This window comes from Paeniglutamicibacter kerguelensis, assembly GCF_017876535.1.
Lineage (GTDB): Bacteria > Actinomycetota > Actinomycetes > Actinomycetales > Micrococcaceae > Paeniglutamicibacter > Paeniglutamicibacter kerguelensis.
This window is the reverse complement of the sequence record NZ_JAGIOF010000001.1, coordinates 2,983,865-3,040,719: the sequence shown is the minus strand read 5'-3', so window position 1 is coordinate 3,040,719 and position 56,855 is coordinate 2,983,865. Positions and strand designations below refer to the sequence as shown.

50 protein-coding genes and 1 riboswitch (2 of these 51 running past the window's edge) are annotated in these 56,855 nt (G+C 65.6%); of the genes, 28 read left to right on the top strand and 22 right to left on the bottom strand.

The window, feature by feature from the left end; translation table 11 throughout:
* Together JOF47_RS13975 and JOF47_RS13970 are read right to left on the bottom strand one after the other, a co-directional pair.
* Positions 1–339: the beginning of a class I SAM-dependent methyltransferase gene (locus JOF47_RS13975; protein ID WP_209999512.1), read on the bottom strand. 396 nt of this gene lie to the left of the window's left edge; the window shows 339 of its 735 coding nt (coding positions 1–339); the start codon lies at positions 337–339; the stop codon falls past the left edge of the window.
* A 243-nt stretch (positions 340–582) separates the two neighbouring features.
* Positions 583–1,821, bottom strand: coding sequence for an LPXTG cell wall anchor domain-containing protein (locus JOF47_RS13970; RefSeq protein WP_209999510.1), 1,239 nt, complete (start codon positions 1,819–1,821; stop codon positions 583–585).
* A gap of 259 nt (positions 1,822–2,080) precedes the next feature.
* On the opposite strand from JOF47_RS13970, the gene JOF47_RS13965 reads away from it, so the two are divergent.
* From JOF47_RS13965 to JOF47_RS13955, 3 genes are all read left to right on the top strand, one after another.
* The gene (locus JOF47_RS13965) at positions 2,081–2,608 is read left to right on the top strand and encodes a GNAT family N-acetyltransferase (protein WP_209999508.1); all 528 of its coding nucleotides are present in this window, start codon (positions 2,081–2,083) and stop codon (positions 2,606–2,608) included.
* A 121-nt stretch (positions 2,609–2,729) separates the two neighbouring features.
* The gene (locus JOF47_RS13960) at positions 2,730–3,749 is read left to right on the top strand and encodes a ribonuclease HI family protein (protein WP_209999506.1); all 1,020 of its coding nucleotides are present in this window, start codon (positions 2,730–2,732) and stop codon (positions 3,747–3,749) included.
* 88 nt (positions 3,750–3,837) lie between these two features.
* Complete coding sequence (locus tag JOF47_RS13955; RefSeq protein WP_342592790.1) at positions 3,838–5,001, top strand: serine hydrolase domain-containing protein; 1,164 nt, start codon at positions 3,838–3,840, stop codon at positions 4,999–5,001.
* Positions 5,002–5,039: 38 nt separating this feature from the next.
* Here JOF47_RS13955 and JOF47_RS13950 read toward each other — a convergent pair whose 3' ends face one another.
* Complete coding sequence (locus JOF47_RS13950; protein ID WP_209999504.1) at positions 5,040–5,303, bottom strand: hypothetical protein; 264 nt, start codon at positions 5,301–5,303, stop codon at positions 5,040–5,042.
* 128 nt (positions 5,304–5,431) lie between these two features.
* On the opposite strand from JOF47_RS13950, the gene JOF47_RS13945 reads away from it, so the two are divergent.
* Entirely contained in the window at positions 5,432–6,217 is a 786-nt protein-coding gene (locus tag JOF47_RS13945; RefSeq protein ID WP_209999502.1) for an SGNH/GDSL hydrolase family protein, read from the top strand.
* Between the two features lie 21 nt (positions 6,218–6,238).
* On the opposite strand, the gene JOF47_RS13940 is transcribed toward JOF47_RS13945, so the two are convergent.
* Positions 6,239–6,748 carry an SRPBCC domain-containing protein gene (locus tag JOF47_RS13940; RefSeq protein WP_209999500.1) on the bottom strand — a complete coding sequence of 170 codons (510 nt, stop codon included), beginning with the start codon at positions 6,746–6,748 and terminating at the stop codon, positions 6,239–6,241.
* On the bottom strand, positions 6,745–7,047 hold the full coding sequence (locus JOF47_RS13935; RefSeq protein WP_209999498.1) for an ArsR/SmtB family transcription factor: 303 nt from the start codon (positions 7,045–7,047) through the stop codon (positions 6,745–6,747). Before JOF47_RS13935 ends, JOF47_RS13940 begins: the two co-directional genes overlap by 4 nt.
* Before the next feature lie 125 nt (positions 7,048–7,172).
* On the opposite strand from JOF47_RS13935, the gene JOF47_RS13930 reads away from it, so the two are divergent.
* Positions 7,173–7,895 carry a VIT1/CCC1 transporter family protein gene (locus tag JOF47_RS13930; RefSeq protein WP_209999496.1) on the top strand — a complete coding sequence of 241 codons (723 nt, stop codon included), beginning with the start codon at positions 7,173–7,175 and terminating at the stop codon, positions 7,893–7,895.
* A gap of 122 nt (positions 7,896–8,017) precedes the next feature.
* Here the strand turns inward: JOF47_RS13930 and JOF47_RS13925 are convergent, their stop codons facing one another.
* Positions 8,018–8,695, bottom strand: a complete 678-nt coding sequence (locus JOF47_RS13925) for an NADPH-dependent F420 reductase (protein WP_245356372.1) — start codon at positions 8,693–8,695, stop codon at positions 8,018–8,020.
* 205 nt (positions 8,696–8,900) lie between these two features.
* Positions 8,901–9,001, top strand: a riboswitch (glycine riboswitch).
* A gap of 175 nt (positions 9,002–9,176) precedes the next feature.
* Between JOF47_RS13925 and gcvP the strand changes: the two genes are divergently transcribed.
* The 8 genes from gcvP (at position 9,177) to JOF47_RS13885 (ending at position 20,382) form a co-directional block, all read left to right on the top strand.
* Entirely contained in the window at positions 9,177–12,014 is a 2,838-nt protein-coding gene (gene gcvP / locus JOF47_RS13920; protein WP_209999495.1) for an aminomethyl-transferring glycine dehydrogenase, read from the top strand.
* Positions 12,015–12,053: 39 nt separating this feature from the next.
* A complete protein-coding gene (gcvT, locus tag JOF47_RS13915) occupies positions 12,054–13,166 on the top strand; it encodes a glycine cleavage system aminomethyltransferase GcvT (RefSeq protein ID WP_209999494.1) in 1,113 nt (370 codons plus the stop codon).
* A 96-nt stretch (positions 13,167–13,262) separates the two neighbouring features.
* Positions 13,263–13,643, top strand: a complete 381-nt coding sequence (gene gcvH / locus JOF47_RS13910; protein WP_209999493.1) for a glycine cleavage system protein GcvH — start codon at positions 13,263–13,265, stop codon at positions 13,641–13,643.
* Entirely contained in the window at positions 13,640–14,959 is a 1,320-nt protein-coding gene (glyA, locus tag JOF47_RS13905; RefSeq protein WP_209999492.1) for a serine hydroxymethyltransferase, read from the top strand. The genes gcvH and glyA overlap by 4 nt, the downstream gene beginning before the upstream one ends.
* Positions 14,960–15,115: 156 nt before the next feature.
* Positions 15,116–16,525, top strand: coding sequence for an L-serine ammonia-lyase (locus JOF47_RS13900; protein ID WP_342592789.1), 1,410 nt, complete (start codon positions 15,116–15,118; stop codon positions 16,523–16,525).
* Positions 16,526–16,677: 152 nt separating this feature from the next.
* Entirely contained in the window at positions 16,678–17,184 is a 507-nt protein-coding gene (locus JOF47_RS13895; protein WP_209999490.1) for a GNAT family N-acetyltransferase, read from the top strand.
* 487 nt (positions 17,185–17,671) lie between these two features.
* Positions 17,672–19,030: a magnesium transporter gene (mgtE, locus tag JOF47_RS13890; protein WP_209999489.1), complete on the top strand. Its 1,359-nt coding sequence runs from the start codon at positions 17,672–17,674 to the stop codon at positions 19,028–19,030.
* A gap of 203 nt (positions 19,031–19,233) precedes the next feature.
* On the top strand, positions 19,234–20,382 hold the full coding sequence (locus JOF47_RS13885) for a baeRF2 domain-containing protein (RefSeq protein ID WP_209999488.1): 1,149 nt from the start codon (positions 19,234–19,236) through the stop codon (positions 20,380–20,382).
* Positions 20,383–20,448: 66 nt separating this feature from the next.
* Here the strand turns inward: JOF47_RS13885 and JOF47_RS13880 are convergent, their stop codons facing one another.
* The 6 genes from JOF47_RS13880 to JOF47_RS13855 all read right to left on the bottom strand — a co-directional run bounded on the left by JOF47_RS13880 (position 20,449) and on the right by JOF47_RS13855 (position 28,119).
* Positions 20,449–21,420 carry a metal ABC transporter solute-binding protein, Zn/Mn family gene (locus tag JOF47_RS13880; RefSeq protein WP_209999487.1) on the bottom strand — a complete coding sequence of 324 codons (972 nt, stop codon included), beginning with the start codon at positions 21,418–21,420 and terminating at the stop codon, positions 20,449–20,451.
* Between the two features lie 74 nt (positions 21,421–21,494).
* The gene (locus JOF47_RS13875) at positions 21,495–22,802 is read right to left on the bottom strand and encodes a YibE/F family protein (protein ID WP_209999486.1); all 1,308 of its coding nucleotides are present in this window, start codon (positions 22,800–22,802) and stop codon (positions 21,495–21,497) included.
* 238 nt (positions 22,803–23,040) lie between these two features.
* A complete protein-coding gene (locus JOF47_RS13870; protein ID WP_209999485.1) occupies positions 23,041–24,522 on the bottom strand; it encodes a gamma-aminobutyraldehyde dehydrogenase in 1,482 nt (493 codons plus the stop codon).
* Positions 24,519–24,917, bottom strand: coding sequence for a cupin domain-containing protein (locus tag JOF47_RS13865; protein ID WP_342592788.1), 399 nt, complete (start codon positions 24,915–24,917; stop codon positions 24,519–24,521). Before JOF47_RS13865 ends, JOF47_RS13870 begins: the two co-directional genes overlap by 4 nt.
* Positions 24,914–26,371, bottom strand: a complete 1,458-nt coding sequence (locus tag JOF47_RS13860) for an NAD(P)/FAD-dependent oxidoreductase (RefSeq protein WP_209999484.1) — start codon at positions 26,369–26,371, stop codon at positions 24,914–24,916. Before JOF47_RS13860 ends, JOF47_RS13865 begins: the two co-directional genes overlap by 4 nt.
* An 80-nt stretch (positions 26,372–26,451) precedes the next feature.
* Complete coding sequence (locus JOF47_RS13855) at positions 26,452–28,119, bottom strand: amidohydrolase (protein ID WP_209999483.1); 1,668 nt, start codon at positions 28,117–28,119, stop codon at positions 26,452–26,454.
* A gap of 119 nt (positions 28,120–28,238) precedes the next feature.
* On the opposite strand from JOF47_RS13855, the gene JOF47_RS13850 reads away from it, so the two are divergent.
* Positions 28,239–28,937, top strand: coding sequence for a TetR/AcrR family transcriptional regulator (locus JOF47_RS13850; RefSeq protein WP_209999482.1), 699 nt, complete (start codon positions 28,239–28,241; stop codon positions 28,935–28,937).
* A 293-nt stretch (positions 28,938–29,230) separates the two neighbouring features.
* Here JOF47_RS13850 and JOF47_RS13845 read toward each other — a convergent pair whose 3' ends face one another.
* On the bottom strand, positions 29,231–31,036 hold the full coding sequence (locus tag JOF47_RS13845; RefSeq protein WP_209999481.1) for a hypothetical protein: 1,806 nt from the start codon (positions 31,034–31,036) through the stop codon (positions 29,231–29,233).
* Positions 31,037–31,436: 400 nt separating this feature from the next.
* Between JOF47_RS13845 and JOF47_RS13840 the strand changes: the two genes are divergently transcribed.
* Positions 31,437–32,390 (top strand): D-alanyl-D-alanine carboxypeptidase family protein, encoded by a 954-nt coding sequence (locus tag JOF47_RS13840; protein WP_209999479.1) that lies wholly within the window; start codon positions 31,437–31,439, stop codon positions 32,388–32,390.
* Here the strand turns inward: JOF47_RS13840 and JOF47_RS13835 are convergent.
* Positions 32,378–32,869 carry a hypothetical protein gene (locus JOF47_RS13835; RefSeq protein ID WP_209999477.1) on the bottom strand — a complete coding sequence of 164 codons (492 nt, stop codon included), beginning with the start codon at positions 32,867–32,869 and terminating at the stop codon, positions 32,378–32,380. The two genes, JOF47_RS13840 and JOF47_RS13835, sit on opposite strands and share 13 nt — an antisense overlap.
* A gap of 11 nt (positions 32,870–32,880) precedes the next feature.
* Positions 32,881–34,797, bottom strand: coding sequence for a primary-amine oxidase (locus tag JOF47_RS13830; protein ID WP_209999476.1), 1,917 nt, complete (start codon positions 34,795–34,797; stop codon positions 32,881–32,883).
* A 177-nt stretch (positions 34,798–34,974) separates the two neighbouring features.
* Here JOF47_RS13830 and JOF47_RS13825 point away from each other — a divergent pair, with 177 nt between their 5' ends.
* Both JOF47_RS13825 and JOF47_RS13820 read left to right on the top strand, forming a co-directional pair.
* Entirely contained in the window at positions 34,975–35,568 is a 594-nt protein-coding gene (locus tag JOF47_RS13825; protein ID WP_209999474.1) for a TetR/AcrR family transcriptional regulator, read from the top strand.
* A 152-nt stretch (positions 35,569–35,720) separates the two neighbouring features.
* Entirely contained in the window at positions 35,721–36,650 is a 930-nt protein-coding gene (locus tag JOF47_RS13820) for an AraC-like ligand-binding domain-containing protein (RefSeq protein WP_342592786.1), read from the top strand.
* On the opposite strand, the gene JOF47_RS13815 is transcribed toward JOF47_RS13820, so the two are convergent.
* Positions 36,611–37,243 (bottom strand): TetR family transcriptional regulator, encoded by a 633-nt coding sequence (locus tag JOF47_RS13815; RefSeq protein ID WP_209999470.1) that lies wholly within the window; start codon positions 37,241–37,243, stop codon positions 36,611–36,613. The genes JOF47_RS13820 and JOF47_RS13815 overlap by 40 nt on opposite strands.
* Before the next feature lie 176 nt (positions 37,244–37,419).
* On the opposite strand from JOF47_RS13815, the gene JOF47_RS13810 reads away from it, so the two are divergent.
* The 9 genes from JOF47_RS13810 to JOF47_RS13770 all read left to right on the top strand — a co-directional run bounded on the left by JOF47_RS13810 (position 37,420) and on the right by JOF47_RS13770 (position 48,447).
* Positions 37,420–39,105 carry an amidohydrolase gene (locus JOF47_RS13810; RefSeq protein WP_209999468.1) on the top strand — a complete coding sequence of 562 codons (1,686 nt, stop codon included), beginning with the start codon at positions 37,420–37,422 and terminating at the stop codon, positions 39,103–39,105.
* A gap of 84 nt (positions 39,106–39,189) precedes the next feature.
* A complete protein-coding gene (locus JOF47_RS13805; RefSeq protein WP_342592785.1) occupies positions 39,190–40,194 on the top strand; it encodes an ABC transporter substrate-binding protein in 1,005 nt (334 codons plus the stop codon).
* Entirely contained in the window at positions 40,166–41,002 is an 837-nt protein-coding gene (locus tag JOF47_RS13800; protein ID WP_209999466.1) for an ABC transporter permease, read from the top strand. Before JOF47_RS13805 ends, JOF47_RS13800 begins: the two co-directional genes overlap by 29 nt.
* Positions 40,999–41,790 carry an ABC transporter permease gene (locus tag JOF47_RS13795; protein WP_342592784.1) on the top strand — a complete coding sequence of 264 codons (792 nt, stop codon included), beginning with the start codon at positions 40,999–41,001 and terminating at the stop codon, positions 41,788–41,790. Before JOF47_RS13800 ends, JOF47_RS13795 begins: the two co-directional genes overlap by 4 nt.
* Positions 41,791–41,879: 89 nt before the next feature.
* On the top strand, positions 41,880–42,668 hold the full coding sequence (locus JOF47_RS13790) for an ABC transporter ATP-binding protein (protein WP_245356370.1): 789 nt from the start codon (positions 41,880–41,882) through the stop codon (positions 42,666–42,668).
* Between the two features lie 14 nt (positions 42,669–42,682).
* Positions 42,683–44,281 carry a sulfatase-like hydrolase/transferase gene (locus JOF47_RS13785; RefSeq protein ID WP_209999465.1) on the top strand — a complete coding sequence of 533 codons (1,599 nt, stop codon included), beginning with the start codon at positions 42,683–42,685 and terminating at the stop codon, positions 44,279–44,281.
* 162 nt (positions 44,282–44,443) lie between these two features.
* Positions 44,444–45,328: a formylglycine-generating enzyme family protein gene (locus JOF47_RS13780; RefSeq protein ID WP_210001683.1), complete on the top strand. Its 885-nt coding sequence runs from the start codon at positions 44,444–44,446 to the stop codon at positions 45,326–45,328.
* A gap of 98 nt (positions 45,329–45,426) precedes the next feature.
* Positions 45,427–46,935, top strand: coding sequence for an APC family permease (locus JOF47_RS13775; RefSeq protein ID WP_209999464.1), 1,509 nt, complete (start codon positions 45,427–45,429; stop codon positions 46,933–46,935).
* 75 nt (positions 46,936–47,010) lie between these two features.
* A complete protein-coding gene (locus JOF47_RS13770; RefSeq protein ID WP_209999463.1) occupies positions 47,011–48,447 on the top strand; it encodes an aldehyde dehydrogenase family protein in 1,437 nt (478 codons plus the stop codon).
* Positions 48,448–48,522: 75 nt separating this feature from the next.
* Here JOF47_RS13770 and JOF47_RS13765 read toward each other — a convergent pair whose 3' ends face one another.
* A complete protein-coding gene (locus tag JOF47_RS13765) occupies positions 48,523–49,116 on the bottom strand; it encodes a hypothetical protein (protein WP_209999462.1) in 594 nt (197 codons plus the stop codon).
* Positions 49,117–49,401: 285 nt separating this feature from the next.
* The gene (locus JOF47_RS13760) at positions 49,402–49,878 is read right to left on the bottom strand and encodes an Lrp/AsnC family transcriptional regulator (protein WP_209999461.1); all 477 of its coding nucleotides are present in this window, start codon (positions 49,876–49,878) and stop codon (positions 49,402–49,404) included.
* A gap of 163 nt (positions 49,879–50,041) precedes the next feature.
* On the opposite strand from JOF47_RS13760, the gene JOF47_RS13755 reads away from it, so the two are divergent.
* Positions 50,042–51,283, top strand: coding sequence for an MFS transporter (locus JOF47_RS13755; RefSeq protein WP_209999459.1), 1,242 nt, complete (start codon positions 50,042–50,044; stop codon positions 51,281–51,283).
* Here the strand turns inward: JOF47_RS13755 and JOF47_RS13750 are convergent.
* The 4 genes from JOF47_RS13750 to JOF47_RS13735 form a co-directional block, all read right to left on the bottom strand.
* Positions 51,280–51,750, bottom strand: a complete 471-nt coding sequence (locus tag JOF47_RS13750) for a hypothetical protein (RefSeq protein WP_209999458.1) — start codon at positions 51,748–51,750, stop codon at positions 51,280–51,282. The two genes, JOF47_RS13755 and JOF47_RS13750, sit on opposite strands and share 4 nt — an antisense overlap.
* A 133-nt stretch (positions 51,751–51,883) precedes the next feature.
* Positions 51,884–52,324: a hypothetical protein gene (locus tag JOF47_RS13745; protein ID WP_209999457.1), complete on the bottom strand. Its 441-nt coding sequence runs from the start codon at positions 52,322–52,324 to the stop codon at positions 51,884–51,886.
* Positions 52,325–52,490: 166 nt separating this feature from the next.
* Entirely contained in the window at positions 52,491–53,864 is a 1,374-nt protein-coding gene (locus JOF47_RS13740; RefSeq protein ID WP_209999456.1) for an aspartate aminotransferase family protein, read from the bottom strand.
* Positions 53,865–53,897: 33 nt separating this feature from the next.
* Positions 53,898–55,391, bottom strand: coding sequence for a CoA-acylating methylmalonate-semialdehyde dehydrogenase (locus JOF47_RS13735; RefSeq protein WP_209999455.1), 1,494 nt, complete (start codon positions 55,389–55,391; stop codon positions 53,898–53,900).
* A 133-nt stretch (positions 55,392–55,524) separates the two neighbouring features.
* On the opposite strand from JOF47_RS13735, the gene JOF47_RS13730 reads away from it, so the two are divergent.
* Positions 55,525–56,855: the 5' portion of a PucR family transcriptional regulator gene (locus JOF47_RS13730; RefSeq protein WP_342592782.1), read on the top strand. It continues 322 nt past the right edge of the window; the window shows 1,331 of its 1,653 coding nt (coding positions 1–1,331); its start codon is at positions 55,525–55,527; its stop codon lies beyond the right edge, outside the window.

Here is a 56,855-nt window from a genome sequence, read left to right as displayed (position 1 = left end):
GTCGGCGATCGCCTGGGCCACGTGCGCGCTCATGATGGCGGCGTCGAAGGCAGCGTCCTGGGGCAGCGCCGCGGAGGTCCCGTCGATCCAGCGCACCGCACCGGCCCCGGGCTTGGCGCGGGCCGCGTTGAGCGAACCCGGGTGCGGTTCGACGCCGGTGACAAGGTGCCCCGCCTCGGCCAGGGCGATGGTCAACCGGCCGGTGCCGCAGCCCAGGTCCAACACGCGGCTGGCGGGTTGCTCGTTGGCGAACGCGAGGAAAAAGTCCTCGGCCGCCGTCCAGGTGTTCTCGGCATCGTAGAGGTCTGCGTGCTGCGCGGGGCTCAAGAAGGACTGCATACACAGAGCCTAGGGCATTGGGTTCGACGGTGCGGCCGCATGGGCCGCTGTGTCCGGAACCGAATTGGGCCGCGCGCATTCGGTACCGGCGTTCCCCGCCGGTACCGAACCGGTGCCCGCGGGAAGCACACGGGAAGCACACGGGAGGCAAGCGAGACAGCCGGATTAAACGACAATGGGAGGGGTGCGGATCCGACGGAAAATCCTTCCCGTCGGATCCGCGCCCCTCCCGCAGCGTGTCGGTCAGGCCTTCGTGCGGCGGCGCAGCACCAGTGCCCCTACACCCAGTACCAGCAGGCCACCGCCGGCACCGGCCAGCAGGCCAACGCCCTCGGCGCCGGTCTCGGCAAGCGCCGGGGCGGGCGCCCTGACCGGCGTGAAGACCTCGACGGGCTTCTTCGCCGGCGCCTTCGGCTTGTTGATTATTGCGGCCGGTTCGATCACCGGCTTCTCGGCTGATTCCCCGGCGGATTCCTTCGTCGGTTCCTTGGCGGGCTTGTCGGTCGGCTCGTCAGTTTCCGGGAACAGCTCGCCGATGAAGCTGCCGTTCTCGTCGAGCACCCCCTCCTCGATCAGCTCGCCCATGACGACGCCGACCATGAACTGCGCCATCAGCAAGTCATCCGGGTAGGTGGCCTCCAGATAGGCAAACAGCTCCTCCGGGGTTCCCTCGACGAAGTACGGGAAGATCGTATCGCGGAAGTCCGCGTAGTCCTCGGATTCCACCAGCTGAACGAACGACTCGGCATTGTCCTCCAGCCACTGGCCGGACTCGCCGCTGACCATCCACTCGTTCCACTGTCCCTCGGTCCAGTCGGCCGCGCCCTCGGGGAACTTGAACAGGCCCGAACCCGGCAACGATGCGGCGGGTTCCGCGTCGGTCTCGGCTTCTTCCCCGGCATCGGGCGCGGTCACGACCGTGGCTGCGGGATGGGAAACGACGCCGGTTGCCGACGGGGCGGCTGGTGCCTTGGCCACGGTCGGGGGAGCTGTCTTCTCGGTGAGAGGCAGGACTTTCTCCACCAGGGTTTCCGCGGGGGCATCCGCAGGCGCAACAGCTGGATTTTCCATCGGGGCTTCCGCACCGGCGGGCAGGCCATCGGTTTCCGGAATCGCCGGAGCGTCGGTTTCCTCGCCGGCGCCGGCCGGCGGCAGTTCTTCGGTGTCGGCCGGGCCGGTGGTTGCGTCGCCACCCGGGGCATCGGCATCGGCGTCGATATCGGCATCCGGGGTTCCGGCCGTAGGTTCCTCGGCGGCGCCGTTGCGGGCGGTCTCCTCGACGGGCAACTCCGGCAGCAACGGTGCCTCACCCTGCTCCACGACCGGAGCGGACTCGCCGGCATCCGGGGTGCCCTGTTCGAAGGGCGCCGTGACGACCGAATCGTCGTCGGCCAGCGGCTGGGCGTTGGCAGCGGCGCCCGAGAACACCAAAGCGCCGGCAAGGACGGCCGCGCCGACGGTGGACCTCAAGGGGTATGGCATCAAATAATCCTGTCTTGCGAAATTTTGCCCGGGCAGGAACCGGCGTGGGCACGCTTCTTCACGAACGGCCGACCCCCTGCGGGCGAACGGGTGGTAACTCACTACCCCCGAAACTAGGCGCCGGCAGCACCCCTGTGCCAACAGGAACGCGGCGGGTCGGGGGATCGTTACAGGGTCGTTGCCTGCCGGTGCTTGGTTTCACGGGGCGGCGACGCCCCGAAACCACTCAATAAAGCACCCCACGTGCCACGATGTCCCCATGCAGATCAGCACCGAACGACTGGAATTGCGCGAGTACGCGGAGGCCGACCACGACGCCGTGCATGCGTTCGCCTCCGATCCGGAGGTGTGCCGCTTCGTCGAATGGGGCCCCAACACCCCGGGTGACACCCGGGTGTTTCTGCGCGCCTGCCTCGATGAACAAATCACCGATCCCCGGCAGACCTACACGCTGGCGATCACGGTGGGCGGGTGGGTCATCGGGTCGATCGCACTGATGCTTGGCGATTCCGAACTCGCCCCCGGACGCGGGAGCGCCGAACTCGGCTATGTGCTGGGCACCGGTGACTGGGGCAGCGGGTACGCATCCGAGGCGGCGGTGGCAATGCTCGATTTCGCGCGCGGGACCCTGGGCCTTGAGCGGGTCGTGGCAACCTGCCGTCCGGAGAACACCGGGTCCATCCGCGTGCTGGAAAAGTCGGGCCTGCGCAGGGCCGGGCTGCTGCCCGGGCACAAGGTGATCGACGGCGTCGCGCGGGATTCGCTGCTCTTTGCGATCGACCTGTAAAAATCGACCTGTAAAAAATTGACCGGCAAAGGGACCTGCAAGCGGGCGGCGGGCCGCCGCGGCGCACAGGGCCCAAGCGCCGAGGTGAATCCGTCGGCGGGGCCGTGGCAGGATTGAAACCATGACGATCACCGCAGCCGCAGACGGATCAGCCCTCGGAAACCCAGGACCGGCAGGATGGGCCTGGTACATCGACGACGACCATTGGCGTGCCGGCGGCTGGGCCCACGGCACCAACAACATGGGCGAGCTGATGGCCGTGCTCGACCTCTTCCGCTCCACCGCGCACCGCCCGGAGGAGGAACTGCACATCCTCTGTGACTCGCAGTACGTGATCAACTCCGTGACCAAGTGGATGCCGGGCTGGAAGAAAAAGGGCTGGAAGAAGTCCGACGGCAAGCCGGTGCTGAACCTCGAGTTGCTCAAGGACATCGACGCGGCGATCAAGGGCCGGAACTACCGCTTCGAATGGGTCAAGGGGCACGCCGGGCACGAACTCAACGAGGCCGCCGACGACCGCGCCCGCGCGGCCGCCACCGCCTACCAGGCCGGCCAGGAACCCGACGCCGGGCCGGGGCTCGAGGGCGCCAGCACCGCGGACGAGCGTGCGGCCAACCAGGAGGTTCCGGCTCCCGACGGCGACGACGCGCTGCCCTTCGAGGACCTTGAGGCGCCGTTCGTCGATCGCGAAGTGGCTGAACTCAAGGCAGCGGCCGCTCCGGCGGCCCCGGCTCCGGCCGCGCCTGCACCCGTTTCGGCGGCGACGGCCGCTGCGGCGGAAACGTCTGCCTCGGCCGCGGACCTGCACATGGTCTTCGAGCTGGAAAGCGAACTGCTCTCGCCGACTGTCCGCACGGACCTGGGCGAGATGCTGGCGTTCCTGCACCCCGAATTCCAGGAGATCAGCCGCGACGGCTCGCTGACCGACCGCTCCACCATCATCGCCGCGTTGAGCGTCGGCCAGCCGCTGCCGGCCGGCGGGTCGCTGCAGGTGCTCGCCGCGAACCCGCTGGGGGAGAACATGGTGCAGCTTGCCTACCGTCTGCTGGCCGGGGACGGCGTGGTCCTGTGCTCTTCGTTCTGGCACCGGGTCGATGGCCGCTGGCTGCTGCGCTACCGGCAGGAAACGCCCAGCGCGTAGCAAGGCGCTGGTGGGAAGCGAAACGGGCCGCCGAAACACTGGCCCCGCTTGCCGATTCCGCCGGACCGTCATGGGTAATGTGGTGCGGGTGAGTACGCAGATGAACACCGCCGATGTCCTTGATGAGCGCTTCGCCCCCGTCGCGGAGCTGATGCGCTCCTACGCACAGGAAGACCCCGGCTACTCGGGGCAGCTGGCGATCTACCGGGACGGAAACCTGGTGCTGGACATGCACGTCGGGAACGACTGCACCGCCGAGTCGCTGACCGGGGTGTTCTCCTGCTCCAAGGGCGCCGGCGCGCTGGTCATGGCGCTGCTGGTGCAGGAGGGTGTGCTGGACCTCGAGGCGCCCGTGGCGCTGTACTGGCCGGAGTTTGCCGCGGCCGGCAAGGAAAACATCACCGTGGCCCAGCTGCTGAGCCACCAGGGCGGCCTGCCCGGCGTCGAGGGCGGGTTCACCCAGGAGGAACTCATCGACTCCCGGCTGGCCGCGGGCATCATCGCCGCGGCCGCGCCGCTGTGGAATTCTCCCGGAACGCACTCGTACCACGCGCTGACCATGGGCGTCTTCATGGAGGAGCTGGCCAGGCGAGCCGCGCTGGAGCCGCTGCAGGACATCTTCGAGCGCCGCATCCGCGCACCCCACGAGATCGACTTCTACCTGGGGCTGCCCGAGGACCAGGAATCCCGCTTCCGCCCGGTGCTCACGGTGCAGGACGCGGAACCCTACCCGTTCGTCGACCCCTATTCCCCGCTGGGACTGGCCCTGAATTCGACGGCCGGTTTCGACGGGCCGAAGGGGCCGGGCTTCGAAATCCTGGACGTGCCGAATGTCCGATCCATCCGCGAGGCGGGGATGGCCGCGATCGGCGGGGTGGCCAACGCGCACGGCCTGGCCAGCCTCTACGCCGCTGCGACCACGGGATTCGTCGACCGCGCCGGCGACGAGCACGCGCCGTTTCTGGATGCCGCGACGATCGCAACCGTCAGCCAGGACCGGGTTTTCGGGCTGGACCGCGCCACCGGGACGATGGGCGCGTTCGGCGTCGGGTTCATGAAGGCCCACCCGAACAACGCGTTCGGTTCGTCCCGCGCGTTCGGGCACGACGGCGCCAACGCGTCGCTGGCCTTCGCCGATCCCGCCTACGGGCTGGCGTTCGGCTACGTCCCGTCGCGGGCGGAAGCAAACGGCACGGGATCCCGCGGCGGGCGATTGACCGTGCTGGCACGCCAGGTGCTGCTCGGCGGGTAGCCGGGGCAGTTGCCGGGACGGGCCCGGCGTCCGGAAACCTAGATGACTTCCGCATGTAGGTCGGAGAGGAACTGGTCGCCGCGGATTTCCTCGAGCCACGGGATCTGCGCGGGCTCGACCTCCGAACCATGCGTGAAGACGATGTGCAGCGGAATGGTGTACTGGCGGATTTCCGGGTCGGGATCGTGGTTTTCCGGCATGCCGAGGTCCAGCGGGCGGGCTGCATCCGGGTCGCGGCCGGCATCGGGTCCGAATGCCGGGGTGTGCTTGGCGGCCGGGGTGCGGTGCAGGTTCCGTTTCATGATTCGAGAGTGCGCCCGAAATCTTTGTGGCGGCTGTGACCCGGGCGCATGGATGCCGTGAGTCTTGGTGCGTCGCCGCCGAAGCGGTTCTCCCGCGCCGGAAGGTTGCGGCGGGATAGTCTGGTGCCGTGGAATTCTCGAAACGATACCTGGCACTTGGCGACTCCTTCACCGAAGGAATGGGCGATGAGGACCCGACGCGGCCGAACCACGTCCGCGGCTGGGCGGACCGGGTCGCCGAACAGCTCTGCACCGACCCCGAATGGGGATACGCGAACCTGGCGATCCGCGGCAAGAAGGTCGGGCAGGTCGTCTCCGAGCAGCTGCCGGTCGCGCTGAACATGAAGCCGACGCTGGTCAGCCTGTACATGGGAGGCAACGACATCCTGCGCCCCAGCGTCGACATCGACGCGCTGATGCAACGCTACGACGAGGCGGTGGCCAAGCTGGCCGGGACCGGTGCCCGGCTGCTGCTGTTCACCGGCTTTGATTCCAACGGGTCGGCGATCTTCGAAAAGACCCGCGGGCGCACCGCCATCTACAACGAGGGCGTGCGCGAGATCGCCGAAAAGCATGGGGCGGTCATCGCCGACTACTGGCGCTGGCGCGAATTCCAGGACTGGCGCTACTGGGCCGCCGACCGCCTGCACATGGGCACTCCCGGACACACGCTGATGGCCAAGAAGGTGCTCGGCGTGCTGGGCCGCGAGACCGGGATCGAGGTTCCGGAACTTCCGCCACTCATTGCGCAGACCCGCGCCGAAAAGCTGCGCGCCGATGCGGCGTGGGCCAAGGAATTCCTGGCGCCGTGGGTCAAGCGCCGGCTGACCGGGACCTCGTCGGGCGACAACCTGGGCGCCAAGTACCCCGACTACATTTCCCTGGGTGCCGGCAACGCCGGGCGCCACGAATAGGGAAACCCTGCGCCGCAGGGGTTACCTATTGGCGAGGAACTGGGCCCAGAACTGGCGCCCGGGTTCCGGGTCGACGCCGAAGGCTGCCGCATAGCGTTCGTGGGTGAGATCCCAGTTCTCGTGCGCGTCCATCTCCGAGAGGTACCCGCCGTCCAGATGCACGTCGAGGCGCGCCAGGTAGGAGTGCCAGCCGGCGGCCGTCTGCGCCGCGGGGGTGCCCTCGGTGAAGACGTGGATGAAGACCAGGCGGCAGCCCCCGTCCTCCGGAGTCAGGTCGAAGCTGTAGTCGTCCCCGTTGAAGTTCCAGGCCAGGCGGTGCGGGGCCGCGGCCTCGGTGACCTCGCCGGTCATGCCGTAGACCTCGAGCTTCTCGCCCGCCGCAGGGGTCCAGGGGGCCGCCGCGGGGAACCACTTCTCGAGTTCCTCCGGTTCGCTCACGGCCCGCCAGACGCGTTCGACCGAATGCGGCAGCACGCGCTCGAAGCGCAGGGCCGGGCGCCCGCCGATTGTTTCCAGGGTTCCGTCGCTCATGGGTTCTCCTTCAGGTGTTGTTCGAGGGTGTCCAGGCGGCTGGACCAGAACATGCGGTAGGGCTCCAGCCACTGAAAGACTTCTGCAAGGGGTTCGGGATGCAGCGCATAGAAACGTTGCTTGCCCTCGGCGCGCACCACCACTAGCCCGGCTTCGCGCAGCACCTTGAGGTGCTTGGAGACTCCGGGCTGGCTCAGCCCGAGGTGCTCCACCAGTTCCCCGGCGGGGCGCTCGCCGTCGCGCAGCAGGTCGAGGATCAACCTGCGGTGTGGTTCGGCCAGTGCGGCATATGCGCTCATGCCGTTCATATTACTGTGTGGAAATATGTTGCGCAAGGTCGGCTGGATGCTCGGGGACGTCGCCGGTCCCGCCCGCCCCGCCTTTGCTCTGGCCAAGCGCTGCGGCTAGTGGTTGGCTGGGAAACATGAGTCAAGATGCAGTGCAACACGAGGACGAGCCGCACGATGCGGGGGTTGCGGCGCGGCTGAATTGGCTGCGAGCCGGGGTGCTCGGGGCCAATGACGGAATCGTTTCGGTGGCAGCGGTGGTGGTCGGCGTGGCCGGGGCAACGGCGGCCAACGGGCCGATCATCGCGGCCGGTGCCGCGGCTTCCATCGGTGGCGCCATCTCCATGGCCCTGGGGGAGTACGTCTCGGTCTCCAGCTCCGCCGATTCCCAGCTGGCGCTCATCGAAAAGGAGCGCCGGGAGCTCTCGGAGATGCCCGAGGTCGAGCTCGAGGAGCTTACCGCGATCTACCGGGCCAAGGGCCTGAGCGCGGAAACGGCGGCGCGCGTTGCCGGGGAGCTCACGGCCCACGACGTGCTCGCCGCCCACCTGGACGCCGAGCTGCACCTTGACCAGGACGAGGTTCTCAGCCCGTGGCATGCCGCCGTCGCCTCCGCGATTGCCTTTTCCGTCGGCGCGGTGCTGCCCTTTGCCACTGCGGTGTTCCTGCCCGGCCCGTTGAAGATCCCCGTCACGTTCGTTGCGGTGCTGCTCGCGCTTGCCTTCACCGGCGCGATGGGTGCCAGGCTTGGCGGTGCACCGATGCTGCGTCCGACGATCCGGGTCCTGGTCGGCGGGGCCGCGGCGCTTGTTGTCACGTTCGCGATCGGCTCCTGGCTGGGGGTCTCCGGCGTCGTGTAGCTGTATTCGCCCGCGCCGGATGCCGTGGCGTGCAAAAAGGTCCGCGGGGAGGATGCCTGTTGGCATTCTCCCCGCGGACCTTTTCGGAGGTGTTCCCGTGTGTACCCGTGCGGAGGCCGGGCCTAGCCGGCAACCTGCAGCGAGGTGTTCCAGTTGAAGTCGGCCAGGGCCGGGTTGACCTGCATGGCCATCATCAGCAGCTGGAAGCCTTCGAGCTCGCGGGCGTGGTGGATGCCACCGACCTCGAGGGGGCGCATGCCCGCTGCGGTGACGAATTCGGCCACGGCGGTGCGGGAGGCATCGTCGCCCGCAATGAAGATGTCCTGGGTCGCGCCGCCGGCGTTCCCGGCGGCCAGCGGGCCCGCGAAGTTGGTGTTGAAGGCCTTGACGACGCTGGCGGAGGTGAGCGCGGCGATTTCCTCGGCTGCGGAGCTGCCGTGGGCGGTGGTCAGCGAATCGAAGGTTGCGAAGTCGACCGGGTTGGAGATGTCGATGAGGATCTTCGCATCCAGCGCCGCGCCCTGGGCCTGGACGTATTCCTTGGAGGCGTCGAAGGGCAGTGCCAGGATGACGATGTTGCCGGCCGGGGCCTCGGTGGCGTTGCCGGAGGCGGTGCCCTGGCCGAGTTCGGCCGCGAGCGATTCTGCGGCCTCGGTGTTGCGGGCCAGGACCTGCAGGTTCTTGCCCGCGGCGAGTGCGCGGGTGGACAGTGCGCGGGCCATGTTGCCGGTGCCGATGATGGTGATGTCGATGGACATGGGTGCCTTCTTTCCGAAGAGTCGAGCGAGGAAGTTCTTCATGGTGTCCTCAAAACTTTTGGTTGAACTTTCAAGTAAAACACTAGACCTCCATTGATTGAAGCGTCAAGTGTTTGTCCGAAATTTCTTTCAGGGGAGCCGGTGGCGGCGAAAAATCGCTTGCTGATATGGGTTGGGGCGGTGCGTGTTGTTTAGCTCACGCATCGCCGGTAGGATGGTAAGCGTGCCTCGCAGGGGGCACAGCCACTGACATGCGGCGGGAGAGTCCCGCACAACGTAAGTTGGTCGGGCGCCGTAGGAGCAATTCCTCCCCGGGAAACTCTCAGGCCCCCGTACCGCCGCGAAGAGGCAACTCTGGAAAGTAGCAACATCGCCACGGCGGTGCGGCTCACCGAAGGTGCAAGCATTTGTTTCGCCGTCAAGCGAAGCAGTGCGGAAACTCTCAGGTCACAGCAACAGGGTCGGGGAGGGACTTGCAGCTCGTTCGGCGTGCACGCACGCCGATGACCCAATGGAGTTCCCCATGACCGTGACCCCGTCCGCTGAGTTCGTCGCCCGCCACATTGGCCCCCAGGGCAGCGACATCGACACCATGCTTGCCCAGCTTGGTTATTCCTCCCTCGACGAACTCGTCGATACGGCCGTTCCGGCCGACATCCGCCAGAGCGAGCCCCTGAACCTGCCTGCCCCGCGCACCGAAGCCGAGGTCCTTTCCGATCTCCGCGTGCTCGCCGGCAAGAACGTCATGAAGACCCAGATGATCGGCCAGGGTTTCTCCGACACCTACACCCCGCCGGTGATCCTGCGCAACATCCTTGAGAACCCGGCCTGGTACACCGCCTACACCCCGTACCAGCCGGAAATCTCCCAGGGCCGCCTCGAGGCACTGCTGAACTTCCAGACCATGGTCATGGACCTGACCGCGCTGCCGATCGCCAACGCCTCGCTGCTTGACGAAGCCTCCGCCGTCGCCGAGGCCGTGCTGCTGATGCGCCGCGCCAACAGGGCCAAGGGCACCGCCAAGACCGTGCTGGATGCCAACCTCTTCCCGCAGACCATCTCCGTGGTGCAGGGTCGCGCCGAAGCCCTGGGCTTCGAGGTTGAAATCGCCGACCTGACCGCGGGCCTGCCCGAGGGTGACATCTCCGGCATCGTGCTGCAGCAGCCGGGCAACAACGGCGCCGTCGTCGACCACGCCGCAATCATCGCCGCAGCCAAGGAGCGCGGTGCGATGGTCACCGTCGCCGCCGACATCCTGGCCCTGACCCTGATCACCGCCCCGGGCGAGCAGGGTGCCGACATCGCCGTCGGCAACACCCAGCGCTTCGGCGTTCCGCTGTTCTTCGGCGGCCCGCACGCGGCCTACATGGCAGTGCGCAATGGCCTGGAGCGTTCGCTTCCCGGCCGTCTGGTCGGCGTCTCCAAGGACTCCGCCGGCGCCCCCGCCTACCGCCTGGCCCTGCAGACCCGCGAGCAGCACATCCGCCGCGAAAAGGCCACGTCCAACATCTGCACCGCCCAGGCGTTGCTGGCGATCACCGCCTCGATGTACGCCGTTTACCACGGCCCGGCAGGCTTGAAGCGCATCGCGCAGCGCACCCACAACCACGCCCGCACCATCGCCACGGTGCTTTCCGGTGCAGGCCTGGAACTGGCCGCCGACGCCTTTTTCGACACCGTCCAGGTCAAGATCGCCGACATCGACGCGATCATCGCCAAGGCCGAAGAAGCCGGCATCAACCTGCGCCGCGTGAACGCCGACACCGTGGGCATCTCCACCGACGAGACCACCACCCCGGCACACGTTGCCGCCATCGCCGCAGTCTTCGGCGTCACCGGTGAAGGTTTCAAGGCCGAGGGCTTCGAGCTTCCGGCGGCAGTGGTTCGCACCAGCGACTACATGAGCCACCCGATCTTCAACACCATCAAGTCCGAGACCCAGATGCTGCGCTACCTGCGCCGCCTCTCGGACCGCGACCTGGCCCTGGACCGCACCATGATCCCGTTGGGCTCGTGCACCATGAAGCTGAACTCCACCGCCGAAATGGAATCCATCTCCTGGCCGGAATTCGCCTCCATCCACCCGTACGCCCCGGAACACCAGACCGAGGGCTGGCGCGACCTGATCACCGACCTTGAGGGCCGACTCTCGGAGATCACCGGCTACGCCGGCGTTTCCCTGCAGCCGAACGCCGGTTCGCAGGGTGAATACGCCGGTCTGCTGGCCATCAGCGGCTACCACCAGGCCAACGGCGATGACCAGCGCACCGTCTGCCTGATCCCGGCCTCCGCCCACGGTACCAACGCCGCCTCTGCCGTCTTGGCCGGCATGAAGGTCATCGTCGTGAAGACCGCGGCCGACGGCTCCATCGATGCCAACGACCTTGATGCGAAGATCGAAGCGAACAAGGACGTCCTTGCCGCGATCATGATCACCTACCCGTCCACCCACGGCGTGTACGACCCGGACGTGCGCGAGGTATGCGACAAGGTCCACGCAGCGGGCGGCCAGGTCTACATCGACGGCGCCAACATGAACGCCTTGGTTGGCCTCGCCCAGCCGGGCAAGTTCGGCGGCGACGTCTCGCACCTGAACCTGCACAAGACCTTCTGCATCCCGCACGGCGGCGGCGGACCGGGCGTCGGCCCGGTTGCCGTTGCCGAGCACCTGGTGCCGTTCCTCCCGGGCGACGCCACAGGCACCTACACCGTGCGCGACGGCGTCCCGGTCGTTGCAACGCTCTTCGGTTCGGCCGGCGTGCTGCCGATCTCCTGGGCCTACATTGCGATGATGGGCGGCGAAGGCCTGACCGACGCCACCAAGACCGCGATCCTCTCGGCGAACTACATCGCCAGCCGCTTGGGCCAGCACTTCCCGATCCTGTTCACCGGCAACAAGGGCCTGGTTGCGCACGAGTGCATCCTGGACCTGCGCGAGCTGACCAACAAGACCGGCGTCACCGCCGAGGACGTTGCCAAGCGCCTGATCGACTTCGGCTTCCACGCACCGACCCTGTCCTTCCCGGTCGCCGGCACCCTGATGGTGGAGCCGACCGAGTCCGAGGACCTGGGCGAGATCGAGCGCTTCATCGAAGCCATGATCGCGATCCGCGGTGAAATGGAGCAGGTGCTCGCCGGTGACTTCGACATCGAGGATTCCCCGCTGCGCAACGCCCCGCACACCGTCTCGGCAGTCATCAACACCGCTTGGGATCGCAAGTACTCCGTCGAACAGGCCGCATTCCCGGTCCACGCCCTGCGCGTCGACAAGTACTTCCCGGCAGTGGGCCGCATCGACGGCGCAGGCGGAGACCGCAACCTCATCTGCTCCTGCCCGGCTCCCGAAGCATTCGAAAACTAATTCCGCCACTCATTTTTGAGCCCCACGAAAGGTAGCTTGATGAGCGACCCGAAGAAAACCTCCCTGCATGCCCAGCATGCGGAACTAGGCGCATCCTTCACCGACTTCGGCGGCTGGGACATGCCGCTGAAGTACGGTTCGGAATTGGCCGAACACAAGGCAGTGCGCGCCACCGCCGGTCTCTTCGACCTCTCCCACATGGGCGAGGTCTGGGTAGAAGGCCCGGACGCCGCAAAGTTCCTGAACACCGCGCTGGCCGGAAACATGGCCGTGATGAAGGTCGGCAAGGCCAAATACTCGGTCATCTGCAACGAAGCCGGCGGCATCATCGATGACCTGATCACCTACCGCCGCGGGGACGAAAAGTTCCTGGTCGTGCCCAACGCCGGCAACGCCCCGGTGGTTGCCACAGCACTTGCCGAGCGCGCAGCAGGCTTCGATGTCACCGTGACCGATGCATCGGCCGAGACCTCGTTGATCGCCGTACAGGGCCCGGCCGCAGTGGCCATCCTGCACGAGGTCGTCGCCGAGTCCGCCAAGTCACTGGTGTCCGACATGAGCTACTACGCCGCGGACGAGACCACGGTTGCCGGCATCGACGTGCTGCTGGCCCGCACCGGCTACACCGGCGAGGACGGCTTCGAGCTGTACGTGCCCAACGCACAGGCCGCCGAGCTCTGGGACGCCTTGATGGCGGCAGGCGCAAACCACGGGTTGATCCCCGCCGGTCTTGCATGCCGCGACTCGCTGCGCCTCGAGGCCGGCATGCCGTTGTACGGCAACGAGCTCTCCCTTGAAGGCAACCCGTTCGAGGCCAACCTCGGCCCGATCGTTTCCTTCAAGAAGGAAGAGAACTTCGTGGGCCGCGAAGCACTGGAGGCCGTCAAGGCCGAAGGCGCCAAGCGCGTGCTCGTCGGACTCAAGGGCCTTGGCCGTCGCGCCGGCCGCGGTGGCTACCCGGTGATGAAGGACGGCGTGCAGGTTGGTGTTGTCACCTCCGGCCAGCCTTCCCCGACCCTCGGCTACCCGGTGGCCATGGCCTACGTCGATCCGGCATTCGCCGAAATCGGCACCGGGCTCGACGTTGACCTGCGCGGCAAGGCCGAGCCGTTCGAGGTCATTGCACTGCCGTTCTACACCCGAGCCAAGTAACGTTGGTGGTGGCGGAGAGCGGCACATGCGCCGATCCCCGCCACCACCCAACCGGCTAACAGCTTTACCCCACATTCTTTGAGAGGAAATATCACTATGAGCAAGGTTCTTGCCTCCCTGCGTTACTCGGCCGAGCACGAATGGGTCGACGCCTCGACCCCGACCAAGGTGGGCATCACCCAGGTTGCGGCAGACGCCCTGGGCGACGTTGTTTACGTTGACCTTCCAGAAGTTGGCTCCGAAGTCACCGCCGGCGAAACCTGTGGCGAGGTGGAGTCCACCAAGTCGGTTTCCGACCTGTACGCACCGGTCACCGGCACCATCGTGGAAATCAACCAGGACGCCATCGACAACCCGGCCATCCTGAACGAGGATCCGTACGGCGCCGGCTGGCTGTTCACCGTTGAGGTCACCGAGGAAGGCCCGCTGCTCTCGGCAGCCGACTACGCCTCCGCAAACGGCGGCGACGTCGCATGACCGCAACGTTCGAATCCCTTGCTCCTGCGTCGCTGACGCAGGATATCGGCACCCTTGATCCGGAGATCGCCCAGCGCATCGACGCGGAGCTGGCCCGCCAGCAGCGCGGCCTGGAGATGATCGCTTCGGAGAACCACACGGCCCTGGCCGTGATGCAGGCGCAGGGCTCGGTGCTGACCAACAAGTACGCCGAGGGCTACCCGGGCCGCCGCTACTACGGCGGCTGCGAGGAGGTCGACGTCATCGAGACGCTCGCCCTGGAGCGCGTGAAGGCGCTCTTCGGCGCCGCGTACGCGAACGTGCAGCCGCACTCCGGCGCGCAGGCCAACGCCTCGGTGATGCACGCGCTGATCCGCCCGGGCGACACCGTCATGGGCCTGAACCTGGCCCACGGCGGGCACCTGACCCACGGCATGAAGATCAACTTCTCCGGCCGCCTCTACAACATCGTCCCCTACGGGGTCGAGGAGGACACCCTGGTCATCGACATGGACAAGGTCGAGGCCCTGGCCCTGGAGCACTCCCCGAAGATGATCGTCGCCGGCTGGTCCGCCTACCCGCGCGAACTGGACTTCAAGCGGTTCCGCGAGATCGCCGACAAGGTCGGCGCGTACCTGTTCGTGGACATGGCGCACATCGCCGGGCTGGTCGCCGCCGGGCTGCACCCCTCCCCGGTGCCGCACGCCCACGTGGTCTCCTCCACCACGCACAAGACCCTGGCCGGCCCGCGCGGCGGCATCATCCTCACCAACGACGCGGACATCGCCAAGAAAATCAACTCCGCGGTGTTCCCGGGCCAGCAGGGCGGCCCGCTGGAGCACGTGATCGCCGGCAAGGCCGTGGCGTTCAAGATCGCGGCCACCGAGGAGTTCAAGGCCCGCCAGGCCCGCACCATCGCCGGGGCAAGGATCCTGGCCGAGCGGCTGAACGCCCCGGACGTCGCCGCCAAGGGCATCAGCGTGCTCACCGGCGGCACCGACGTGCACCTGGTGCTGGTGGACCTGCGCCACTCGGAGCTGGACGGCCAGCAGGGCGAGGACCTGCTGGCGAAGGTCGAGATCACGGTGAACCGCAACGCGGTCCCGTTCGACCCGCGCCCGCCGATGGTCACCTCCGGGCTGCGCATCGGCACCCCGGCGCTGGCCACCCGCGGCTTCTCCGAGGCCGCCTTCGTGGAGGTCGCGGACGTCATCGCCGAGACCCTCATCGCCGGCACCGAGGAAAACAACGGGGCAACCCTCGCGGCCCTGAGGGACCGCGTGCACGCCCTGGCCGACGCCCACCCGCTCTACCCGGAGCTGGCAAAACTGGCCTAATCCCCGGCCGCCAGTTACACCGCTGCGAGTCCGGGATTCACAAGATCCCGGGCTCGCAGTGTTTTTACAAACGGTCGTGGCGCGCATCACATGCGCGCCGATCCATCTCCCCATTCGACCGCCCCCTCGGCAGTACCTCATGAAGGAAGTCATCTCGTGGCTATCAGCGTCTTTGATCTTTTCACCGTCGGCATTGGCCCGTCGTCGTCGCACACGGTGGGCCCCATGCGTGCCGCCTACGCCTTTTCCGCAAAGTTGGTGCGCGAGGAATTCATCGCCGACACCGTATCCCTGCGCGTGGACGTTTACGGTTCACTCGCCGCAACGGGCCGCGGCCACGGAACCTTCACCGCCATCATGCTCGGGCTCGAGGGCTTTGAACCCGAGAAGATCCTGCCCTCCGAGGTCGATGACCGGCTTGAGGAGATGGAATCAAGCGGCAAGCTGCAGCTGTGCAGGGCACTGGGCGCGGGCAAGGAACTTGAATTCGCCGTTGCCGACATGATCCAGCACCCGCTGACAGTCCTTCCCCGCCACACCAACGGCATGAAGCTCGCGGCCCTGGATGCCGACGGCAACACGCTGTGCGAGGAAACCTATTACTCGGTGGGTGGCGGCTTCATCGTGCGCGAGGGTGCAGAGGAGAAGCTCGCAGCCAACTTCGAGCAGGCCATCAACTCCCAGCCTTACCCGTTCCGCACCGCCGCGGAGCTGCTGGAGCACTGCGCCACCAGCGGCCTTTCGATCGCCGGGGTCATGGCGGCCAATGAGGAAATCCACCGCTCCAAGGAGGAGATCCGGGCCGGACTGCTGCACATCTGGCAGGTCATGGAGGACTGCAAGGACGCCTCGCTGGAACGCGAGGGCGTGCTGCCCGGCGGGCTCAAGGTCCGCCGCCGCGCCCCCGAATGGCACAAGCGCCTGGCCAAGGAGGACAAGGACCGCGACCCCGTGTTCTGGCAGGAATGGGTGAACCTGGTGGCGCTGGCCGTGAATGAGGAAAACGCCTCCGGCGGCCGCGTTGTCACCGCGCCGACCAACGGCGCCGCGGGCATCATCCCGGCCGTCATGTTCTACGCCACCCACTATGCGCCGGGCGCCAAGTACTGGAACCAGGAGGAGCGCGACGACGTCATCGTCCGCTTCCTGCTCACCGCCGCGGCCATCGGCGTGCTGTACAAGGAACAGGCCTCGATCTCGGGTGCCGAGGTCGGCTGCCAGGGCGAGGTCGGTTCGGCCTCCTCGATGGCCGCCGGCGGGCTCGCCGAGATCCTCGGCGGAACCGTCGACCAGGTGGAGAACGCGGCGGAGATCGCCATGGAGCACAACCTCGGCCTCACCTGCGACCCGATCGGCGGGCTCGTGCAGATCCCGTGCATCGAGCGCAACGCCATCGCCGCGTCCAAGGCCATCAACGCCGCGAAGATGGCACTGATGGGCGACGGCCAGCACCACGTGACCCTCGACGAGGTCATCATCACCATGCGTGAAACCGGCAAGGACATGAGCTCCAAGTACAAGGAAACCGCGATGGGCGGCCTGGCCGTCAACGTCATCGAGTGCTGATCGCCCAAACAGGCAGGATTCCGCCCGAGTAATCGGCGAACCCCGTGATGCCGCCCCGGCCATTGGGCTTGGGCGGCATCGTCGCACCGCGACATGGGCCCGGATCCCCGCGTCGCAGGATCTGTACATCCCGCACTGGTAACCTTCGAAGCATGCTCACGATCAGACCTTTCGAAATCGAAGACCGCGACGAAGCGCTGCTGGCACGCACCGAACTGGACGCCGACGACTTCGATTTCCTGTTGGGCTACTCCTTCCGCCGCGGCTTCGACGAATACCTCGACCAGCTTGCTGCCCATGAACAGGGCCTCGGGATCCCCGACGGATGGGTTCCTTCCGCACTGTGGGGCGCCTTTGTCGATGGGGAACTGGTGGGGCGCACCTGCATCCGCTTTGAACTCAACGACCACCTGATGCAAGTCTCTGGCCACATTGGCTACGGGGTTCGACCGGCTTACCGGCGCCGTGGATACGCAACCGAGATCCTTCGCCTGTCGATGGAGCAGCTGGCACTTCGCGGCATCGAAAAAGCGCTTGTCACCTGCGACGAACAGAACACCGCGTCGGCGCGCACCATCGAGGCGAACGGGGGGGTGCTGGAGAACGTCATCCAAGTGGGCGAAGAGCGCACCATGAGGTTCTGGGTCCCCACCAGCTGAACAGGAAGGCGGACGCCGGACGGACGGACCCGGATGGGCAAACAGGGTGTCTCCGGACACGATTTTGGCAACTCACGCGGTTTTGCGTTTAGGATGACCCTATGGAACGAATTTCGCGTGCCGCCATTGGCATGCAGTCGATCCGATCTGGTGAAACCCTAGAAGGGATGGAGGTGACCGCTCGCATGGACGACGGACATAGTCGATCTACCGCACCGCGCGAGCCTCGCCCGAGCCCGCGGGAATCATCCTTTCACCGAGCCTAAGACGTTTTCGGAACACACCCGAAAAAACCTCGCTATTGGCTTGTGGCAATTTCCTGCCACGGTGGTGAGCCCGGAGACTCTTCCGGAAAACCTGGTATTCCCCCTTTCCCGGCGATGAGTTCGTGCGGTTGCGGTATTGCATCCACACCACACTCATTTTTTGCACACGCCGCGGCACCCCCGCGTTTTCCTGCGTGTGCCTAGCCGGAGGGAACCGGAACATGATCAAATCTCCCACCATCTCGTTCGACGAAAGCGCCGAGCTCTTGGTCAAGGCCCTTGGGGCCAACAACGTCGCGGACGTTTCACGGGTATTGCAGCCCCTTGATGTCACCGAAACGCTTGAACAGCTAGAACGCCTCAACACCATCGAGCGTGCGCTGGCCTACCGCACGTTGCCCAAGGACCGTGCCATCGAGGTCTTCGAGCGGCTTGATGCCGCCTTGCAGGCCGACCTTGTCGCCGGGTTGCAGGACTCTGAGGTCGCCGAGGTGTTCGCGGGGCTCAGCCCCGATGACCGTGTTGCGTTGATGGATGAATTGCCGGCTTCCGTGGCCAACCGCTTGATCCTCGGGCTGAGCGAGAAGGAGCGTGCGCTTACCTCCACGGTGCTCGGCTACCCCCAGGGCGCGGTCGGCCGCTACATGAGCCCCGAGTTTGTGATCACCCACCCCGAGCTCACGGTGGGGGAGACCCTTGCCCGCGTGCGCGCCCAACTCGATGATGCCGAAAGCGTCTACACGATTCCCGTCACCGACGCCGGGCGCAACTTGGTGGGGGTTGTGTCGTTGCGTGACGTGCTGCGGGCCGATGCCGCGGTGTTCGTTTCCGGGATTATGAAAAGCCCGTTGAGTGTTCCGGCGACCCAGGATGCGGAGGAAGCCGCGCGCTATTGCGCGGACGCCAAGGTGCTGGTGCTGCCAATCGTGGATGCCGAGGAAAGGCTGGTCGGCATCCTTACGGTGGATGACGCGCTGCAGATCCTCGAGGACGCAGAGAGCGAAGACGCCGCACGCGCCGGCGGCAGCGAACCGCTGCGCAGGCCGTACCTTGCAACGCCGGTGCGCAGCATCGTGCGGGCCCGCGTGGTGTGGCTGCTGGTGCTGGCCCTCGGCGCGACGCTCACCGTGCAGGTGATCGGCGCCTTCGAAGCGACGCTTGAACAGCAGGTGGTGCTTTCGCTGTTCATTCCTCTCCTGATCGGCACGGGCGGCAACACCGGCAACCAGGCGGCGACAACGATCACACGTGCATTGGCGTTGGGGGATGTCCGGCCCAAGGACGTGTTAAGGGTCTTTGCCCGCGAGGTGCGCGTCGGGGCCCTGCTGGGCCTGCTCCTGGGGACCCTGGGATTCACGATCGCCGCGTTGGCATTTTCCGTGCCGATCGGGCTGGTCATCGGGTTGACGTTGCTCGGCGTTTGCACCATGGCCGCAAGCATCGGCGGGCTGATGCCATTGCTGGGAAAGGCCGTCAAGGCGGATCCGGCGGTGTTCTCCAACCCGTTCATTTCGACGTTTGTCGATTCCACGGGCCTGATCATCTACTTCCTGATCGCCACCAGCATCCTGGGCCTCTGACACCCGCGACAAGCACCAGATGAGGCCCGATTGAGGCGGTTCCGCAGGCCCCGCGAAGGCCTCCGGGGGCCCGCGGGCCGCCTCATACTACCCATCGGAAAGCGTTTCGAACAGACCCTTTCGGCAACCTGTGCTCCGGTGCTACGGTGGGCAGACGGATCGAATCGGCATGCGGTAGACACCGCGTGGGAAGGAGTTCCCCCATGGCATCACGCGCAGGTTCCACAGGAATCGACGCCTCGCTCTATCGTCGAGAGGGCCAATGGTGTACGGCCCTCTTCGATGCTTCTCTAGGAACCACCGCCGCACATGAAGCGGCGGATGAACTTCCGGAAACCGTCAGCAAGATCCTTGCCTCACAACAGGCATCCGAAGCGGACATCCGGGCCATCAGGGAAGCCCTGGTACCTGCCCGCGGTTGTCCCGCACCGGTCGCGCGCTTCGTGGCCGTGAACGACGGGGAGGTTGTGGTCGACGAACTTATCCAGGGCCTCAAGATCCAGGACCCAGATGTCGACTGCGGGCCCTTCCCCAATCTTGTGGCACTGGCCAGGGCCCGGGGAGGCCAGTTCCCGTACTTGGTGGCCGAGGCCAGCCGGGACGGAGGCGAAGTCCGCCTGTACCATTCGTCAATTCAAGAGGTGGGCGAGCGCCGCGGGGTCACCGGCGATCCCGAAGAAGCGCACCACGCACGCAAGGTTCCGGGTCGCTACGACGAGCCAAAGAACCGATCGGCAACGGAGGAAATATGGCGGCGCAATGCCGATGAACTGGCCAAGCAAATCGATGAGCTGGCCCGCGAAAATTATGTGAAGTTGATTGTGCTGGCCGGAGACGTGAAGGCCCGCGAATTGGTCGTCGGCCAACTGGCCCCCGCAAGCAAGGCGATCACCACGACATTGGAGCAGAACACCCGAACCGGGGGTGCCGACCAAGCGGCTTTTGCGGCGGCGGTGGCCGAGCACGTGAACGAGGTGGTCGACCGCGAGTTGAAGGAACTGTCCGAGAAGATTGGCAACCGAACCGGCAACGGCCGGTCTGATTTGGCGTTGGGCTTCGACGAGGTTGTCGCAGCCTTGCAGCAGGCCCAGGCAAGCACCGTGCTGGTCAACCAGTTCCAGGACGATGAGTCCCTGGTTGCGTTGACTTCAGAGCCATGGCTCGAGGGCGAGGACTCGGATGACCACGCCGAGCTGGTCATCGGTTCATGGCCGGCGCCGGAGGTGCTGTTGCGTGCCACGGCGTTGACCGACGCGACGATCCGCTACGTGCCCGAGGGCATCCTGCCCGAGGGCGTTGGCATCGCGGCGTTGCTGCGTTGGCCCACGGGCGAGGCGCGCCCGGCCGAATGATTCGAGGAGTTCCTTAAGCAGCGGTGGGGGCCCCGGTACCGGGGCCTCCACCGCTGCTTAAGGGCGCTACTTGGTGTTGTTTTCGATGGACTGCAGGTTGCCGGCCATCCAGTCGGTGTATCCGGTGTCGGCCGGAAGCGTCTCAGAGAAATCAACGACCGGCACGTTCTGCTTCAAGGCGAAGTCGCGGATGCGTTCAGTTTGGGGGCTGGCGGTCTGGGTGTTGTAGGCCAGCACATCGATCTTCCCTGCAGCCAGCAGGTCCGTCATCTGCTTCAATGCCTGGGGCGAAACCTCCGCGCCGCCCTCGATGGCCTCGCTGAAGCCGGCGGGGGTCAGGTCTTCCATGCCGAGATCCGCCAGCAGGTGGAATGGCACGGGCTCGGTCATCGCGAAGTGCCGGCCCTGGGTTTCGCCGCGAAGTGTCTTGATGCCGGATTCGAGTCCGGACAGCTCCGCATCCAGCCTTGCGGCGTTGGCCTCGAATGCGGCCCGGTTTTCGGGGCGGATCGTTGAGAGCCTGTCCGCTATTTCCGGGACGAGTTCGCGCATGGAATCCAGGTCGTACCAAACATGCTCGTTGTAGTTTGCGTGCGCGTGGCCGGGGTGGGCATCGTTGTCGTGCTCATCCTCGTGCTCGTGCTCTTCGTGCTCGGGACTCGCGGCGGGAACCGGGGAATGGTCCACGGCGCGTAGAACTGCCTGCTCGGGAAGGTGCAGGTCTTGGGTCAGGCTGTCGAGGAACTGGTCGTAGCCGCCGCCGTTGCCGATGACAAGCTGGGCCTTGGAAACGGCGAGTTTGTCGCGTGCCGTGGCCTCGTAGGAATGCGGGTCTTGCGACGGCGAATCGATGATGGAACCGCTGTCCACCAAGTCCCCTCCGATTTCCCCGGCGAGGTTTGCGTAGACGGTTGTGCTGCTGAGCACCTGGATGCGGGAATCTTCGGCGGAGGGCTGTGCCTGGGCGGTGTTCCCGCAGGCGGCAAGCGCCAAGGTGCCGAGCAGTGCTGTGGCGGTCAGACCAAGTTTTCGAGTCATGAGGGGAGTGGTCCTTTCGGAACTCGTTGAAGGTGTCGAGGTCCCCACAGTAACTTAAATAAGAATCGTTCGCATTAGTGGTGGTGCAGCAGGTCGCCAGTTTGCGCTTCCGGGGCGGGCTGTTGCACCTGGCCGGGCTGGCTGTTTCGAAGTGCGCGTCGGCCCGATCGCTTGGTGGGACCCCCGTTGCCGGTAGCCTTGACCACCACCACGGCAATGGCCGTGGTGACGGGGATTGCCAGCACCAGCCCGATGGATCCGACCAGGATGCGAATGATTTCCTCGGCCATTTCCCCGGTGCTGAGCGTGTCCAGCAGCGGTCGGTCATAGAGGCTGACCAGGACCAGGATGGGCAGCGCGGCCCCCGCGTAGGCGAAGGCAATGGTGTAGACCGTCGAGGCGATGTGGTCGCGGCCAATGCGCATGCCGGAGGCGAAGAGTTGTCGGGCTGTGGAATGCGGGGCGATCTCGGCCAGTTCCCAGATCGCGGAGGACTGGGTGATCGTGACGTCGTTGAGCACCCCGAGTCCGGCGATGAGCAGGCCGCAGAGCAGCAGCCCCGAAAGGCTCAGTCCCGGGGCCACGGTGTTGAGAGTGAGGGCGGCGTCGTCGGTGGCTCCGGTGAGGGCAGCGGCGTCGGTGGCCCAGCCTGCAATGGCGGCGGTGACGCCAAGGCCGAAGAGCGTTCCCAGCAGGGCGGTGGAGGTTCGGGCGGAAAATCCGTGGGCAAAATACAGGGCGGCAAACATGACCACCGTGGATCCGACGAGTCCGACGAGCATGGGGGATCGGCCCTCGAGCAACGCCGGAATCATGAAGCCGACAATGAAGACCAGGCCGCCCGCTAGGCCAAGCAGTGCGCGCAGGCCCCGCCAGCGGGCGACGAGGCAAACGACCGCCGCGTAGGCCAGGGCCAGGACCGCGAGCGGAACCGTGCGGACGAAGTCGACAAAAACATAGGGCGCCGAGGATCCGTCGGAGACCTTGGAGAGGTCGAGGTACTTGATGCGGTCCCCGGGCTTCAGGGGGCGCGATCGGGTAGTTTCCGGCGGCACTTCAAGGGCGAATGTCTTCCCGGCGCCATCCGGTGCCACGTAGGAGATTTCGCACTTGAGTTCTTTCCCTCCCACGTCTTCAAGACCTTCGGATGACGGGCAGGTTTCGGTCAGTGTCCGGGTGACTGTTCCGGTGGCCATGGACACGCCCGGGCCTGCGCCGTAGGGGTCGTCGAGGAACGGTGCGCGGTCGCCCGTCGGCCACAGCAGGATGGTGCCCAGCAGGGCAGCGACCCCCACGGGAGCCAGCAGGATCCAGAGGATGAGGTTGGCGCGCCGCCGCCGCTGTGGATCCACAAGTACCTCGCCGTGGTGATGCCCGCCCATGAAAGTGATTCAGCCCCGTTCGATTTGCTGCCCTTGTACTCCTTGGGAAGTCTACCGAAGATGGGCTAATGATTCTCATTAAGCTCGGTCTTGGTTGGTGCTGGATTGCCGGACGGTCCGGCTGGCGGGGGCCGGAACGGTCCTCGTCGGCGACGACAAAGCGGAAGAACGGCCCAAAGCAGGGATGCCCCCGGGCCGGAGGAATCTCCGGCCCGGGGGCATCCAAAGATGGCAGCGCTTAGCGCTTCTTGAAGACCGTGCTCTGCCAGCCCTTGTGGGCGTCGGTGTCGTGGGAGATGAGCACGTGCTTAACGTTGGTGTATTCCTCGAAGGAATAGCTGCTCATGTCCTTGCCGAAGCCCGAGTCCTTGTAGCCGCCGTGTGGCATTTCGGAGACGATCGGGATGTGCTCGTTGACCCACACGCAGCCGGCCTGGATCTCCGCGGCGGCGCGCATCGCCAGGTTCACGTTGTTGGTCCACGCGGAGGCTGCGAGCCCGAAGGGGGTGTCATTGGCCATCTCGATGGCCTCGTCGTCTGTCTCGAAGGGAAGCGCGACCAGTACGGGGCCGAAGACCTCGTCCTGTACGATCTCGCTGTCCTGGGTGGCGCCGGTGATCAGCGTCGGGCGGTAGAAGGCGCCGGGCAGATCGGGGACCACGCCTCCGGCGCGCACCGTGGCGCCGGCTTCCTTGGCGCGCTCGACCATCTCGGAGACCTTGCCGCGGTGGGCGAAGGAGATCAGCGAACCCATGTCGGTGTCTTCGTTGGTCGGGTCGCCCACCACCATGGCGTCCATGAGTTCGGCCACGCGGGCGGTGAACGTCTCGAAGAGCGAGGAGTGCACGTATGCGCGGGTGGCGGCGGTGCAGTCCTGGCCGCCGTTGATGGTGGATCCGGCGACGGCGCCGTGGGCTGCGGCCTCCACATCGGCGTCCTTGAAGACCACGAGCGGTGCCTTGCCGCCGAGCTCCAGGTGCACGCGCTTGCCGGTTTCGGATGCCATCTCCATGATCTTGCGGCCCACCGGGGTGGAGCCGGTGAAGGAGGTCATGGCGATCTTCGGGTGGCGGACCAGGGCCTCGCCGATCTGGCGTCCGGCGCCGACCACGACGTTGATGACACCGGCAGGGATGCCGGCGGCGGTGGCTGCCTCGGCGAAGACGAGCGAGGTGCCCGGGGTCATTTCGCTGGGCTTGAGCACGATGGTGTTGCCCGCGGCGATCGCCGGCAGGATCTTCCAGGCGGCCATCTGCAGCGGGTAGTTCCACGGGGCGATGGATCCGATGACGCCGATGGGCTCGCGGCGGATCATCGAGGTGGAGTTCCCGGCGTAGTCGCCGGCGGCCTGGCCCTGCAGGTGGCGTGCGGCCCCGGCGAAGAAGTTCACGTTGTCGATCGTGCCGGGCACGTCGAATTCGTGGGACATGCGGGTGGACTTGCCGGTCTGCGCGGTTTCCAGGTCGGCCAGCTCTGCGGCGCGGGTCTTCAGCTCGGCGGCGAAGGCGAGCAGGTGGTCGGAGCGCTCGGCCGGGGTCAGTCGCGACCAGGACTTGAAGGCCGCGGCGGCTGCCGAGATCGCATCTTCCAGGTCGGCGATGGAGGCGATGTCCATCACGACGTCGACCTGGCCGGTGGCCGGGTTGATGCGCTCGACGGGGGTGCCGGAACCGACGCGGTAGGCGCCGTTGATGAATTGGTGGCCCTGGGTGGTGCTCATGAATTGCTCCCGTGTTCTTCGGTGGGGGTGAAATAGATCTTGCGTAGTGTTTCGGTGACGGTCCAGGTGGTGTGCATGCCGGCGCTCAGCCGCATGACGGTCCCGGGGCAGAGTTCTGCGGTGTGGGCAGGGCGGCCTTCGAACGGTGCGATGACCACGGTGCCAGCGCCCGCCAGGACGATGAAGACCTCCTCGGCCTCCACGTCGTACATCGACCCGACGGACATCTCCCAGATGCCGAATTCGGCCCCGGCCAGCGTGCCCAGTTCAAGGGCGGCCGTGCTGGCGGGGACGCCGGTGGACTGCTCCTCGGCGACGGGTTCGTGCTCGAGCGCCACGCGTGTGGCACGCAGCGCCTGGCCGCCGCGCAGGTGCGGCAGTGGTTGGGTGCTCACGAGTCGAACCCCATCCCCACGGCGTCCATGACCTTGAGGAACGGACCGCGTTTGCCCTCGTTGCGGTCGGCCTTGACCAGCCCGTTGGTCATCAGCTTCACGCCCATCCAGGCCACGGGCTCCGGCGGGAAGGGCAGCGGCTTTTTTTTGACCATTTCCAGCTCGGTCAGCTCGGTCTTTTTTCCCGAGAGCAGGTCGAGCATGACCCGGCCGCCGAAGCGGGTGGCGCCCACGCCCAGGCCGGTGAAGCCGGCGCAGTAGGCGACGCGCCCGTTGTGGGAGGTGTCGAAGAACGCGAAGAAGCGGCTGCAGGTGTCGATCGCCCCGCCCCAGGCGTGGGAGAACTTGATGCCCTCGAGCTGCGGGAAGATGCCGACGAAGTGGGCGGCGAGCTTCCGGTAGGTGGCCTCGTTGTGGTCGTACTGCGGCTTGACCTCACGGCCGTAGTGGTAGACGGCGTCGTATCCTCCGAAGAGGATGCGCCAGCCGCCGTTTTCGTCGATGGTGGGGCGGGAGTAGTGGAAGCGGTTGTTCATGTCCGCCAGGCCGGTGTTGTTCTTCCAGCCGATGGCCTCGCGCTGGGCCTCGGTGAGCGGCTCGGTCATCAGGGCGTAGTCGTACACCGGGATGGTGTGCAGGCGGTGGCGCTTGAGCAGCGACGGGAACACATTGGTGGCCAGCGCCACGCGCTGTGCGGTGATGGTTCCGGCGCCGGTGGAGACGGTGACGGCCGAAGCGGTGGCGGTGAGCTCGGTGCCCTTGGTGTGTTCGAAGATCTTCACCCCGAGGTCCAGGCAGACCCGGCGCAGGCCCCAGGCCAGCTTGGCCGGGTGCAGCAGGGCAGCGGATTCCTTGTCCCAGTTTCCGCCCTCGAAGATCGGGGAGTTGATGTGGGTCTTGACCTCGTCGGCATCCAGCAGGGGCAGGCCCGGGTTGGCCTCGGCTTCTTCCTTGAGCCATTCGACCTGGTACTTCTCGGTTGCCACGTTAAGCACGCCGTTTTCCCAGAAGTCGCAGTCGATGCTGTACCTGCGGATGGTTTCGGCGATGTCGGCGAGGTTGTCGGCTCCGAGCTCGGTCAGCCGCGCGTTTTCCTTGGGCAGGTGGGTTTCGCCGTTGGATTCGCCGTGGACCAGGGAGGCCTCGCAGAATCCGCCGTTGCGTCCGGAGGCGGCCCAGCCGATGGTTTCGGCGTCGATGAGAACGACCTCGCGGGCCGGGTCGGCCTCCTTGGCCTGGAGGGCTGTCCACAGTCCGGTGTAGCCTCCGCCGACCACGAGCAGGTCGGTGGAGATGGAGCCTTCCAGTGCCGGGAGTGCGGCGGGGCGGTCGGGGTGCTGGAGCCAGTAGGGGGAATAGTCGGTGCCGGACAGCGAGGCATCGATGACGGAGTCGGGGGTGTTGGCTTCGATGACGTCGAACGACAGGGGCGTGCCGTTGGTGGTGGTGCTCATGGGAATTCCTTGCATGAAAAATGTGAACTTGGTGTTCGTGTGCAAAACGCGGTGGGTGCGGAATCGGGGAACCGGTGGCCCTAGGCGCGTACGGCGACGCGTTCGTACACTGCGCGCCCCGCGGCGAGGGTGAGTTCCACCCCCACAGCGTGCAAATCGTCGGAAGCAAGGGCGAAGGGATCGGAGTCCAGCAGGACCAGGTCGGCGCGGGCCCCGGGACGGATCCGGCCGCCCTCGTGGTCGCGGTTGATCCAGGCGCTGCCCTGCGTGTAGGCGCGCATGGCCTGCAGCAGCGTGATGGCCTGGTCCGCGACGAGGGGTTCGGTGTCCGGGTAGTCGGGGTGGGTGCGGTTGACTGCCACGTGGATGGCTTCCCACGGGTTGGGGGTGGAGACGGGCCAGTCCGATCCCATGACCAGGTGCGCCCCGGAATCGATGAGCGAACGGAACGGGTACTGCCACCCGAGTCGTTCGGCTCCGAGGATCGGGTTGGTCAGCTCGACCATTTGGTCGTCGTTGCACGCCCAAAGCGCCTGGGCGTTGATGCTCAGCCCCAGCGCGCCGAAGCGCGGCACGTCGTCGGGATGGATGATTTGCAGGTGCGCCAGGTGGTGGCGTCCGCCGGTGGCCCCGTTTGCCGTGCGGGCGGCCTGGATGGCATCCAGGGCCAGGCGGGTCGCGGCATCGCCGATGACGTGCAGGTGCAGGTCGAATCCCGCCGCATCAAGGGCCACGGCAACGGCGATGAGCACCTCGCGGTCCAGGTATTGCAGGCCGGTGTTCTCGGGGGAGTCCGGGGCGCAATGGCAGGTGCGCAGGTAGGGCTCGAGCATTGCGGCGGTCTGGTTTTCGGCGATCCCGTCGACCATGATCTTGGCCGTGGTGGTGCGGAACCCCGCGGCGGCGTTTGCGAACCGGCGGGCCAGGAAGTTTTCGACAAGAGCCGGGATGTCCTCCAGCGTTGTTTCGCGAGGCACCCACAGGGCGCCCGCTGCTTGTCCGGTGGCCAACCCTTCGGCGTAAAGGGAACGATAGGCGGGCGAGACATCCGAGTAGCCGGCGTAGGCGCCAAGGATCGCCTCCTGCCAGCCGGTGACGCCGAAGGAATGAAGGTAGGCCTGCCCGGCCAGCAGGCCGGCGCGGAGGGTTGCGGCATCGGGTTCCGGAATGAAGGCGGTGACAAGGTCCATGGCGCCCTCGTGCAGGGTGCCGGTGGGGTTGCCCGAGGCGTCGCGTTCGATGCGCCCGTCGGTGGGGTCCTGCGTGTGCGCGTTGATGCCGGCCAGCTGCAGCGCTGCGCTGTTGACCCAGGCGCCGTGGTGGTCGCGGTTGAGCAGGTAGGCGGGGCGATCCGGCACCAGTGAATCCAACAGCTCCGCGGTGGGGTTGCCGCCGGGGAAGTCGCTCATCGACCATCCGCCGCCGGTGATCCAGGCATCGCCGCATCCGGCGGCGTAGGTGCCGATGCGCTCGCTCACCTCGGCAATGCCCTCGGCACTGGTCAGGTCGCAGGCCAGGGACTCCAGCCCGCCCATGATGTTGTGCACGTGGGCGTCGGTGAAACCCGGCGTCAGGGCCCGCGTTCCGAGGTCAACGTCGTGATCGGGCTGCGGCAGGATTGCGCGAACCCTGGATTCCCTGCCGGCGGCGATGATCCGTCCATCGCGCACGGCAACGGCGCTTCCTGCATCCATGACCGTGGCTCCATCGAAGATGGTTCCGGAGTGGAATAGCCAGGTGTCGTTCACGTGCGCCCTCTCAAAGAAATTACCGCGAGGTAAAGTGTGTTTCAGTTCATAAAATCGCAGTAGCGACCTTAAGTCAACACCGTTGACAAGTTTTAGCGGCCGAGGAGCCAGAACCAACCATGGGGAACAACACCGACAACGGTTCAGAAATGAAGCCGCGCCGCCGCGCGCAGGGACTGAATCGGGAGAATATTCTCGACGCCTGCCTGCACCTGGCGGCGGACGCGGCCACCGATACGCTCTCTTTCCGCAAGATCGGCAAGGAGCTGGGGGCCGATCCCACCGCGCTGTACCGGCACTTTGCCGACAAGGACGAGCTCCTTCTGGCGCTCGCCGACAGGGTGCTGGCCATGGGCATGGAAGGTTATGAGCAGGGGCCGTACTGGGAAGTCTCGCTACAGGAACTCCTGCTTCGCGCCAGGGCCAGCTTTCTGCGTTACCCATCGGTGGCGACGCTGGCGGCACTGCGTGTGACCCGCCAGGAGGGAGAGATGAAATTCGTCGAGGCGATGCTCGCCGTCCTGAAGCTCGCGGGATTCGAACCCCGGGAGGCGGCACTGATCCATCGGGCCTGCGCGGACTTCATGCTGGCCTGGACCGGGTTCAGCGCGGGGCTGCTTCTGCTGGGTGAAAAATCCGGGGAGGACGACAGAGCCTGGGTGGCGAGCTATGCAAAGGTGCCCAGGGCGGATTACCCGTTGGCGGTGGCTTCCGTCGGGGTCATGGCCGAGGTGCAGGACGACGAGAATTACCGGTTTGCCATGGGCCTGATGATCGACGGGATCGCCGCTCGCCTCGGGAAGGTGCGCATCTCCTGATTCCCGTTCACCGGTCTTGGCGAAAACCAGCGGGTCGCATCCCGTGATGCGGACTTTTTCGACGTCCGCGATCCGCGGAAGACCGGTTGTCAGTTCGCGGTCTGGTGCGTGACGGGCGAAACAATGTTCACGGCTCCCGGACCCGTGGCTTCGTATCCAGGCGCGAGGCTGCCACCCCCCCGTTCGGGGGCACACGAAGAACGACCCCGTGCCGCAAGGCCCGGGGTCGTTCTTCTCTGCCAATTGTCGGTGAACCTACAGGTCTTGAGCGGGCCCGCCGACGGCCATGACGATCAGGGTTTCGCGGCGAACACCCGGCGCTTGATGCGTCCCAGGTCCCTGCGGAGGCTGCGAGCCACACTCGGCCTGTTGTTGGCCATCCACGCCGCGGCGCGCTGGCCTCCGGGGACCGGCCAGATGGAGCGAATCGAGCACTCGACCGTCTCGCCCTTCCCGGAGACCATAAGGCGCAGGCCCGTGGCATGCGAGGTGGCGATGCTGCCTGCCGAAGCCGTGATGAACAGGTCGTATTCTCCGGGAACGGCCCCCGCCAGGGGGATTCCTTCGTTGGACGGAGTGCCAAAGTAGGTGAACCCGTAGTTGCCCAACGGATCGCCAACGCTCTCGCCCGAGAACTTCCGCCGGCTCGTGGTGAGGGGATAGGAGGCCACCGGGGTGTGGGTTCCGGCCTTGGCCAAGACCAGGTAGTAGCTCATGGTCGCGCGTCGGGGAGTCCGGATGCCTGGCAGGACGTACTGTCCCTCCACATGCACCTTGCTACCGCCGGCCATGACCTTGCCCAGCTTGAAGTGGCTTCCGGCCCCACAGCCGGCCAAGATCGAGCCCTTGTGCAGCACCACCGAGTCACCGGTCGAACGTAGGCGCACGAGGTGCTTGCCCACTGCAGCGGAAACATCAAGGGGATCGGCCGAAACGTCGTCGACGGAGGCGGAGACACCGCTGTGTTCAAGCTCCAGCCGGAGGGTGTATCGTCCGGGGGCAAGCTCCGCGAGATCGATGCCGCCCCGCTCCACGGTGGCGAACTTGCCCTCGGAGTAGTCGCAGAACTGGTTCTCGAAGAACGTGCGGTTCAGCCTGTCGTCGGTCAAGCTTTCCAGCTCGTAGCTCCGGCTACGACGGCCCGAGGCAAGAACCAGTTTCCGGGAGAACTGCTCGGCCCCCTTGGTGCCCTGGCCCTTGACGAACAGCAAGCCTTCGGGATAGAACCGGCCATCCCGAAGCGCGAGCGACGTCAACCGGCTGACGGTCTCCCGGCGATCCCGGACGGCGTCGATCGACGGCGCCGGCACCGACGACGAGAAGACCTTGGTGCCGTTGCGCACGTTTCCGTAGCGGGGCACTGCGCCTTCGCCGAGCGCGGCGAGAGTGGCCAGCAGCAAGGGAATGTTGTAGGAACCGACGTCACGGTGCCGCACCACAAGCGGGGATTCCGTCACGACCAGGTTGAAGTTCTCGTAGCGTTCGTAGGCGGGGATGAACGGAATGATTTCCGTTTTGTATTGCGGATCGGCCGGCGAGGAAAACACATAGATGTTGCGTGCCCTGTTCGCGTCGTTAGCGAGCATCGAAGGCAGGAGTTCGTCCAGTTCCGCGACACCTTGGTCAGTGTCTTCGCCGATGAGCTGTTTGAGCACCTGCGGCCGCTGCCGGCGGTTGGCGGTGCCGATGTTCATGCGCGGAACCACGGCGATGACGTTGGGGTAGTCGTTGGCAATCGCGTGGAACAGGGCGCCGCTGGCTCCCTTGGAGAAACCGAGGAAGGTGCAGTGTTGCTTTTCCAGGCCACGTTCGAGCCGGATCTTCTCAATCAGGGCATTCACGGCCTCGGCGATCAGTTCGCCGCGCTTGTGGGTGCGGATGTAGTACGAGAAGTCGCCGTCGAACCGGTCACGGATCCAGAGGATGTCCGTGCGGATCCCGTCCACGACCGAGCCGTTGAGGTCATAGCGCTTGTCTTCGCCGAAGCCACCCGAGAAGACGACCAACAGGTGTCGCCGGTCCTGGAGGGAGCGACGGTACTTGTAGATGACGGAGAGTCCTTTGTGCACGAATTCGTGGTCATCGGGGTGCATTGCCATCCTCGGGGTTTAGCGTGAGCGAACCCATCAATCGTAACAGCGGCGCACTGGTGTCGGACGGAAGGGCGAAGAGTTCAGCACGCGGTCAAATGGCGTGTGGACTCCCGCGACCGAGGGAAACCCCAACTGAATGATAAGAACCATCGCTCTGGAATCACGGGTACCAGCTTCACAGCCAAGGCTGGCCTAGGCTGCCCCGGGACCACGAATCCAACCAATGTGTCCAAATCAGTCCACCCGTTCGGATAATGGATAGTCCGCATTCGGGGCTACTTGGGCATCGGGCACTCCCCGGCGAGGCAAGAAACAACGGCAGGCCGGACCTGGATGTATGGTGAATTGAATTCCTGGGAAATATCCTCGATGTGAAACGAGCCGAAATCGGGCAGAGGCAGAAGCGATGTCATACGAGAAGAAATCCGGTTCCCTGCACGTACTGGCGATCGCTGCGAGCCTGGCGGTGGCAGCTGGCATTGTGGCGACGGGCCTGGGAAACGCCCAAGCTACGCCATTGGGCAACAGTGCAGGTGCATGGGTTCAGCTGGCAGTTCAAGCAGCGCCTCCAGAAGTCAAGAAGCCCAGCCTGAACCTCAAGGCCACGTCGAGCACGAAGTTGCATGCCAGGGGTTCGGCCAAGGCCAAGGTGCTGCTGCGAATTTCGAAGGGCACGGCACTCAAGTCGATGCAGGACTCGAAGTCCGGCTGGTACAAGGTGACCTACAAGGGCAAGACCGGGTACATATCAAACAGGTACGTGAAGACCGTGGCGACGAAGTCCACGGACGCGGCGAAGCCACCCCTGAAGGCGCCGCCCAGATACGAACTCGGATTCGTCGTCAACAAAGACCACAAGCTGAGTCCGAGCTACAAACCGGCCCTGAAGACCATTCCCGGAACCTCGAAACAAATGACACCCCAGGCGGTGGCTGCCTTCGATAGGATGCGCAAGGCCGCCATGAAGGACAGGATCTCGCTGACGGCGGTGTCGGCTTACCGTTCCTACGCCCGCCAAAAAACGCTGTTTGCCTCGTATTCCCGCCAGCTGGGTGTCAAGGAGGCCGCCCGCGTCTCAGCTCGGCCGGGAACCTCCGAGCACCAGACAGGCCTGGCCATTGATGTGGGAACATCAAGCGGCCGGTGCGTGATCTCCAAGTGCTTTGCAAACACCCGCGAGGGCAAATGGGTGGCCAAGCATGCGCATGAGTACGGTTTCATCATGCGCTACCCCAAGGGCACCGAGAAGATCACGGGATACGACTACGAACCCTGGCACTTCCGCTACGTTGGACCCGTGATCGCCAAGGACATGCACAACAAGAAGGTCGTTACCTTGGAAAAGTACTACACCAGGTAACGCGCGGGAGAGCCGGCCGAGGAGGTGCGCCGCATGCCGATGCTGCACAGCATCACGAGCGCCAATTCGGCCGCGGCAATGGCGAGCATGGCTCCGGAAGCCGCCGTGGCTGCGGTCGCCGGCTCGTGGCCCCCATGCTGGTGGCCCCCGAATCCCAAGGCCATGAACGTGTGAACGATGGCCATGAACGCCGACATTGCCAACAGCCCCGGAAGCGCCTGCGGGCTGCCCCACGCCCGGTGCGCACATTTCAGGCATGCGGCCACCATTGCGGCCAGCAAAAGGGTCATCAACAATCCATGCGGGAACACAACGAGGATCCATACGTGGGCAAGGCCCAGTGCCATCGCCGTGACGGCAATGCCCCTGGCCAGGATCCGCCCGGAAGCCGCAGTCGCCGGCGCGGCCGATGCCGCGGAACCGGCGGACGGTTCACGTGCGGGTGCCGCGACTGCGACACCCGCATGAATCGTTGACATGGTGCAAGGGCCTAGCTGTGGCAGGACTTGCCGGAAGCCGGCGCCGGGACGTCGAGGACCGGCGAACGGTCGAAGAAGCCCTCGGGGCGCAGCTTGAAGCCGATGGTGTCCACGGGCATGATCGGCCAGTCCTCGGGACGCGGGAAGTGGGTCAGCCCGAAGGTGTGCCACACGACAAGGTCCTTGCCGTCGATGTCGCGGTCGGCCTTGACCCATTCGGGCAGGCCTGCGCCGCCGGCGTGCTGGTTCACGAAGTCGCCGGTCGGGTAGCGCTCGTCCTGGGCGGCCGCGGTCACCCACAGCGCCTTGGAGGCGAAGGTCGCGCGCCGGTAGATCGAGGAATCCTCATCCGCCAGCAGCGTCGGTTGCCCGGCCGGGTGCAGCTTGTAGGCGACGGCGTGTCCCAGGCGGTTGGTGGACTCGGGGTTGGACACCACCCAGGTGCGTCCCTTGGACGAGTCGGCGTCGCGGATCGCCTCGGATTCGCGTGTGAAGGCCGTGCGCTTGCGTGAGAAGGCGTTGCCGCGCAGGTTCTCGGGACCGGTGGCCACGCGAACGACGTCCTCTTCCTCGACGCGGCCCGGGCCGCCGTCGAGTGCGAAGTCCAGCCGGGCGCCGAAGAGGTGCTGGTGGTACGGGGCGCCGAGGCCCGGTGCCATTTCCGAGGCGTACGGGTAGTCGCCGCCCGGGTGGGCGCTGGTGAACACGATGCCGGTGGCCTTGGCCTCGAATTCGATGGTGCCGTCGAGGTAGAGGTACCAGTAGAAGCCGTAGTCGTAGTTTCCGACGGTGGTGAAGAACGAAATCACCAGGCGGCGGTTGCGGCGGGTGTAGTTGATGCCGCTCCACAAATCCGAGTGCTTGGCCAGGATCGACCAGTCTTCCTCGTGCATGCAGATACCGTTCTTGATGGTGCGGGCCTCGCCGCGGGCGTTGGAGACCACGGGGGACATGTAGTGGATTTCGCCCAGGCAGTCGCAACCCAGTTCCAGCGAGTTGGCGAATTGGCCCACCAGGTATTCGCCGGTGTCGAAGTAGTTCTGCCAGCTGCGCACGGGGGAGGGGTCGCCGTAGGGGACAACCATTTCGGCGATCGAGGCTCGGTTGAGGATGCGCCGCGGCTGGCCCTTGTCCTCGAAGGAAATGTTGTGCAGCACCAGGCCCTCGCGCACGTCGAAGCCGACATCCAGGCTCCATTTTTCCCACTCGACGTGGTTGCCGCCGGTGACGGTGAAGCTGGGGCCCTCGGGCTGGGTGATGGAGATCGGCTTCTGCGTGGTGCGCAGCGGTCCCGTGAGTTCAGGGTCGGTGTAGTTGCCGTGCTCGGCCGGGATGTCCACGACGCCCAGGTCGATGACCTGGTCCACGCTGCGGTTGCCCACATCCACGTAGCCGACCAGCCCGTCGACAGGGTGCGCCCATGCCGAATCCTCCGGGTGGTTCTGCACGAAGGCAAGTCCGCGCAGGATGCGCCGGCCGGATTCCTCCGGGTATTCGAAAACGCCAGCCGAGAGCGGGGCGACGCGCACGTTTTTCACGTCCAGGTCGCGCTTTGCCAGGGCCTCGAGCCAGCGAGGGTCTTCGGCGAGCAGCTGCTCGACGACCTCGAATTCCTCCTCCAAGACCGGCAGCTCGCCGCTGGTGGCGGTGTCCAGCTCGACGACGCTCTCCACAAACCGGTTGGTCACCGAAACCACGACATCCTTGGGGCGGGCTCCCGCCACGTCGAGCAGGAATACACGGAAGCGACGGTCCACTGCATCCTCGTTGCGGCGCGGGTCTTCCAGGCCAAGGTAGGCCACGCGGGCCGAGTCCGGGAAGTGGCCATTCTCGGAAAGGATGGCGCGCACTGCATCGATTTCTTCGCTGGTGGTCAGTGTGTAGGCGCCGGTGTCGGTCTGCTGGTCGGTGGCGTTGCTGAGGGTCATGAGCTTGCCTTTCGGAGAGGACTTGTTGGGGGTGGGCATCTCGAGCGGTCGTGATGTACGCCACTTTTATATTCTCTGCTTGTAGAGAATAGCCATGATTCGCATTCTTCACAAGAGGTTGATTTGTCCGGCCCGCGTGGCCGCGGGGTTGTGGTTGCGGCCAGTAGGATGGACGACATGCCGAAAATTGTTGACCACGATGCACGTCGCCTCGAATTGGTCGAGGTCACCTGGCGGGTTATTGCCCGGCGGGGATTCGACGGGGTAACCCTTCGCGACGTCGCTGCCGAGGCAGGCTTTGCCAACGGGGCGCTCAAGCCCTACTTCCCCACGAGGGCCAGCCTCATGCGCGCGACGTTCACCCACGTGTTCGGGCGCACGAATGCCAGGATCGACAATGCCACCCGCGGGCTCGATGGACTGGAGGCCCTGCGCAGCTTTGCCCTGGAGGTGCTTCCCCTGGATGCGGACCGACTGGACGAAGCCCGCGTGGTGATTCCGTTCTGGCAAATGGCCATTCATGAGCAGGAGTTTGCCGAGGTTAATGACGAGGCTATGGCCCAATGGCGTGGGCTGATTAGGCACTGGATTTCCGAGGGCGTGCGCAGCGGCATGCTGCGGCCGGAAATCCAGGTTGAGCACGCGAGTGAATCCCTACTGACGTTTCTCATGGGGGCGCAGGTGGTGGCCGTTTTGGATGCGAAATTCAACAGCCCGAGACTGCTCCAAGGGCAATTGGACGTGCACCTGCACATGCTGAAAGCAGGCTGACCCGCCGGGTGGATTTCTAAAACCTCCAGTCAGAGAAAAAACGTGACTTTGCGAGCTTTTCCGCGTACATTGACTTCAATGTGATGCCACTCACTGCCCCCCCGGCGTTCCGGTGGAGGGTTTTGACCGGATTGGGGAAAGGTTCTTCGCTCGTGTACCAGGTGCAACAAGTTGATTCCTTTAGTGCATGGAGGGAGCTCGTTTCGGGCGCCTTTGTTCCGCTGCTCTCCGAGCCGGTTCGTGCGGGTACCTTTTCGGGCAGCATTGCCGGAAACCGGTTGGGGAACGTCGGCGTCATGGAAGTGGCCGCAACGGCGCACGTGGTGCGCAGGACCGATGAATTGGTGGCTGCTGGGGACGCTCCGCATTTCAAGCTTAACCTGCAATTGAGCGGACATGGCATGCTGCTCCAGGGTGGGCGTGAGACGGTTCTGCGCCCCGGCGAGCTTGCCATCTATGACACCCAACAGCCCTACACGCTCTTGTTTGAAGAAGATTTCCGGACGCTGGTGCTGATGTTTCCGCACCACCTTCTGGGGCTTCCTGCCGGTGATGTCTCGGAACTCACCGCCGTTGGTATCGGATCGCGGAACCAGATTGGCTGCGCGGTGGCTCCGTTCCTGACCCAGATCGCACAGATGTTGCCACAGATGGGCGGGCCCATCGGCCAACGCCTGGCGGCCAATGCGGTCGACATTCTCGGAACCGTGCTGGCCAGCGAGCTCCATGAGCGAAATGAACTTGTTGACGGAAACCAGATGCGTCAAATCCGCCAAATCCAGGCGTACATCGAGGAACACCTTTCGGACTCGAGGCTGAGCCCGGGTGCGGTTGCCGATGCGCATTTCATGTCATTGCGGAGTTTGCACAAGCTCTTCGCCGATACCGGGCACACGGTTGCCGAGTGGATCCGCACCCGGCGCCTCGAGCATTGCCGGCGGGATCTTGAGGATCCGCTGCAGATCCAGGTTCCGGTGGGCGCCATTGGCGCGCGATGGGGCCTGCCCGATGGTGCCCACTTCAGCAGGGTTTTTCGCGCGTCCTACGGCTGCTCGCCGACGGCGTTTCGCTTGAGTATCTGAAAGATTATCGAATCGATCAGTATCTCGAGCAGCTGCCACGAGCGTTCTTCGTCGGGGTCCGCCAGGTGTTGCAGGCTGATGCCGTCGATGTTCGCAATGAATGAGCGCGCAATTATGTCCAAATCGCGCGGGTTTGCGATCCCGGAGACGTTGGCGCCGGCCTCGAAAATCGAGACCGTCGAATTCACCCATCCCTGGTACATCGACCGGTTGATTTCAATTGCCCGTTCCATTTCGCCCTCGGACTTGATCCGATTCCGGCGAAGCAAAAGCTCAAAAGTGGTTACTTGTTCGTGAGGCGTATTTAGCATTCGGCGCCAAATTCTTTTGGCATGCTCCCGAACGGATTCCTCGAGCGTCAAGCCGCTCTGCATTGGTTCCAGCTCGCGGGCGTAGTCCCGGCTCAGGAAATTGTAAACCTCGTCAAGAAGCTCATCCTTGCTGCGGAAACAGTAGTGCAACGCAGCCAGCGGGGCGTCGGCTTCCGCCGCAATTCGCCTTGTCGTGGCAGCAGCAATTCCCTCTCGTGCAATTACCCGAGCAGCAGCCTCAACAAACTGGTGACTGCGATCTTTTATGGAAACGTGTGCCATTTTCGAGATGCCTTCCTGTGCAACTTGTATTCCATCCTACGGACCCTCGCTGAAGGTCGCGGAAAGAAACTTTTCGATACTTCTGGTCAAACGACTAAGTCATACGACATACTCTACTTGGCTAGTTAGCTGGATCACACCGCGATGCCATAATTTGACGAAGGGGAGAACAAGCAATGACGGAAACAAACCAAGCCGCAGACGTTGTCATCGTGAACGGACAAGTTCACGGAGCCGACGCATCCGCGGGGGACGCCACTGCCGTTGCCGTAACCGGCCCTCGAATTTCCGCAGTCGGTGGCGGCGAAATCCTGGATCTCATCGGACCGCGAACCCGGGTCATCCACGCGCAAGGCGGGGCCGTGCTTCCGGGAATCAACGACGGCCACCTGCATTTCGTCGAGTCGGCGGTCTCCGAGCACGGGACGTTGTCGGTCGGAAGCCATGTGGCAGGCAGCTGGGCGGAAGTCGTCCGCATCCTCGAGGATGCCGTTCCGGCGAGCGACGGCTGGATTCGTGCCCATGGCTGGGACGAAGCGGTGCTTGGCCACGGCGGCCCAGAGCACGTGTTCGGACTCCGTCCCGATTCCCCGCTGGTCGCCTACGACCAAACCGGGCACCAGCTGCTCATGAATGAAACGGCGGCGCGCTTGGCCGGGCTCGACTCATGGGCCGGCGGCTACCCCGACGGCGTCGTGGGAAGCTTCGCCGACGGCCGGGCAAACGGACTCCTGGTTGACGCGGCCGTGGAACTTGCCGGCAAGGTCGTCCCGCAGCTGGGGGATGCCGAACTCAAGGAATGCATCATCAAGCACCAGCGTCGGTTGCATTCCCTGGGAATCACCTCGCTGACCGAACCCGGCCTGGGGCCCGGCGGCGAGGGCCTGTTTGGCGGATCAAGCGCCACCCGGAGCCTGTCGCTGCTGGCCGATCTCGCGGCCGACGGGGAGCTGACCCTCCGGATCAACGTGCTGCTGCTCTTCTCGTCCACCGGCGGAGCGAACGAAAACGACGTGCGACTGGGACTGGCCGGGGACCTGCCCGGCAGCCTGCGGCGGCGCGGCATCAGCGAAGACCTGCTGCGAATCGCCGGGGTCAAGATCTTTGCCGACGGCATCCCGCGCTCCGGAACCGCCTGGATGAGCGAACCCTACGAGACGCCCTGCGGCCACAACCACGGCAGCATGGTCATCGCCGGCGATTCCGATGCCGAGCGCGAACTCGAACTTCGCAAGCTCATCACCCGCATCCACGACGGAGGATTCCAGGCCGGAATCCACGCCACGGGCGACGCGACGACGGACGCGGCGATCGAGGCAATCGCCGAAGCCCAGGGGAAAAACCCTAGGGACGCGCGGCACTACATCATCCACGGTGCCTTCAACGGCCCGGAATCCATCGGCAGGTTCCAACGCCACGGCGTGGGCCTGAGCACGAACCCGGCCATTCGCTCGGAGGCCGGGGCCCTGATGAAGAAGATCCTGGGCGCGGGAAGGTTCGACGGGCAGCAGCCGCTGTCCTCGCTGCTCGAGGCGGGAGTGCCGACGAACATTGCCTCGGACGCTCCGGTGACCTCGCCGGACTGGAGGGAATCGGTCATCGCGGCCGTCACCAGGGACACCACCGCGGGACCGGGCGCCCCCGGCGACCCCGAACGGGTCGGCTTCCGGCAGGCGCTGGAGATGATGACCATCCACCCGGCTTGGCAGGACCACGCGGAGGACCGCAAGGGGCGCCTTGCCCCCGGCTACCTTGCGGACCTCTGCATTCTCGAAAAACCCATCGTCGATGACGTCCACGCACTGCGGGGCAACCCGTCGACCCACACGATTTCCAACGGCAATCTCGTTTATTCGGCGTAGCGGGCGAACCGTTCTCCCGCAACGTCTGCCCCACCAAAAACCACGCGCCGCTTCCGTTGCGGCGCCAAGACTCCAGGAGCAAAAGTGAAACTTTCCCTACGTTCAATGGCCCTGCTGGCCGTGGGCTCGCTGACCCTCTCAATGGCTGCCTGCAGCACCGGAAACGATCCGGCCGCCGCCCCGACGCCCGGCGGCAGCACCACCCTGAAGGTCGGCACCATCGGGCTGACCTCCGATGCGGCCATCGAACTGGCCAAGTCCAAGGGCTACTTCAAGGAGGAGGGCCTCACCGTCGAGACCTCCGTGGTGGCCAACCCGCCGGCCGGCGTGGCAGCCGCCCAGAGCGGCCAGCTGGATTTGACCTACACCCCCTCGATCCCGATGTTCAACGCGCTGTCCCAGGGGGTGCCGCTGAAGATCGTCGCGGCGGCCGACGGATACAGCGACGAGGCCATGGGCAAGAGCGACCTGACGCTGGTCGACGACACCGCGCTGATCGTCGGCAAGGATTCGCCGATCGCCTCGGTCGGCGAGCTGGAAGGCAAGACCATCTCGGTGCCGGCGCGCAAGGCCCAGCTTGAGGTCACCATCTCGCGGGCGGTCCAGCAGGCCGGCGGGGACCCGACCAAGATCAACTGGATCGTCCTGGACTTCTCCTCCGCCGTGCAGTCCCTGAAGCAGGGCCGCATCGACGCCGCTGGCCTGGTGGCCCCGTTCACCTCCAAGGCCGTTGCCGACGGCGGCAAGGTCGTTTCCTCGCCCGGCGTCGAGTTCTTCGAGAAGGGTGCCGTCGGCCTCTATGTTGCCGGGGAGTCGACGGCAACCAAGAAGGCCGAGCAGCTGCGGGCCTTCGCCCGCGCCATCAACAAGGCCAACGCCTACGCGAACGAGAACCACGACGAGGCCCTGGAGGTCGCCGCCAAGCTGACCGACACCCCGCTGGAGGTCCTGAAGAACTCGGCACTGACCTTCTGGCCGACCGAGGTGCGCCTTGCGGACATCCAGCGCGTCGACACCCGTCTGGCGGAGCTCGGGTTCCTGCCGAAAGAGGTGAAGATCGATGACAGCCTCATCCTTGGCGACAAATAGCCGCACGCCGAACGGGCTGCTGGTCCTTCCCGCGCGCGATTCCCGCCGGGCTCAGGCCCTGTGGGGCGTCCTCGGCGCCGCGATCGTGCTGGCCGCGTGGCAGGTTGTCGCCGCGGCGCAGCTCTTCGGCAACGCGGTCCCCTCGGTGTTCGGGACCGCCGGCAAGCTGGCCGCGCTGCTGGGAAGCCAGGAGTTCTGGTCCGAGCTGTCCGTCACCGTCGCCATCGCCCTGGCCGGACTGGTCTTCAGCGCCGTGCTGGGGATCCTGCTCGGCATCCTGATCGGCACCTCTGCCGTCATCCAGGCCCTGGCCCTGGCGGTCTTCGAGTTCCTGAAGCCGATCCCGCCGATCGTCATCCTGCCGCTGGCCGTCATGGTGCTGGGCCCCACCTGGCCCATGGCCTTCGTGCTGGTCGCGTTCGGCTGCTCGCTGGCCATCGTCATGCAGACGGCATCGGGCGTCCAGGACACCGATCCCGTCGCGCTGGCCACGGCCCGCTCCTTCGGCATGAAGCCGATGGAGATCAAGGCGCGGATCGTCCTGCCCAGCGCCAGCCCGTTCATCGGCACCGCCATGCGGGTGGCCGCGCCCACTGCGCTGGTCATCACCGTGGTGGCCGGGCTGCTGGGCGGGGCCCCGGGCCTCGGGCGTTCGATCTACCAAGCGCAGGCAGCCGGCAACTTCTCCACGCTCTACGCGCTGGTCATCGTGCTTGGTTTGCTGGGACTCGTCTTCCACTGGACCAGCTCGTGGGCCGAGGCCAAGGCGCTGTACTGGCACCCTTCCCACCGGGAGGCATCGCTGTGAACAACAGGGTCTCGAAAAACAAGTTGATGCTCATCATCCTGGGCATCGCGAGCCCCGTGGCGGTGTTGGCCGCCTGGTGGACGCTCTCGGAAAACTCGACCAACGCCTTCTTCCCGCCGCTGGGCGTGATCACGGAACGCTTCGCGGACCTGTGGCTCTTCGATCATTTCCAGTCCGACGTGCTGCTGAGCATGGGCAACCTGTTCACCGGGTTCCTGGTCGGGATCGCGGCGGGCGTGGTGATCGGCTTTGTGCTGGCGATGATCCCGACCATCCGCTGGATGTTCGAGCCGACCATCCACTTCTTCCGCGGCATCCCGCCGGTGGCGATGATCCCGATTGTCATCACGCTGATCGGGTTCGGCCCGGAGATGCGCGTGGCCAACATCGCCTTGGCGGCGTTCTTCCCCACGCTCATTGCCACGATGGACGGGATCCGCGGCATCGACTCCTCGCTGAAGGACGTCTGCTCCGTCTACCGGCTCACCCCGGCCGAACGGATGGTGCGCGTGTACCTGCCCGCGGCCGGCCCGCAGATCTTCTCCGGGATGCAGGTGAGCCTGCAGGTCAGCTTCGTTGTCATGATCGCCTCCGAGATGCTCGGGTCCTCCCAGGGCATCGGGGCGATGACGCTGCTGGCGCAGCAGTCCTTCATGTCCGCCGACATGTGGGCGGGCATCCTGCTGCTCGGTGTCATCGGCTTCCTGGTGAACGTCGTGTTCGAGCTCATCAAGGGCCGGGTGCTGCGTTGGTACATCGGGTCCCGCCGGGTGGAGCGTGCCGCATGAGCACCCAGGTCTCCGAAAACTCGGCTTCCGAAAACAGCATGCCCCGCCCCACGTCCCGCCGTTCGATTCGCTTAGGTTCGGAGGAACCCATGGAAACCTCAACAGCAGTACCGCGCCTCACGGTCCAGTCCCTGGCCAAGAGCTACGGCTCCGGCCCGGCCGCCGCGCACATCATCGGGGACCTCACGTTCTCCACCGAGGCCGGGGAGATCATGTGCATCGTCGGCCCGTCCGGGGTCGGCAAGACCACCCTGCTCAAATGCCTGGCCGGCCTGCACCCGAGCACCGGCGGAACCATCAGCATCGACGGCCGGACGATTTCCGGGCCGCCGCCGGAGATGGCCCTGGTCTTCCAGGACTACTCGCGCTCGCTCATGCCGTGGCTGAACGTGCGCAAGAACCTGGTGCTGCCGCTGCGCCACCTGCGGCTGGACCCCGCCGAGCTCAAGGAACGCTGCGACACCGCGCTGGCGGCCGTCGGGCTGAGCGGTGCCGAGCACAAGTACCCGTGGCAGCTCTCCGGCGGCATGCAGCAGCGCGTGGCGATCGCCCGGGCCCTGGCCTACCGCCCGGAGATCCTGATCATGGACGAGCCGTTCGCCTCCGTCGATGCGCAGACCCGCTTCGAGCTCGAGGACCTGTGCCTGAAGATCCGCGACGACTTCGGCATGACGATCCTGCTGGTCACCCACGACATCGACGAGGCCGTGTACCTCTCGGACCGGATCGTGGCCATCGGCTCCAAGCCGGCCCGGGTGCTCGACGTCATCGACGTGGACCTGCCGGGCCCGCGCGAACAGATCGGCACCCGCGCCCTGCCGCAGTTCGCCGAACTGCGCACCCGCACGCTCTCGCTAATCCGCCAGGCGCAGTCGTGACAGGGGGCCCGGAAATGACAGCAAGCCAGCCGAACATCGTCTTCATCATCGCGGACCAGCTGCGCGCCGACCACCTGGGGTTCAACGGCAACGCCGAGGTCCGCACACCGAACCTCGACGGGCTGGCCCGGGACGCCGCGGTCTTTGACCGCGCCTTCGTCGCCAACCCGACCTGCATGCCGAACCGCGCCAGCCTGCTGACCGGGCGCTGGCCCTCGGTGCACGGCACCCGGTGCAACGGGATCTCGCTTGACCCGGACAGCTCCACCTTTGTGCGCTCGCTGGCGCAGGCCGGATACCGGACCGCGGCCGTGGGCAAGCTCCACCACCAGAACATGGGGTGGGACTTCGAACCCGAGCAGGCCGAACAGATCCGGGACACCGATCCGGGGCTCATCGACGGCCGCACGGCCCGGGCCGTCAGCCGCGGGCGGGATGCCGGATGGGACCAATGGGAAAACCGGGAGCGCCACGACCGCGGCTTTGTGCCCATGCCCCAGGACTACTACGGCTACCAGGAGGTCGACCTGGTGATCGGCCACGGCGACGCCCCGGGCGGCCACTGGGTACATTGGGCGCGCGAGCGCGGCGTCGACCCGCGCGTCATCGGCGGGCCGGAGGCCAGCGCCAAGCCGCCGACGGGCTGGGACCAGGTCTACACCACCTCGATTCCCGTCGACGTCCACCCGAGCACCTACGTGGGCGAGCGGGCGGCCGAACGGATCAAGGAAGCCGCCGCGTCCGAGGACCCGTTCTTCCTCTTTGTCTCCTTCCCGGACCCGCACCACCCCTTTGCACCGCCGGAGGAATACTCGGGTCTGTACGACCCGGCCGAGATGGAGATCCCGAGCGGGTTCGAGCAGGACCACAGCGATTCGCCCGAACACATCCGCAGGATGATCCGGGACCGGGGAACCCCGAACAGCGATGCGACGATGGCCTTCGCCGTCTCCGAGGACCAATACCGCCGCGCGGTCGCCGCCCAGTACGGGTTGATCGAACTCATGGACGCGCAGATCGGCCGGATCCTGTCGGCGGTGGAGGACTCGGGCAGGGGCCAGGACACCATCGTTGTGTTCACCTCCGACCACGGGGACATGTTCGGGGACCACGGGCTGATGCTCAAGCACTTTGTCCACTACGAATCCGTGACCCGGGTGCCGTTGGTCATCCGCATCCCCGGGGTGGAGAGCAACGCGCCGCGGCGCAGCAAAGCCCTGGTCTCGACGGCCGACCTGGCACCGACCATGCTTGACCTGGCCGGGGTGCGCCGGTTCCACGGGATCCAGGGCCGCAGCCTGCAGCCGTTGATCGACGGCTCGGCCGATGCAATTCGGGATGCCGTGCTGATCGAGGAGGACCAGCCGTTCTCCATAGACGGGCTTCCCGCGCCGGTGCGGATGCGCAGCGTGGTGACCGCCGAGGGGCGGTTGACCAAGTACTTCGGGGCCCCCGGCATCGAGGTGTACGACCACCGCAGTGACGCCCAGGAGCTGCGCAACGTCGCAGGGCACCCGCACGTGGCCGAACTGCAGCGTGTCCTGGAAAGCGCGCTGCTGGAGGAAATGGCGCGGGTGTGCGACCTTGCGCCCACGCCGACCGCCGCCGCCTAACCGCCGACCCAACCGCAACAACCAGAGGAGGACCACGTGTCGTGCTGCCAGCCCGGGCCGAACCACGCGGAATCCACGGCCCAATCCGCGGGCCAGCCAGCGGGTCGAGTTGTGCTCCAGTTCGGGGGAGGCACAGCCGGTCCGGGGAACGCCCCGGCCGGCATGCCGCGGCACGGGATCGAACAGGTCCGCGTTCCTGCCGGCAGCTACCTGATGGGCGACCACTTCGGGGAGGGCTACCCGGCCGACGGGGAAACCCCCGTGCACCGGGTGGCGGTTGCCGAATTCGGGATGGATGCCGTTGCCGTCACCAACCGGCAGTTCGCGAGGTTCGCCGAGCTGACCGGCCACCTGACGGAGGCCGAGCGCTTTGGTTCCTCGGCCGTGTTTCACTTGCAGCTGGGGGATCAGGCCACGTGGCCGGCGGGGAGCCGCCGGTTGGCAGGCCTGCAGTGGTGGGTCAACGTTCCCGGTGCCAACTGGCGCGAGCCACTGGGTGCCGGGTCCGCGGCCGAGGAAGAGCACCCGGCGGTCCACATCAGTTGGAACGACGCACTGGCCTATTGCGAGTGGGCCGGCAGGGCGCTGCCCACCGAGGCCCAGTGGGAATATGCGGCCCGCGGCGGCCTGGAAGGAGCGCGCTATCCGTGGGGCGACGAGCTCACCCCCGGAAACCGGCACCGGTGCAACATCTTCCAGGGCAGCTTCCCGCAGCTGGACACCGGGGATGACGGTTTCCGCGCAACGGCGCCGGCACGTTCCTTCGAACCCAACGGGTACGGGTTGTGGCAGATGTCGGGAAACGTCTGGGAATGGTGCGTCGACTGGTTCCTTCCCCGCTACTACAAGCGAAGCCCGGAGCTGGATCCGCAGGGTCCTCCCTTCGGCGAGGGCCGGGTCATGCGCGGGGGATCGTTCCTGTGCCACGAATCGTATTGCAACCGCTACCGGGTGTCGGCTCGAAGCCGGAATTCCCCCGATTCCTCAAGCAGCCATTGCGGGTTCAGGACCGTGTCCCGCCCGCCCGAACGGGAGGACGCCGAATAACTCTGCACGATTCGCCAAGTACCGCTCACGCAAAGCCAAGCCTCTAGTGCCCTCCGAAGCGCACGCTGTAGGTAACGAGGCTTCAAGGAGGAATCCCCATGGCAACATCAACCGAATCAAGGGACGCCCAGGCACCGAGCCTGGGCAAACGCACGCTCGGCGTGCCCGCGCTGGTGTTCATGATCATCGCGGCCTCGGCGCCGCTGACGGTGGTCGCCGGCGGCGTGACCAGCAACTACGCGGTCACCGGCGTGCTCGGCATCCCGCTGTCCTTCGTCGTGCTCGGCGTAGTGCTGTTGGTGTTTGCGGTGGGATACACGGCCATGAGCCAGCACGTGCAGAACGCCGGCGCGTTTTACGCTTACGTGGCCCGCGGGCTGGGCAAACCCACGGGCATCGGCGCCGCGTGGGTGGCCTTGGTCAGCTACAACGCCATGCAGATCGGCATCTACGGGATGTTCGGCTTTGCGCTCTCCGATTTCCTCGGCACGTCGTTGGGGCTCTCGGCCCCCTGGTGGGTGTGTGCGCTGATCGGCTGGGCCATCGTGGGCATTCTCGGCGTGAACAAGGTCGACCTCTCCGCCAAGGTGTTGGGAATCGTGGTGGCTTGCGAATTCCTCGTTGTCATCGTCTATGACGTGCTGGCACTCAAGGTCGCGCCCGAAGGGATCTCCACCGAATCCCTCCAGCCGTCCAGCCTCTTTACTGCAGGCGTCGGGGCGGCACTGGCCTTCAGTATCGCCGCCTTCATGGGCTTCGAATCCGGCGCCATCTATGGCGAAGAGGTCAAGGACCCCAAGAACACCCCGCGGCGGGCCACGCTCATTGCGATCGGCATCATCTCCGTCTTCTACGCCTTCTCCGCCTGGGCCATGGCCGTGGGTGAGGGACACAGCGCCGTCATCGAAAATTCGGCGGCCGGTCCGGGCCTGGTCTTTGGATTCCTGGCGGTCCACACCCCGGGGTGGTTCGTCACCCTCGGGAACCTGCTCTTCATCACCAGCCTGCTCGCCGCGCTGATCGCCTTCCACAACGTGGTGGCCCGCTACCTCTTCTCCTTGGGCCGCGAGGGGGTCCTGCCCGCGGCCATGGCCAAGACCAACCCGCGCACCCACGCTCCCGTGGTTGGTTCGCTGACCCAGTCGGTGCTGGCCCTGGCGGTCCTGGTGGTCTTCGCCATCGCCGGGGCCGGGCAGGATGTCATGTTCCCCGTGTTCACCCTGTTCACCTGGCTCACCAACACCGGCGCCTTTGGACTGGTCATGCTCATGGCGCTGACCTCCTTCGCGGTCATCGGCTATTTCCGGAGCGAACCGCACGGACTGGGAAAGTGGACCACCCTGGTGGCGCCGTTGATCGCCGGGATCGCGCTGGTTGTCCTCTTTGGGGCGATCGTGGCGAACTTCGACGTGCTGATCGGTTTGGAAGGCGCCAGCGTCCTGGGCTGGCTGCTGCCCACGATCGTGGTGGTCCCCGGCATCCTGGGGCTGCTTTGGGCCTTCAAGTTACGTTCCGCCCAGCCCGCCGTCTACGCAAGGGTCGGACACGGCGGTGACCTGGCCGACGACGAAACCGATTCCGAAGGCGAAGAGCCCACGCAGCGCTGAGCCAAAGACCCTTCAACGAACGCTTCAACAAACAAGACTTCCGGCAAACCAAGAGACAAGAAAAGGGAACGATCCATGAGCACCGAAACCAACACCGTTGCCACCTACGCCACAGCGGACGAACTGCTTGCCGCAATCCAGCCCGCCATCGGGGGGCGCGAAATCCTCGACCCGGCCACCGGCGAGCTGGTGGGCCGCGCGCCGGAACACGAAGTTGCAGATCTCGAGGCGGCAATCGCCGCCGCCCATGCGGCGCAGCCGGAGTGGGACGCGCTGGGCCACGATGCACGCCGCTCCCTGATGAACCAGGCCGCCGATGCCATTGAGGCAAACGCCGAGGCGCTGGCGCACCTGCTCTCGCGCGAACAGGGCAAGCCGCTGAACGGCCCGAACGCACGCTTCGAGGTCGGCGGCGCAGTAGCCTGGTTGCGTGCTGCCGCGGCATTCGGCCTGGAGGCCGAGGTCATCGTGGACGACGGAACCACCTACGCCGAGATGCACTACCGCCCCTTCGGCGTTGTCGGTGCCATCGGCCCGTGGAACTGGCCGATGATGATCAGTGTCTGGCAGCTGGCCCCGGCCTTGCGCATGGGCAACACCGTGGTGATGAAGCCGAGCGAATACACGCCGCTGAGCGTCCTGGCCTTGGTCCACGTCATCAACCAAGTTCTGCCGGAGGGTGTCCTGCATGTTGTCGCGGGCGGCCGCGACGTGGGCCAGCTGCTGAGCACCCACAAGGACATCGACAAGGTCATGTTCACCGGGTCGACGGCCACCGGCAAGGCCATCATCCGTTCCTCCGCGGACACCGTGAAGCGCCTGACCCTGGAACTGGGCGGCAACGACGCCGGAATCGTGCTGCCCGACGCTGACCCGAAGGCCATCGCCGAGGGCCTTTTCTGGGGCGCGTTCATCAACACCGGCCAGACCTGCGCCGCACTCAAGCGCCTCTACGTGCACGCCGACATCTATGAGGAAGTCTGCGGGGCCTTGACCGAGGTCGCCAAGAACATGCCGATGGGCGTGGGACTGGACGAGGCAAATGTGCTCGGCCCGCTGCAGAACAAGGCCCAGTACGACATCGTCGACTCGCTGGTCCGCAAGGCCACCGACTCCGGTGCCCGCGTGCTGCTCGGCGCCAACCCGTCTGAAGACCAGCCGGGTTACTTCTACCCGAGCACTTTGATCGCGGACATCGCCACCGACAACCCGCTGGTGGTTGAGGAACAGTTCGGCCCGGTCCTCCCGATCGTCAAGTTCGACTCGATCGAGCAGGCAGTCCAGCTGGCCAACGCCCTGGACGTCGGATTGGGTGCCTCCGTGTGGTCCTCCGACCGCGATGCGGCACGCGAGGTCGCCGCACGCCTGCAGGCCGGCACCGTGTGGATCAACAGCCACGGCGGCGTGGATCCGCGCATCCCGTTCGGCGGCGCCAAGACCTCGGGCTACGGCGTCGAGTTCGGCGTCGACGGACTCAAGGCACTGGGCCAGCCACAGGTCATCAACGGCTAATTGCCCCGCTTCATGCCGACAAGGGCGTTGTCTTCACCGTCGTTTTCTTTTGCGACACCGAAGGCAACGCCTTTGCTACTTCACTTCCGCACGCTGTTTCGCTGCCTGCTCCGCCAGAACCGGCTCGGCAATTCTCTGCTGTTCGGGAGAGAAAGCGTAGAGAACTCCAGATTCCTGGGAAACCCACCATTTGCCGCATAGGTGGGTGCTCTGGTTTTCCTTGCCTGTTGGCCACCATTCCGCGCTCAACAACGGTGTTTGGTATTGCTTGGCCACGACGTCGGCGATGTCATCGGGCTTGACGCCCTGCTCGGTTTTCAAGCCAGAGGCAAGTTCCTCGGCAGTCGGCTTTCCGGCGCTGTCCAGTGCGATGCAGGAATCGGGCAACGCGCCGGCATATTTCATGCGCAGGATGCGTTCGTTGCCCGTGGTCCGCTGGATTTCCTTCAACTCCGTTGCCTGATCCGGAACCCAGGCGGGGACGACGTCCTTTTCCTTGCCTTCGGTGCCGGTGGCGAATTCGTGGGTGGAGGTCTTGTCGTACTTCGATTCGATGCCCAGGGCCGAACAGCCGGTCATGGCGAGGCCCGCCAATATTGTTGTGGATACCAACCCGAGCATTTTGAGTCGGTTGGATGCCACAGGGGAGAGCAGAGCGGTACTTGTCATGCTTCCAGCCTAGAAATGCCGGGGCACCGGGCACATCGGACGCGGGGATCATATTCCGGATGCCGAACTAAGTCCCAGGGAGGAGACTGCCCATGCATTCCCCATCCGCAGGTACTATCCGTAGGTGCTGCGCAGAGGGCCCCAGATGTCGCCTCTGGCGGTTGCTTCTCCGAGGGCCAGAGAAAAGCGACGGCGTGGCCACAGGCGTCTATCCGTCCGAGTTCCGGAACCGGCGCTTGCAACAGGCCAACTGGATATGCCGGTCCATGCGAACGCTGCGTCGGGTCATCGCGCAGGCTTGACCAGGCCTTGGAGCAGCGGTTGAATCCGGTAGGGGAGGTGTTCCTTGAGTGCCAGTGACGTCTCGGTGCGCAGCACACCGCGGATGCGCAGAATCGAGCGCAGGGTGCGGTGCAGATCCTTGGTGTCTTGGGCCACGACGCGGCACCACACATCGCCGCGTCCCGAGATTTCATGGACTTCCAACACGCGATCCAAGGACCGCAGTGCCGTGAGTACCGGGTCAAGTTCGCGGTGCGCCACTTCCAAGGTGATGAAGCCCAGAACATCGAACCCCAAGGCGCTCAGGTCCACGTCACGCCCTCCGGATCGAAGCACATTGCGGCTCTCGAGACGACGCATGCGTGAGGAAACGGTATTTCGAGCCACCCCCAGGGAGTCTGCGATATCACCGATTTGGGTTCGGGGGTCTTCCAGCAAGTGAAGCAGGATCCCGACCTCGATCTCATCAAGTACGCTCATGCTGCATCCCATCTTGCTTGTTCAAGCACCAAATCTAATCATCATGATCAGTGATTGCCGATTAGTTGAATTATAGGCATCAACTACTGCCAGAATCTCTGTGACAGTGCGTTGGGCGATCCTCGGCGCGTGGTGCGCGAGCCAAGAATCCAGGAGATGCGCAATGACGGTATTCAGTGAACTTGCCATGCGTCCGCATGCTGACGTTCCCGGCATCCGCGGATGGAATGCGAGCATTCCGGCACGGCTGGTTCTGACAATCTTTACCACGGCGTTGTTGTTGGTGGGAGCCAACCTGGCAACACCGCTCTATCCGTTGTTGCAGTCACGCTTGGGGCTGGGGCCCTTTGCGGTGACGCTTACATTTTCCTCCTACGTCCTCGCCCTGATCCTTGGTCTGGTGCTGTACGGCCACTGGTCGGACCACCTTGGCCGACGCGCGGCATTGGTGCTTGCCGTGGTCGTGGGATTGGGCGGTGAAGTCGTCTTTGCAACGGCTGACGGGTTGGGCGCGCTGATGATTGGCCGTTCGCTTCAAGGAGCGGCCGTGGCCATGGCCATCGGTGCAAGCGGTGCCGCCCTTCGGGAACTGCTGCCCAAGCACCCGCGCTGGGCCAGCCGCTTCACGCTGCTGGCGTCGACCGGCGGCGTGGCGCTGGGTCCGATTGTGGGTGGATTCCTTGCAGCCTACGGCGAGCCCACACGGACTCCCTTCATCGTCCATGCGCTGCTCATGGCAGCCATGCTCGTTCCCCTGTGCATGGTCCGCGCACGCCCGGCCATCGCGCCGACGCCTGGCGAATACGCCGTGCTGAAACCGCAAAAACCACGGCTCAGCGAGACGGTTCGCTCCCAATTCTGGGTGACGTCGCTCGTCGGGTTCCTCAGCTTTGCGCTCTTTGGCTTTTGCTTGTCGCTTGGCCCCGGGTACTTTGCCCAGGCAACGGGTGTGCATTCTGCCGTAGGCACGGGGACGCTGGCTTCCTTGGTGTTGCTGGGCTCCGCCGGAATCCAGCTGGTGGCACCTGCTCGCGGCTCGTCGTTGCCCGGCGCGCTCGTCGTCATGGCGGTGTCGTCGGTGCTGATCGTTGTTTCCGCCGAATCGGAGCTGTTGTGGATGCTTTGTTTGGCCATGCTGGGTGCAGGAATCGGGCAAGGCATTGCATTCCAATCCGCCTTCCACCGCCTGTCGGTGAGCTTGCCGGCGCAGGAAAGTGCCAGGGTGTTCAGCTCCGTCTACGTGGTGACGTATCTCGGCAGTGCCGCTCCGGTCGTGGGTCTCGGCGCGTTGACGGGGAGCCTCGGCATTACCGTGGCGGCATGGGTTTTTGTTTCTGTCGTTGCTGGCGGTTGCTTGCTTCTCGCTGCTGCGGCAGTGAAATTTTCCCGGACGTCCCGGGCCTAACGGAGCTCCAGCACGGGCTCGGCGTCGTCCGCGGGGCCCGTCTCAATGGCGGGGTCCAAGAGCTCGGGTTCGTGCTCCGGACCAACGAGCACTTCTATGCCGCTTGCGGGGCGGCCCCTGCCGTCGACCAAATCAACAACGGCCCACGTGCCGTTCCAGCTGGTCATCGTCACGTCGCTAACGTCGTAGCGTGCTTCCACATTGGTGCCGAGATTCCGGGTCGATTCGTTCCAGCCCACGGCGGCGGTGATCGAGGCGGCAAGCACCAGGACCAAGCAGAAGATTGCCACGCCGGACTGGACCCGCAGGTCCTTGCGGCGTGCATAGGTCTGCAAACCGTCGGCATCGGCGCGGAACTTCTTCCATCGCACCAGTGCGCTGATACCCAGCGGGATTGCGAAAACAGCGCAAATGACGGCGCCTGCCACGTAGAGCAGCGGTGTCAGGAAATCGATGGGTAGGTACATCTGCCCATACTAGACACACAAATACCGCTTCCACATGCACCTTTAGGCGTATGCTCTCGCCCGTTCACTAGATCCGGGTTCTTATTCGGCACGCTCCGAACGAGTGTTCGCTCCCTCCCCGATCGGGACAGTGCTACGGCGTCGGGGCTGCGGTGTGGCGCAGACGGGCCGCCCACCAGGTGGAAGGGTCGTCACTGGTGGCGGTCACCGATATCTCGCCTGCGGGGAGTTCCACCGTCGAGGTGACGAATCCAGACCCATCGCAACCACCCTGTCCTTCGCCCAACGTTTCTTCCGAGTGGCTGATGGTGAACGTTGCCTCCGTGGTTCCCTGGCATGCCCTGTCGAAGGCGTACCACCCCGCCTTCACGTCGGTGATGGTGATGGTGGCGCCAGTGGTTCCGCCTCCGGAGGACACGCTGTCATCGTCCTTGTATTCGTCGTCCAAGACGGCATCAAACCATGCTTGGCCGCGAACCGGGTCAGGGGTAGGTGCCGGGGTCGAACATCCTGCCAGGCCAAGGGCAAACAAGGCCAGGAATCCGGTGGTGAGGTGTATTTTTGTCAGACGCATGGGCAATACCCTAGGTCCGAAACGCGAGAGCCATCAACGGTGACACGTGGCACGGGCGAGACGGCGCGGAGCCGGGAACGGCCGCCCGGTCGACAGCGCAAACGACGGCTGGCCTGGTGCCCGGGAAAGTCCCGGGCACCAGGCCAGCCGTTTACTCCAGCGCTGCTTAGGCTTCGACGAAGGCGTCGGCCACCGACAAGGCCTCGTCAAGCATGGCCAAACCTGCGCGCAGGTCCTCGTCGCTGATGTTCAGCGGCGGAACCACGTGGATGCGGTTGAAGTTCACGAACGGCAACATGCCGGCCTTCTTCAACGCACCGGTCACGGCTGCCATGGCCGGCGAGGATCCGCCGTAGGGTGCCAGCGGCTCGCGGGTCTCGCAGTTGGCGACCAGCTCGACGGCCCAGAAGCAACCGGTTCCGCGGACGTCGCCCACGGAAGGGTGCTTGGCCTTGATCTCGGCCAGGGCCGGACCGATGATGTCCTCGCCGATGCGGGCGGCGTTCTCCACCATGCCCTCTTCCTTCATGGCGTTGATCGTCGCAACGGCCGCGGCGGATGCCAGCGGGTGGCCGGAGTACGTCAGGCCGCCCGGGTAGACGCGGTCGCGGAAGGTCTCGAAGATGGCATCGGAGATGGCCACGCCGCCGAGCGGAACGTAACCGGAGTTCACGCCCTTGGCGAAGGTGAGCAGGTCCGGGGTCACGTTCCAGTGGTTCACGGAGAACCACTTTCCGGCGCGGCCGAAGCCGGCCATGACCTCGTCGGCGATGAAGACGATGCCGTACTTGGTGGTCAGCTCGCGCACGCCCTCCATGTAGCCCGCCGGCGGCACGTAGATGCCGGCGCTGCCCGGGATCGACTCCAAGACCAGGGCGCCGATGCTGCTCGGGCCCTCCAGGATGATGGTGTCTTCCAGGTGGCGCAGTGCGCGCTCGGTCTCTTCGGCCTCCGTGGTGGAGTGGAAGTAGGAGCGGTACGGGTAGGCCGGGAAGAAGTGCACGACGCCGTCGGTGGCGTTGTCGGAGGCGACGCGGCGCGGGTCTCCGGTGACGTTCACGGCCAGGTGCGTGCCGCCGTGGTAGCTGCGGTACGCGGCCAGGACCTTGTTCTTGCCGGTGTGCAGGCGGGCCATTCGGATCGCGTGCTCGTTGGCGTCGGCGCCGCCGTTGGTGAAGAAGATGCGGTTCAGGTCGCCGGGGGTCAGCTCGGCGATCAGGCGTGCGGCTTCCGAGCGTGCGTCGTTGACGTACTGCGGGGCGATGGTGCAGATCTGTGCCGCCTGCTCCTGGATCGCCGCGACGACCTTCGGGTGCTGGTGGCCGATGTTGGTGTTGACCAGCTGCGAGGAGAAGTCGAGCAGCTTGTTGCCCGCCCCGTCCCAGACCCAGGAGCCCTCGGTCTTGACGATGGCCATCGGGTCGAACGGACCCTGCGCCTGCCAGGAGTGGAAGACGTGTGCGCGGTCCAGCTCGTGGGCGCGCGCGCCGGCTGCGATCTGCTCGGCGGTGATGGTTTCGGTGCTCACATCGATGCTCATGATGGGAATGCCCTTTCTGACGGTTCTTTGAGCCTAGGCGTTCTGCGGGAAGCCGAGGTTCAGGCCGCCGTGGCTCGGGTCGAGCCAGCGGGAGGTGACAACCTTGCCGCGGGTGAAGAACTGGATGCCCTCGGCGCCGTAGGCGTGGGTGTCGCCGAAGAGCGAGTTCTTCCAGCCGCCGAAGGAGTAGTAGGCCATCGGCACCGGGATCGGCACGTTGATGCCGACCATGCCGACCTGGATCTCGTTCTCGAAGCGGCGAGCGGCGCCGCCGTCGTTGGTGAAGATCGCGGTGCCGTTGCCGTACGGGTTGGAGTTGATGGTCTCGATGCCCTCGTCGAAGGACTCGACGCGGACCACGGAGAGGACCGGGCCGAAGATCTCGTCGGTGTAGATCGACATGTCGGTGGTGACGTTGTCGAAGAGGGTCGGGTTCAGGAAGAAGCCCTCGCCGTCGGCATCCGGGGAAACCTGGCGGCCGTCGAGCACCATGGTGGCGCCTGCGGCTTCGCCGGCGTCGATGTAGCCTGCAACCTTGTCGCGGTGTGCGGCGGTGACCAGCGGGCCCATGTCGCAGCCGCGGGTTCCGTCGCCGACGCGCAGGGTGCGGGTGCGCTCGGCGATCTTCTCGACCAGTTCGTCGGCGATCGAGTCGATGGCGACGATGGCGGAGATGGCCATGCAGCGTTCGCCCGCGGCGCCGAAGCCGGCGTTGACGGCGGCGTCGGCGGCCAGGTCCAGGTCCGCATCCGGGAGGACCAGCATGTGGTTCTTGGCGCCGCCGAGGGCCTGGACGCGCTTGCCGTGGGCGGTGCCGGTGGCGTAGACGTACTGGGCGATCGGGGTCGAGCCCACGAAGGAGACGGAGGAGACGCGCGGGTCGGTCAACAGGGTGTCGACCGATTCCTTGTCGCCGTGCACCACGTTGAAGACGCCGTCCGGAAGGCCGGCTTCCTTCCAAAGTTCCGCCATCCACTGTGCGGCGGTCGGGTCCTTTTCGCTGGGCTTCAGGACAACGGAGTTGCCGGCGGCGATGGCGATCGGGAAGAACCACATCGGCACCATGGCCGGGAAGTTGAACGGGGAGATGATGGCGGAGACGCCGAGCGGCTGGCGGATCGAGTGGACGTCGATCTTGGTGGAGGCGTTCTCCGTGTAGCCGCCCTTGACCAAGTGCGGGATGCCGCAGGCGTACTCGACGACCTCGAGGCCGCGGGCGATTTCGCCCATCGCGTCGTCAAGCACCTTGCCGTGTTCGGCGGTGATGATCGCGGCGAGCTCGCCCTTGCGCTTGTTGAGCAGTTCGCGGTAGTTGAACAGGATCTGTGCGCGGCGGGTCAGCGAGGTGTCGCGCCATCCCGGGAATGCGGCGTGGGCTGCGGCGATGACCTCGGCGGTGGTTTCGGCACTGGCCAGTGCAACGCGGGAGCTGACCTCGCCGGTGGCGGGGTTCATGACATCGGCGTAGCGGGAATCGGCCGGGGCTTCGAGGGTGGCGCCGTTGGACCAGTGAGCGAGAGTCTGCACGTGGGTTGTCCTTTCAAGACATGGTGGTGAAACGTTGTTTCACGGTGTTCCTGGTTCAATTGTGTCGACTGGGTCACGCCGGCGACATTGGCAATGTGTAAGTTCTTTTGCCCACGGCAATACACTGTGTTCTGTGAACCATGTCTCAAGCGTTGAAGCACCGGGGGTCCCGGCAGTCCTGAGCATTGCCCGCATCATGGAATTGTCCGTGGTGCGGCGGGGGGACCCGGAGGTGCTCAGCGGGTTCGAGCTGTTGGGCACCCCGGTGCGCTGGGTCCACGTGACCGAAACCCCGGACCTCGCCGAGCTGCTGACCGGCGGGGAGCTGGTGCTCACCACGGGCATGGCCTTCGGTGAAGGAGGAGCCGGCGTGGGGGATTTCCTCCACCAGGTCCGGGTCGCCGGCGCCGTGGGAATCCTGGTGGAACTGGTGCCGGGCGTAAGCCGGAACGTGGATGCCACCATCTCCGCACTGCGCGAGGCCGCAAGCCTTATGGACTTTCCCGTCGCGCTGCTGCACCGGCGGGTCAGGTTCGTGGAAATCACCGAGGTGGTCCACCGCATGCTGGTATCCGACCAGCTCGCAGCGCTTGAACGCTCGCGCACCATCCACGAGGTGTTCACCGCGTTGAGCCTGGAGAACGCGGACGAGGATGAGATCGTCTCGCGGACTGCAAGATTGATCGGGGCGCCGGTGGTGCTCGAGGACGTGGCACACCTGGTGTTGGCCTTCGATGCCTCGGATACTGACCGGGCGGAATTGCTGGCCCGTTGGGCCGAGCGTTCCCGCCGGGTCGGCTACCTGGAATCCACGGGCCGCGGGGCGGGGGAGGAAAGCTGGTTGCAGACACCCGTGGGGGTGCGCGGGCAACGCTGGGGCAGGCTGGTGGTGCCGGGCGATCTTGCGGACGACGATGACGCGGCCATGGTGCTGGAACGCGCCGGCCAGACCCTTTCCATTGCCCGTCTGGCCGGCCGGGACCAGAAGGAATTGCTGCACCAGGCGCGGGCCGGCCTGTTGCACGAACTTCGCCAGGCGCACTCGCTGAGCGCGGACGAGGTGCTCGTGCGGTCCATGGCCCTGGGGCTGGCGGACGTGGCGCACTACGTCCCGGTGGTCCTGCGCCTGGATATGCACAGCGGGCAAACCCCCACCGGTTTGCAGCTGCGCGAACGCGAACTGCTGGAGGCGCTGCTCGCCGTGCTGGACTCCTCCAGGGCCACGGCGCTCAGTGCCAGCCTGCAGTCGGGGCAGATCGGCATGGTGCTGGGCGTGAGCGCCAAGCAGCTCGAGGAGCCGCTGCTCGAGCGCATCTTCCGGCAGCTGTCCCGGGGGCAGGCCGGCATCGACTGGTCGGTGGGCGTCGGGCACGGGCGGGGAAGCGTCAAGGACGCAGCGCGCGGGTTGGACGAGGCCGCCCAGGTCGCCGAGATCGTCGCGACCTTCGACACCAAGGCCCGCCC

Bases quoted from the DNA above. Each gene is read 5' to 3' on its own strand.
- JOF47_RS13940 (WP_209999500.1), bottom strand. From the start codon at position 6,748: ATGAGCGACGGAACCCTGGAAACAATCGGCGGGCGCCCGGCCCTGCGC.
- JOF47_RS13880 (WP_209999487.1), bottom strand. From the start codon at position 21,420: ATGACTCGAAAACTTGGTCTGACCGCCACAGCACTGCTCGGCACCTTG.
- JOF47_RS13785 (WP_209999465.1), top strand. From the start codon at position 42,683: ATGACAGCAAGCCAGCCGAACATCGTCTTCATCATCGCGGACCAGCTG.
- JOF47_RS13935 (WP_209999498.1), bottom strand. From the start codon at position 7,047: ATGAGCGCATATGCCGCACTGGCCGAACCACACCGCAGGTTGATCCTC.
- JOF47_RS13850 (WP_209999482.1), top strand. From the start codon at position 28,239: ATGGGGAACAACACCGACAACGGTTCAGAAATGAAGCCGCGCCGCCGC.
- mgtE (WP_209999489.1), top strand. From the start codon at position 17,672: ATGATCAAATCTCCCACCATCTCGTTCGACGAAAGCGCCGAGCTCTTG.
- JOF47_RS13780 (WP_210001683.1), top strand. From the start codon at position 44,444: ATGCCGCGGCACGGGATCGAACAGGTCCGCGTTCCTGCCGGCAGCTAC.
- JOF47_RS13845 (WP_209999481.1), bottom strand. From the start codon at position 31,036: ATGGCAATGCACCCCGATGACCACGAATTCGTGCACAAAGGACTCTCC.
- JOF47_RS13840 (WP_209999479.1), top strand. From the start codon at position 31,437: ATGTCATACGAGAAGAAATCCGGTTCCCTGCACGTACTGGCGATCGCT.
- gcvH (WP_209999493.1), top strand. From the start codon at position 13,263: ATGAGCAAGGTTCTTGCCTCCCTGCGTTACTCGGCCGAGCACGAATGG.
- JOF47_RS13800 (WP_209999466.1), top strand. From the start codon at position 40,166: ATGACAGCCTCATCCTTGGCGACAAATAGCCGCACGCCGAACGGGCTG.
- JOF47_RS13755 (WP_209999459.1), top strand. From the start codon at position 50,042: ATGACGGTATTCAGTGAACTTGCCATGCGTCCGCATGCTGACGTTCCC.
- gcvT (WP_209999494.1), top strand. From the start codon at position 12,054: ATGAGCGACCCGAAGAAAACCTCCCTGCATGCCCAGCATGCGGAACTA.
- JOF47_RS13895 (WP_209999490.1), top strand. From the start codon at position 16,678: ATGCTCACGATCAGACCTTTCGAAATCGAAGACCGCGACGAAGCGCTG.
- JOF47_RS13885 (WP_209999488.1), top strand. From the start codon at position 19,234: ATGGCATCACGCGCAGGTTCCACAGGAATCGACGCCTCGCTCTATCGT.
- JOF47_RS13830 (WP_209999476.1), bottom strand. From the start codon at position 34,797: ATGACCCTCAGCAACGCCACCGACCAGCAGACCGACACCGGCGCCTAC.
- JOF47_RS13965 (WP_209999508.1), top strand. From the start codon at position 2,081: ATGCAGATCAGCACCGAACGACTGGAATTGCGCGAGTACGCGGAGGCC.
- JOF47_RS13875 (WP_209999486.1), bottom strand. From the start codon at position 22,802: ATGGGCGGGCATCACCACGGCGAGGTACTTGTGGATCCACAGCGGCGG.
- JOF47_RS13760 (WP_209999461.1), bottom strand. From the start codon at position 49,878: ATGAGCGTACTTGATGAGATCGAGGTCGGGATCCTGCTTCACTTGCTG.
- JOF47_RS13790 (WP_245356370.1), top strand. From the start codon at position 41,880: ATGGAAACCTCAACAGCAGTACCGCGCCTCACGGTCCAGTCCCTGGCC.
- JOF47_RS13960 (WP_209999506.1), top strand. From the start codon at position 2,730: ATGACGATCACCGCAGCCGCAGACGGATCAGCCCTCGGAAACCCAGGA.
- glyA (WP_209999492.1), top strand. From the start codon at position 13,640: ATGACCGCAACGTTCGAATCCCTTGCTCCTGCGTCGCTGACGCAGGAT.
- JOF47_RS13775 (WP_209999464.1), top strand. From the start codon at position 45,427: ATGGCAACATCAACCGAATCAAGGGACGCCCAGGCACCGAGCCTGGGC.
- JOF47_RS13950 (WP_209999504.1), bottom strand. From the start codon at position 5,303: ATGAAACGGAACCTGCACCGCACCCCGGCCGCCAAGCACACCCCGGCA.
- gcvP (WP_209999495.1), top strand. From the start codon at position 9,177: ATGACCGTGACCCCGTCCGCTGAGTTCGTCGCCCGCCACATTGGCCCC.
- JOF47_RS13770 (WP_209999463.1), top strand. From the start codon at position 47,011: ATGAGCACCGAAACCAACACCGTTGCCACCTACGCCACAGCGGACGAA.
- JOF47_RS13745 (WP_209999457.1), bottom strand. From the start codon at position 52,324: ATGCGTCTGACAAAAATACACCTCACCACCGGATTCCTGGCCTTGTTT.
- JOF47_RS13870 (WP_209999485.1), bottom strand. From the start codon at position 24,522: ATGAGCACCACCCAGGGCCACCAATTCATCAACGGCGCCTACCGCGTC.
- JOF47_RS13860 (WP_209999484.1), bottom strand. From the start codon at position 26,371: ATGAGCACCACCACCAACGGCACGCCCCTGTCGTTCGACGTCATCGAA.
- JOF47_RS13825 (WP_209999474.1), top strand. From the start codon at position 34,975: ATGCCGAAAATTGTTGACCACGATGCACGTCGCCTCGAATTGGTCGAG.
- JOF47_RS13925 (WP_245356372.1), bottom strand. From the start codon at position 8,695: ATGAAGAACTTCCTCGCTCGACTCTTCGGAAAGAAGGCACCCATGTCC.
- JOF47_RS13835 (WP_209999477.1), bottom strand. From the start codon at position 32,869: ATGTCAACGATTCATGCGGGTGTCGCAGTCGCGGCACCCGCACGTGAA.
- JOF47_RS13750 (WP_209999458.1), bottom strand. From the start codon at position 51,750: ATGTACCTACCCATCGATTTCCTGACACCGCTGCTCTACGTGGCAGGC.
- JOF47_RS13765 (WP_209999462.1), bottom strand. From the start codon at position 49,116: ATGACAAGTACCGCTCTGCTCTCCCCTGTGGCATCCAACCGACTCAAA.
- JOF47_RS13810 (WP_209999468.1), top strand. From the start codon at position 37,420: ATGACGGAAACAAACCAAGCCGCAGACGTTGTCATCGTGAACGGACAA.
- JOF47_RS13815 (WP_209999470.1), bottom strand. From the start codon at position 37,243: ATGGCACACGTTTCCATAAAAGATCGCAGTCACCAGTTTGTTGAGGCT.
- JOF47_RS13930 (WP_209999496.1), top strand. From the start codon at position 7,173: ATGAGTCAAGATGCAGTGCAACACGAGGACGAGCCGCACGATGCGGGG.
- JOF47_RS13740 (WP_209999456.1), bottom strand. From the start codon at position 53,864: ATGAGCATCGATGTGAGCACCGAAACCATCACCGCCGAGCAGATCGCA.
- JOF47_RS13970 (WP_209999510.1), bottom strand. From the start codon at position 1,821: ATGCCATACCCCTTGAGGTCCACCGTCGGCGCGGCCGTCCTTGCCGGC.